This is a genomic window from Massilia litorea, from assembly GCF_015101885.1.
Lineage (GTDB): Bacteria > Pseudomonadota > Gammaproteobacteria > Burkholderiales > Burkholderiaceae_D > Telluria > Telluria litorea.
Map to the genome: position 1 here is coordinate 454116 of NZ_CP062941.1, position 55865 is coordinate 509980.

Sequence of the window (55865 nt, forward strand, 5' to 3'; positions counted from 1 at the left end):
GCTGGGCCAGAGCGCGACCGTGGGCGTGAAGGCATCGAACTACGCTTACTTCGACGGCACCTCGATGGCAACCCCGCACGTGTCGGCCGTCGCCGCACTGGTGTGGAGCTACTTCCCGACCTGTACCGGTTCCCAGATCCGTACCTCGCTGGACAACAGCGCGCTCGACCTGGGCACCGCCGGCCGCGACACGAAGTACGGCTATGGCCTGGTGCAGGCGAAAGCTGCCTACGACCGTATCGCATCGCTGGGCTGCGGCAAGTAATCTGCCGGCGTCAGCTGGACAACGAAAAGGACGCTTCGGCGTCCTTTTTTTATGTACCGCTGCGCCCGACGGGCTCCCCCTACTTGGTCGGCTGCATCGTCAGGCCGATCAGGCGCGCGACCACCGCCGCCAGGTAGATCAGCCCGACGAACATCTCGATGCTGGCCAGTGCGCGCGCGTGCACAGTGAGCGGGATGACGTCGCCGATGCCGGTGGAGGACAGCAGCGCGAAGCTCAGGTAATTCAGTTCGGTCCAGGTACGCGGCAGCTCCGGATTGACCGCGGCGCCGTACGAGTGCGGCGCCAGCGCCTGCACCCCCAGGTACAGGTGCGTGAAACCCCAGCCCAGCAGGGTGAAGGTCGCGCCGGCGGCATACAGCTCGTCGGTGGTCACGCGGCGGTCTTCCAGCATGTAGGCGATCAGGCTGCCGGCGGCATAGAAATAGAAGAGCGCTTCCAGGCCCGACGACCACGCGACCAGGTGCGGCATCCCGAACATCATCTGCGCCGACAGCAGCGCGATGATCGGCACCGCCATCGCCACGCTGATCCAGGTCGGTCCCGGCGTGCGATGCACCATGCGGATGGTGAAGGTCAATATCAGGATGCCGAAGGCGTTGAAGGCCACATGCCCGTACCGGGTCTGCTCGAGGAAGGGATACAGGAGCATGCCGAGCAGCTGGGCCAGCAGCAGGATGGCGGACGGGTGGCGGCGGGTATGGACGATGAAGCGGAGCAGGCGCATCGGTTTCTCTTGGTGGACGGTCGATGGCCGTATTGTAGGCACAAGCACGCCGGTCGATCGCACGCCGCGCGGGAGCTGGAGGCAGGGACAAGAAAAAACCCGCCACATGGGCGGGTCCGGATGGCGGCAAGCCAGTGCTTACGCGGCGATGCTCTCGATGACGCCCATTTCCTCGGACGACATCAGGCGGTCGATGTCGACCAGGATGATCATCCGTTCGTCGACCGTGCCCAGGCCCACCAGGTAATCGGTGGTCAGGGCGCCGCCCAGGTCGGGGGCAGGCTTGATCTGGTCGGCGGTCAGCGAGATCACGTCGGAGACCGAATCGACCACCATGCCCACCACGCGGTCCTGGATGTTCAGGATGATCACGACGGTGAACTGGTTGTAGGTCGGCTCGCCGAGCTTGAACTTGATGCGCATGTCGACGATCGGCACGATGGTGCCGCGCAGGTTGACCACGCCCTTGACGTGTTCCGGTGCGCTGGCGATGCGGGTGACCGATTCGTAGCCGCGGATTTCCTGCACTTTCAGGATCTTGATGCCGTATTCCTCGTTGCCGAGTTTGAAGGCGAGCGCTTCGAGCACGCCATCGTTCATCAATGTGTTGTCCATGGTATTCGGTGTGAGAGGGAAGAATACCGGGATTATATATTTTTGCCGCACGGCAATAAATAGCGAAGCAGCGTTAACCCGGGTTTTGTCTCCCCGCTGCAACGGCAAATTGGATGGCCATGCCCGAACGCATCCCCGCCCTCCTCCTCTATAATGGTCCTTTTCGCACATTCAAACGCCATCACATCATGGAATTAGCCAAGTCTTTCGAGCCAGCCGACATTGAACAATATTGGCGCAAGGAGTGGGAAGAGCGCGGGTACTTCGCCGCCACCCTCGACGCCGACAAACCATCGTTCAGCATCCAGCTGCCGCCGCCGAACGTGACGGGCACGCTGCACATGGGCCATGCGTTCAACCAGACCGTGATGGATGGCCTGACGCGCTACTACCGCATGCGCGGCTATAACACCGCCTGGATCCCGGGCACCGACCACGCCGGCATCGCGACCCAGATCGTGGTCGAGCGCCAGCTCGATGCGCAAAAAATCTCGCGCCACGACCTCGGCCGCGACGAATTCATCAAGAAGGTCTGGGAGTGGAAGGAGCAGTCCGGCAACACGATCACCGGCCAGATGCGCCGCCTCGGCACCTCGCCCGACTGGGACCGCGAATACTTCACGATGGACGAGACGCGCTCCAAGACGGTCTCCGAAGTGTTTGTGCGCCTGTACGAGCAGGGCCTGATCTACCGCGGCAAGCGCCTGGTGAACTGGGACCCGGTGCTGGGCACGGCTGTCTCCGACCTGGAAGTCGATTCGGTCGAGGAAGACGGCTCGATGTGGTACATCCAGTACCCGCTGGCGGACGGCTCCGGCACGCTGACGGTGGCCACCACCCGCCCTGAAACGATGCTCGGCGACGTCGCCGTGGCGGTCGACCCGACCGACGAGCGCTACACCCATTTGCACGGCAGGATGCTGAAACTGCCGCTGACCGACCGCGAAATCCCGGTCATCGCCGACAGCTACGTCGACAAGGAATTCGGCACCGGCTGCGTGAAGATCACGCCGGCCCACGATTTCAACGACTACGCCGTCGGCCAGCGCGCGGGCCTGGCGCCGATCACGATCATGACGCTCGACGCGAAGATCAACGAGAACGCCCCGCTTCAGTACCAGGGCCTGGACCGTTTCGCCGCGCGCAAGCAGATCGTTGCCGACCTGGAGGCGCAAGGCTTCCTCGAACAGATCAAGCCCCATAAACTGATGGTCCCGCGCGGCGACCGTACCGGCGTCGTCATCGAGCCGATGCTGACCGACCAGTGGTTCGTCGCGATGACCAAGCCGGCGCCGGAAGGCACTTTCAATCCAGGCAAATCGATCACCGAAGTGGCCCTGGAAAAGGTCGCCAACGGCGAGATCAAGTTCGTGCCGGAGAACTGGAGCACGACCTACAACCAGTGGCTGGGCAACATCCAGGACTGGTGCATCTCGCGCCAGCTGTGGTGGGGCCACCGCATTCCGGCCTGGTTCGACGAAGCCGGGAACATCATCGTCGCCCGCGACGAAGAGGAAGCCAGGGCCAAAGCCGCCGCACAAGGCATCACGGGTGAACTGCGCCGCGACGAAGACGTGCTCGACACCTGGTTCTCCTCGGCCCTGGTGCCGTTTTCGACCATGGGCTGGCCGGAAGAGACGCCGGCCATGAAAATGTTCCTGCCCTCTTCGGTGCTGGTGACCGGCTTCGACATCATCTTCTTCTGGGTCGCGCGCATGGTCATGATGACCGCGCACTTCACGAATAAAGTGCCGTTCGAGACCGTCTACGTGCACGGCCTGGTGCGCGACTCGCAGGGCCAGAAGATGTCGAAGTCGAAGGGCAATACGCTCGACCCGATCGACCTGATCGACGGCATCGACATCGAGTCGCTGGTGGCCAAGCGCACCGCCGGCCTGATGGACCCGCGCGCCGCCGAGAAGATCGCGAAGGCCACGCGCAAGGAGTTCCCCACCGGGATCCCGGCCTTCGGCACCGACGCCGTGCGTTTCACGATGGCGAGCTACGCCTCCCTTGGCCGCAACATCAACTTCGACCTGGGCCGCGCCGAAGGCTATCGCAACTTCTGCAACAAGCTGTGGAACGCGACCCGCTTCGTGATGATGAACACGGAAGGCAAGGACTGCGGCGCGCCCGACCCGGCCGACCTGTCGCCGGCCGACCGCTGGATCATCTCGCTGATGAACCGCGTCGAGCTGGAAGTGGCCAAGGGCTTCGCCGACTACCGCTTCGACAATATCGCCAGCGCCATCTACAAATTCGTCTGGGACGAGTACTGCGACTGGTACCTGGAAGTGGCCAAGGTCACGGTCCAGCAAGGCACCGAGGCGCAGCAGCGCGCCACCCGTCACACCCTGCTGCGCGTGCTGGAAGTGATCCTGCGCCTGGCGCATCCGGTCATCCCGTTCGTGACCGAAGCGCTGTGGCAGGCGATCGCGCCGCTGGCCGGCAAGACCGGCGATTCGATCATGCTGCAGCCCTACCCGATCGCCAACGAAGCGCTGATCGACGAAGGTGCGGAAAGCTGGATGGCGCAGCTGAAGGACTTGACCAACGCGACCCGCAACCTGCGCGGCGAAATGAAGCTGTCGCCGTCGGTGCGCGTGCCGCTGATCGTGGAGCCGGGCACCGAACAGGACCGCGCCAACATGGCCGGCTTTGCGCCCTTCATCCAGTCGCTCGGCAAGCTCGCCGAAGTGCAGATCGTCGACGCGCTGCCGGAATCGCCGGCCGCGGTGTCGATCGTCGGCACGACCAAGCTGATGCTCAAAGTCGAGATCGACGTCGCCGCCGAGCGCGAGCGCCTGTCGAAAGAGATCGCACGTCTCGAGGGCGAGATCGGCAAGGCCAACGGCAAGCTGTCGAGCGAGAGCTTTGTCGCACGCGCGCCGGCCGCCGTGGTGGCGCAGGAGAAGGAACGCCTGGCGAACTTCTCGGCGACGCTGGTCAAGATGCAGGAGCAGCTCGGAAAACTGGCCGCGGGCTGACCCGCACAGTGAGGAACGCGGCCCCGGTGGCCGCGTTTTTTTTGACCCTACACGTTGGAGAGACCCGATGATCCGCGACCACATGTACGTGCTGGCTGTCCACGACCTCGAGCGCTCGGCCGCCTTCTACCGCGACGCCCTCGGCTTTGCGACCCACGACATGGGCGACCCGGGCTGGCGCATGTTCGTGCGCGACGGCTGCCGCATCATGGCCGGCGAATGCCGCGACGCCATGCCGCCCGCCGACACCGGGTTCCACTCGTACTACGGCTATCTGGTGGTCGAGGATGCCGATGCCGAATACGCGCGCGCGGTGGCGGCCGGCGCCGAGATCACCAAGGAGATCAGGGACGAGCCCTGGGACATGCGCGAGTTCGGCCTGCGCACCGTCGACGGCCACCGCCTGATGGTCGGCCACGAGCTGCCCGCCGCCTGAAACATTCCGCAACGTTTTTATCGACAGGGTGCGTGCGCAGTTTGCTACACTCCCTGAACACAACAACGGAGACCCCACGATGCGACCTCTCATCAAAGCCGGCCTGCTGGCCACCATGCTGCTCACCGCCTCCGCCTGGGCACAGAACACCTCGCCGGTCGGCCTGTGGAAGACCATCGACGACGAGAGCGGCAAACCGAAAGCCCTGGTGCGCATCACCGAGGAAAACGGCGCCCTGCAGGGCAAGATCGAGAAGCTGTTCCGCGGACCGAACGAAGACCAGAACCCGAAATGCGGCGAGTGCAAGGATTCGCGCAAGGACCAGCCGCTGATCGGCATGACGATCGTGTCGGGCCTGAAAAAGGACGGCAACGAATACACCGGCGGCGAGATCCTCGACCCGGCCAAGGGCAAGGTCTACAAGAGCAAGGCGACACTGCGCGACGGCGGCCAGAAGCTGGAAGTGCGCGGCTATATCGGCGCGCCGATGTTCGGCCGCTCCCAGGTCTGGCAGCGCGAGCAGTAAAAGGAGCTTGCTTTCCCATCAAGCGGCCCGCGTGGCCGCTTTTTTATTGGCGCTGTTCGCGTTAAGTGTGGAATATGCCGATGGCCGCTCGCAGCAAGGCCTCCGGCGTCTTGATACGGGCGCCGTCGAGCGCCCAGCGCCAGCCGAGATAGTTGCCGAGGTAACGGCTGGCGACCCCGTGAAACGGCTGCAGCCAGCCGCGCAGGCGGCTGTGATAGGCGTTCACGTTCTGGACGTGGATCGCGCCGCGCACCCGGATTCCCGCCTGCAAGTTCACCGTTTGGTGGGTGATACCGGCTTCGCGCGCGAAATGCCGGTACGCCGCATGCGCGTCCGTCACCAGCAACACGTCCGGCTCCAGGCGCACTTTCAAATGTTGGTGCAATTGCGCCCGCGTCACCGGCCCCTTCCCGGGGACCCAGTCGAGCGTCTGGCCGGTCCGGTCGCGTGCGACCAGGATGCACATCTGTTCCTTTGAAATGCCGCGTTTTGTCGCTTTGCCGCCGCGCTTGCGTGGAGGCCGATCGAGCGAGCGGGACCCTTTGTGTGATTCGAGCACATACATCTCGTCGGCCTCGGCGATCCCGGCCAGGCGCTGGGGCCGGTCGTTTTGAGTGAGCGCGAGGAAACGGTGGCGCCAGCGAAAGCTGGTGGCGCCGGCAACGCCGAGCTGCGCAGCGCTGCGCCGGATGCTGTGCGAGTCGAGCATGCCGCCCAGGTAATCGAGCCAGCGCCCTTTGTGGCGCAGGCGCGCCAGCGGCGTGCCGGTGAGCGCATTGCAGGTGCGCCCGCAAGCGCGGCAACGAAAACGCTGCAGCCCGTTGGCGCGGCCGTGCTTGTGGAAGCGATTCGAGCCGCAATCGGGGCAGGCAAGTTGCGGTGCTGCCGCCTGCTCGATGACGTCCACCGTCCGATCGAGCTTGACCGTTGGCAGCAGCAGGCCGAGCAGCCGCTCGCGCTGGCGCCGGGTCAGCGCCGCCAGGTTCTTCAGGAAGTGCTCGAACTTGCGTGCCTGCATGCGAACCTCCTCTCAGGTGAAGTCTCATTTGGACCTCAGCCGTTCAAGAAAATTCCACATTTAACGCGAACAGCGCCTTTTTATTTCAGGCATGGTTGCATGCAGGATGACTATTCCCGCGCACAGGCTTGGTATATGCTTCGGCTGGTCCGCACGATCCAGCAACGCTACAGTAAACGAGACGACGTGAACCAGAGAGCCGACCCGAGACCCGTCTCCTTGAATTTCCTTGCCGGCGGCGGAGAGATGGGCGCGCTGATGCGCGCCCACGACTGGTCCGCCACCTCGCTCGGCCCGCCCGAAGGCTGGCCGCAGGCGCTGCGCACGACGGTGCGCCTGATGCTCAACACCGGCCACCCGATGTTCATCTTCTGGGGCCTTGACCGCGCCTGCCTCTACAACGACGCCTACAGCGCCTCGATCGGGCCGGAACGCCACCCGGTCGCCCTCGGCCAGCCTGGGCGCGCCGTGTGGGAAGAGATCTGGCCCGTCATCGGGCCGCAGATCGAGCAGGCGCAATCGGGCAAGGGCGCGACCTGGAACGTCGACCACCTGATCCCGATCACCCGCCACGGCCGCGTCGAGGAAGTCTACTGGACCTACAGCTACAGCCCGATCGACGACGATACCGCGCCGAACGGCGTCGGCGGCGTGCTGGTGGTGTGTTCCGAAACCACGCGCCAGGTGCGGGCCGCGCGCGAGCTGGCGAACCAGCGCGACCAGCTGGCGCAGATGTTCGAACAGGCGCCGACCTTCATGGCCATGCTGCGCGGCCCCGAGCACCGCTTCGAGCTGGCCAATCCAGGCTATGTGAAGCTGGTCGGCGGCCGCTCCGTGCTTGGCCTGACAGTGGCCGAAGCGCTGCCGGAAGCCGTCGAACAGGGCTATATCGTCCTGCTCGACCAGGTATATGCCAGCGGCGAAGCCTACGTGGCGCGCGAAGACCGGTTCGAGATCCAGCCCCCGGACGGCGGCCCGCCCATCGAGCGCTACGCCAACTTCGTGTACCAGCCGATCAAGGACGCGAGCGGCCAGGTCGGCGGCATCTTCATCGAGGGCAGCGACGTCACCGACCAGGTGCGCAGCAGGCTGCAGCTCGAAGCGCTCAACGCCGAGCTGGCCGCGACGGTCGGGCAGCTGGAAGAGAACGAGCGCAGCCAGTCGCTGCAGCTGCGGCTGGCGAACGCGTTGCTGCCCCTGGAGAGCCCGGAAGCGATCATCGCGGCCGCCAGCGAGCTGCTGGGACGCGAACTCGGCGCCTCGCGCGTCTTTTATGCCGAAGTCGACGACGAGCGCGGCACCCTGTTCATCCGCCAGAACTGGACCGCGCCGGGCTTCGCCAGCCTCGCCGGCCAGACGGAGGTGCTGGACGACTACGGTCCGGACATGATCGCGCAGCTGCGCGCCGGGGTCATCGTCGCCAACGAGGACATCGCGCTCGATCCGCGCACGGCCGCCCATACCGAGGCCTATGCACGCATCGGCGTGCGCGCCGACCTGATCACGCCCCTGGTGCGCGCGCGCAAGCTGGAGGCGATCCTGGTCATCCACGACGCCGGCGTGCATCCGTGGCAGGAACGCGAGCTGCAGCTGGTGCGCGCGATGGCCGAGCGCACCTGGTCGGCGGTCGAAGCGGCCCGGGCCCAGGCCGAGCTGCGCGAGGAACGCGACCGCAGCCGCCGCATCTTCGACAGCATGAAAGAAGGCTTCGCCCTGCTCGACGCCGACTGGACGCTGCGCCATGTGAACACCGCCGCCGCGCACATCAGCCGCCGCCCGGCGGGTGCACTGATCGGCCAAAGCCACTGGAAGGCCTTCCCGGAACTGGTCGGCACCGAGGTCGAGTCGCTGTACCGGCAAGTGCAGCGCGAGCGCACGGCGGCCAGCGTCGAACACCACCATGTATTCCCGTCCGGTTCCCAGGCCTGGATCGAGATCCGCGCCGTGCCCGCCCTGCGCGACGAACTGGCCGTGTTCTTCCGCGATATCAGCGAACGCAAACGCAGCGAGAAGCAGCTGCAGGAAAGCGCGCGCCGCAAGGACGAATTCCTCGCCATGCTGGCGCACGAACTGCGCAATCCGCTGGCGCCGATCGGCGCGGCGGCCCAGCTGCTGCAACTGGTGAAACTCGACGAGGTGCGCGTGCGCGACACCAGCCGCATCATCGCGCGCCAGGTCGAGCACATGACGGGCCTGGTGAACGACCTGCTCGACGTCTCGCGCGTGACGACCGGGCTGGTGACGCTCGACGCCGTGCCGGTCGACATGCGCCAGGTGGTGTCCCACGCGGTGGAACAGGTGACGCCGCTGTTACAGTCGCGCCGCCATGAACTGTCGCTGCAGCTGGCGCCGGACACCTTCATGGTCACGGGCGACGAGAAGCGCCTGGTGCAGGTGCTCGCGAATATCCTGAACAATGCGGCCAAGTACACGCCCGAAGGCGGCAAGCTGCGCCTCGACATGGGCATCGCCGACGGCGAGATCGTGGTGGGCGTCGCCGACAACGGCATCGGCATGGACGCCGCCCTGGTGCCGCATGTGTTCGACCTGTTTTCCCAGGCCGAGCGCACGCCGGACCGTTCGTCGGGCGGACTGGGCCTGGGCCTGGCGCTGGTGAAAAGCCTGGTCGAACTGCACCGCGGCAGCGTCAGCGCGGCCAGCGACGGTCCGGGCAAAGGCAGCCGCTTCACGATCTGGCTGCCGCGCCGGGAGGAAACGGTCGAGCAGGCCGACGTGGCGCCCCCGAATGCGGACCCTGACGACGCCTGCGCGCCGCTGCGCATCATGGTGGTGGACGACAATGTCGACGCCGCGGCCACGCTGGCCATGCTGCTCGAGGCGCTGGGCCACACGGCGCTGGTCGAATACTCGCCCACGAGGGCCCTGGCGCGCGCCCGGCGCGAACGGCCGGACGTCTGCCTGCTCGACATCGGCCTGCCCGAAATGGACGGCAACGAACTGGCGCGGCGCCTGCGCGCCCAGCCGGAGACGGCCAGGGCCCTGCTCGTGGCGATCACGGGTTATGGGCAGGAACACGACCGCAGCACTGCGCTCGCGGCCGGGTTCGATCACCACATGGTCAAGCCGGTCGATACCGCGCGCCTCGGTGCGATCCTGGCGGCGCGGGCCGGCCAGCGCGGCGGCTAAGGGGGTACCAAGGAGGGTGTTAACGCGGACTTTTGCGGCGGTCGCGCGACCGCTGCTGAGCGGGCGAGCACAGCACGCGCAGCGCGACCGTCCGCGGCACCCCGACCAGCTGCATGAATTCCAGCGCGGGCGACATGCCATCCGTTTTCAACATCTTCAAGGCATCGTCCACACGCGCCGCCAGATAGGCGTTCGCCCGCGGATCCGAGTTGCCGCTCCCTGCCATGCGCGCCTCGCTGGATCGACCTTATCAGCGGCATCCTAGCAAACGAGGACGGACGTGGCGCGCGCTTGCTGGCACGAAACTGCAAGCGTTCCGAACGGCAGATCACTCCTTGGGCGAGCGGCGCAGGATGGCCAGAATGATGAGCGCGAACAGCGCACTCAGCACGGCCGTCGCTTCCCGTCCCATGCCGGCGGCAATGCCGATGGCGGCGGTCAGCCAGACGCTGGCGGCCGTGGTGAGGCCGCGGATATCGTTGCGGTTGCTCTGCTTGAGGATGGCGCCGGCGCCGAGGAAGCCGATGCCGGCCGTGACGCCCTGCAGCACGCGCGACAGGTCTTCGATCGGCATGCCCGCCTGCAGGGGAATGAGCACGAACAGGGCCGAGCCGAGCGAGACCAGCATGTGGGTGCGCAGGCCGGCCGAGGCGCCGACCGATTCGCGTTCATAGCCGAGGATGCCGCCCAGCACGATCGCAACCAGCATGCGCACCACCAGCCGGGTGATCGAATCGACGTCGCCCAGATCGGAAAATTCCTGCTGTATCGTCATCCAGCTTTGTTGCCACCACACGCGCCTGCTCCTCTTGAAAGTCCGGAGGATCATGGCAGATCAGCAATTTCCATGTCGCCACGCTCGGCGGCATGGGCGGCTTAGCTTGCTTTGGGACGATGCCGCGCCAGGTGCCGGTCGAGGGAATTCGCGAACTGCTGGCGGTCGGACTGGCTGAAGGCGGCCGGGCCGCCGGTGTCGACGCCGCCGCTTCTGAGTTCTTCCATGAAGGCGCGCATGGTGAGCTGCTGGGCGATGGTGTCCTTCGTATAGAAATCGCCGCGCGGGTTCAGCGCGAAGCCGCCCTTCTCCAGCACCAGCGCCGCGAGCGGGATGTCGCCGGTGACGACCAGGTCGCCCGGAGCGAGGCGTTCGACGATCTCGGCATCGGCGACGTCGGCGCCGCTCGGCACCTGCACCGAGCGGATGAATTTCGAGCCGGGCACGCGCAGCAGCTGGTTCGCCACCAGCGTCACCTGGATCTGCGTGCGCTCGGCAACCCGGTACAGGATGTCCTTGATGACGGCGGGGCAGGCGTCGGCGTCGACCCAGATCTGCATCGATCCGGTACTCAACGCAGGTTGTCCCACAGGTCGCCCGTGGGGCTGATGCGCGGTGCCGCGACGCCGAAGTGCTGATACGCCGCCGGCGTCGCGATGCGTCCGCGCGGGGTGCGCTGCAGATAGCCCTGCTGGATCAGGTAGGGTTCGAGCACGTCCTCGATGGTGTCGGCCGCTTCGCCGATGGCCGCCGCCAGGTTGCCGATGCCGACCGGTCCGCCGCCGAATTTGAACAGCACCGCTTCCAGCAGCTTGCGGTCCATGACGTCGAAGCCGACCGAGTCGACGTCGAGCATTTTGAGGGCGCGGTCCGCCATCTCCATCGTGATCTCGCCGGTGCCCTTCACTTCCGCGTAATCGCGCACGCGGCGCAGCAGGCGGTTGGCGATACGCGGGGTGCCGCGCGCGCGCATGGCCACTTCGCGCGCGCCGTCTTCCTTGATCGGCGCTTCCAGCAGCGCCGCGCTGCGGGTGACGATCTTGGTCAGCTCGGCGACGTTATAAAACTCGAGGCGGGCGACGATGCCGAAGCGGTCGCGCAGCGGATTGGTCAGCATGCCGGCGCGCGTGGTGGCGCCGACCAGCGTGAACGGCTGCAAGTCGAGTTTGACGGAACGCGCGGCCGGGCCTTCGCCGATCACGATGTCGATCTGGTAGTCCTCGAGCGCCGGGTACAGGATCTCCTCGACCACCGGCGAGAGGCGGTGGATCTCGTCGATGAACAGGACGTCGTTCGGTTCGAGATTGGTCAGAATCGCCGCCAGGTCGCCCGGGCGCTCCAGGACCGGACCGGAAGTCTGGCGCAGGTTGACGCCCATCTCGCGCGCGATGATGTGGGCCAGCGTGGTTTTGCCGAGGCCTGGAGGACCGAAGAGCAGCGTGTGGTCGAGCGCTTCGCGCCGCTTGCGCGCGGCGGAAATGAAGATCTCGAGCTGGTCGCGGATCTTTTCCTGGCCGACGTATTCGTCGAGCTGCTTCGGGCGCAAGGCGCGCTCGATCGCCTCCTCGTTGGGCGAGGCCGGCGCGGCGTCGATGACCCGCTGCTCGGTGAAATTGTCGGTCTGGATGCTCATGATCTGATCTCGTGTTGCTGCGCTCAGGCTTTGGATAGCGCCTTCAGCGCGAACTTGATGCCGTCGGACACGGTCGAGCCCGCCGGCAGGTTCTTGGTCGCCAGCAGCGCTTCCTTGTCAGAATACCCCAAAGCCAGCAGCGCGTTGAGCACGTCGGACTGGGTATCGTCGCGCGGTGCGCCACCGACAGTGCCGAGGTCGGCGCCGATCTTGCCTTTCAGTTCCAACAGCAGGCGCTCGGCGGTCTTCTTGCCGATGCCGGGAATTTTCACGAGGCGCCCTGCTTCCTGCAGCGTGACGGCCTGCGACAGGTCGGCCACCGTCATGCCCGATAAAATCGCCAGCGCGGTACGGGCACCGACGCCGGTGATCTTGATCAGCTGGCGAAACAGCGCGCGCTCGCTGGCGCTGCCGAAGCCGAACAGCAGGTGCGCATCCTCGCGGATCGCCAGGTGGGTGAACAGCACCACCTTCTCGCCGGTGTGCGGCAGGTTATAGAAGGTGCTCATCGGCACGTCGACTTCATAGCCGACACCCTGGCAGTCCACCAGCAGTTGCGGCGGATTTTTTTCCAGCAGCGTTCCGGAAATGCGACCAATCATGGTTGACCTTTTTTTTCTGGTTAAACGAGACGACCGTTTTTCATGCGCAGCGTGGCCTTCTGCGGGCTGAGCACGTTGAGCAGCGCCAGCGTGTCGTAGGTGTGCGCATGGCAGATCGCGACGCCGAGGGCATCGGCCGCGTCGCTGCCGGGCAGGCCCGGCAGCTTCAAGAGACGCGCAACCATGTCCTGCACCTGCGGCTTGGCCGCCTTGCCGCTGCCGACGACGGATTGCTTGATCTGGGTTGGCGAGTATTCCGCCACGTCGAGGTCGAAGCCGACCAGCGCGCTGATGGCTGCGCCACGGGCCTGGCCGAGCAGCAGCGTGGATTGCGGGTTGACGTTCACAAACACTTTTTCGATGGCCGCGCATTGCGGGCCATAGGTGGTGACGACTTCGCGCACGCCATCGAGGATGATCTTCAGGCGTGGCGGCAGCGCGCCCTCCAGGCCGGTCTTGATGGTGCCCGAGGCGATATAGCGCAGTTTGCTGCCGTGTTTTTCAATAAGCCCAAAGCCGGTGGTGCGCAGGCCTGGGTCGATGCCGAGGATAATCATTATCGAATGTTATACCGGCCAGCAACGTTCGTGGGAAAAATACTGTGTAAAAACACAGGTGGCTGATGTTTATGCAACCGTTGGGCGCACGTGTGTTGAACGCGTGGGCAGGAGACCTGCCCACCCTACGAATCAATGACGGAAGTGGCGGGTACCCGTGTACAGCATCACGACACCACGCTCATCCGCCGCGTCGATCACTTCCTGGTCGCGCATCGAGCCGCCTGGATGAATCACGCAAGTCGCACCCGCATCGACCACGACATCGAGGCCGTCGCGGAACGGGAAGAAGGCGTCCGAGGCCACAGCCGAACCGGCCAGCGACAGCCCGGCGTTCTGCGCCTTGATCGACGCGATACGCGCCGAATCGATACGGCTCATCTGCCCTGCCCCGACACCCAGCGTCATGCCGTTGCCGCAGAAGACGATCGCGTTCGATTTCACGAATTTCGCGACGCGCCAGGCGAACATCAGGTCCTGCAACTGCTGCTGGGTCGGCTGCTTCTTCGACACCACGCGCAGGTCGCCGATACCGACATTCTTCGCATCCGGCGCCTGCACCAGCAAGCCGCCGCCCACGCGTTTGACGTCGTACGGGTTCTGGCCATTGCCCAAGGAAATTTCCAGCAAGCGAACGTTCTGCTTGGCCGCCATGATCTGGCGTGCCTCGGCGGTGAAGGACGGTGCGATCAGCACTTCGACGAAGAGTTTCGCCAGCGCTTCAGCGGCACGGCCGTCGACTTCGACGTTGAAGGCGATGATGCCGCCAAAGGCCGAAGTCGGATCGGTCTGCAGGGCACGGGTGTAGGCGTCCAGGGCATCGGCGCCGATCGCCACGCCGCATGGATTGGCGTGCTTGACGATCACGCAGCCGGCCGGATGCTGGAAACCGCCGAGCGACTTCACGCATTCCCAGGCGGCATCGGCGTCGGCGATGTTGTTGTACGACAGTTCCTTGCCCTGCAGCTGGCGGTAGTTGGCGAGCGCGCCGTCGACAGGGGCGATGTCGCGGTAGAAGGCGGCGCCCTGGTGCGGGTTTTCGCCATAGCGCATGTCCTGCACCTTCTCGAAGGCCATATTGATGGTCTGCGGATACTGAGCGCGCGTCGCGTGCTGCTTGTCTTCGCCCAGGCTGGTCAAATAGTTCGTGATGGCGCCATCGTACTGCGCGGTGTGCGAAAAGACTTTTTTGGCGAGGCGGAACTTGGTGTCGTAGCTGACGGCGCCGGCAACTTCTCCGGTCCCTTTCATTTCGGCCAGCACGACGCCGTAGTCGCTCGGGTCGCAGATCACGACCACGTCGCGGTGGTTCTTGGCCGCCGAGCGCAGCATGGTCGGGCCGCCGATGTCGATGTTCTCGATCGCGTCTTCCAGCGAGCAGTCATCCTTGGCGACGGTCGCCTGGAAGGGGTACAGGTTGACCACGACCATGTCGATTTCCGGAATGCCGTGCTCTTGCAGCTTGGACACGTGCTCAGGAAAATCGCGGCGCGCGAGGATGCCGCCGTGCACTTTCGGGTGCAGGGTCTTGACGCGGCCGTCGAGCATTTCCGGAAAGCCCGTGTAGTCGGCCACTTCGGTGACCGGTACGCCGTTTTCCTGAAGTAACTTGGCCGTGCCGCCGGTGGACAGGATGTTCACGCCGAGCGCGGACAGGGCGCGCGCAAAGTCGAGCACGCCGGTCTTGTCGGAGACGGAAATGAGAGCTTGTTTGATCATGGGGTGGCCACTGGTTGATGAGAATTCTGGTCGGAATTCCGGCGCGCCTTCCTGGCCGCGCCCACGCGGCCACGCGTGCCGGTGAATGCTTAGAGCAGTCCGTGCTCTTGCAGTTTCTTGCGCAAGGTATTGCGGTTGATGCCCAGCATCTGGGCCGCGTGCGACTGGTTGCCGTCGGCGCGCGTCATCACCACTTCGAGGATCGGCTTTTCCACGGTCATGACCATCATGTCGTAGATGTTCGTCGGCTTTTGCTCGCCCAGGTCATTGAAATAGTCCTCTAGGCTCTTCTGGACAACTTCCTGGATACTCTCTTTGCTCATGTCTGCTGCTTCATCCTGGTTAGTGATTGCTCCGCCGATTGTGTCGGCAGTGTCCCCAAATCGTTCTTGTAGTTTTTTTACTTTTATGCCGCGATTGCATCTACGACAGGCAACGCGGGCCGGTATTGTAACCGGTCGCCATGACGAAGTTGCGATTCGAAAAAATTATCGACTGCCGCCAGTTGCTCGGCCGTCGACTCCAGCAGGTTCATCCGCTGGCGGAATTCCTCGCCGCCCGGCAAGTCCTCGACATACCAGCCGATGTGCTTGCGCGCGCTGCGCACGCCGATGTAGTCGCCGTAGAAGGCGTAATGGGCCGGCAGGTGTTCGTTCATCAGGGCCCGCACTTCTTCCACCAGCGGCGCCGGCAGATGCTCGCCAGTACGCAAGTAATGGTCGATTTCGCGGCAGATCCAGGGACGGCCCTGGGCCGCGCGGCCGATCATGACGGCGTCCGCACTCGTGTAGTCGAGCACAAATTTCGCCTTTTCCGGGGTCGTGATGTCGCCGTTCGCGACTACCGGAATCCCGACTGCCGCTTTCACGGCGCGGATGGTGTCGTATTCCGCATCTCCCTTGTAGCCGTCGGCGCGCGTACGGCCGTGCAGGGTCAGCATCTGAATGCCGGCCTGCTCGGCCATGCGGGCGATGCGCAATGCGTTCTTGTTCTGGCGGTCCCAGCCGGTACGGAATTTCAGGGTTACCGGCACGTCCACGGCGTCCACCACGGCGTGCAGGATGCGCTCGACCAGGTCTTCGTGCTGCAGCAAGGCGGAACCGCACCAGCTGTTGCAGACCTTTTTGACGGGGCAGCCCATGTTGATGTCGATGATCTGGGCGCCGCGTTCGACGTTGTGGCGGGCGCAATCGGCCAGGTCCTGCGGGTCGGCGCCGGCGATTTGCACCGCCTTCGGCTCCATCTCGCCTTCGTGATCGGTGCGGCGGCTGGTCTTTTCGCTGGCCCACAATCTCGGATTCGACGCCGCCATCTCGGACACGGCATAGCCTGCTCCCAGCTGCTTGCACAGCTGGCGGAACGGACGGTCGGTCACGCCGGCCATCGGGGCGACGAAGACGTTATTGCGCAGTGTATAAGGGCCGATTTGCACAGCGGGAACAGGATAAGAATGGACGGGAACCCGCTATTTTACCTGAACTACTGCTCAATTTACGGGCAATATTTTTTCGAAACTGTCGCGCACCGGAGAATTCGGTGTGGACAAAGGGAAAAGGAATGCTTTAGGGCTTACCCGGCAGACATGAGCTTGACGTAGGGTGGGCACTTGTGCCCACGCGGTGATACGCTACGCCGAGATCGTCGAGCACGACATCGAAGCCCGTACGTATCACCGCGTGGGCTCAAGAGCCCACCCTACAATTAGATATCGTCGAGAACGGCCGGCTGCAAATGGGCGACCTCGCCCCAGCTGACCAGCTCCAGCTTGCCGCCCTGCACCGTAAACCGGTTGACGCTGGCATTGAGGACCTTGAAATCGCGCGGCGTTTCCAGCGACAGGCCGAGTGCAGCCCGATAAATGCATTCGAGCACGCCGCCGTGGGCGACGATCGCCAGCGATTTACCTGGATTGTCCTCTGCCCAGCCGAGCACGGCGCCGATTACCCGGTCATAGAACTCGCGGAAGGATTCGCCCCGGTTCTGCCCCGGCGGCAGCTGGGCATCGACGTCGCGCCCCTGCCAGGCTGCGAATTCCTTGGGGAAGCGTTCGGCGATGTCGGCGTACAGCAAGCCCTCGAAGCCGCCATAGCAGCGCTCGCGCAGGCGCCCATCTATATAGAGGGGCAAGCCAATGACGTCGCCGAGGGCCTTGGCGGTCTGGCTGGCACGCGCCAGGTCGCTCGAGACGAGGACGTCGAAATGTTCGTTGGCCAGGCTGGCCGCCAGGGCGCGCGCCTGGCGCTGCCCTTCTTCGTTCAGGTCGATGTCGAGGTGGCCCTGCAGGCGGCGTTCGGCGTTCCAGGCGGTTTCGCCATGACGGATCAGCACGATCCGGGTAGGGGTGTCGTTATGCATGCGGTCCAGAATGCGCCCGGAAAGCCGGGCGAGGTGAAATGATCAGGTAGAAAGCGTCGCTGCGACCTCAGGATTGAGCGAATAGACGCCGTAGATCTGCGCTTCGTCGAGAATGTGGCCACTCAGCGCCGCCCTTGCCTCGGCACAGGTAAAACTGCCCTCGAGCGGAAATTCGGCGATGTCGAGCGCATAGATTGTAAACACATAGGTGTGAACGCGCTCGTCGTTCCATGGCGGGCACGGGCCGTCGTAGCCGAAGTATTCGCCGGCCATGGCCGGATCCGACGCGAACCAGCTGGTGTAGTCGTTGACGCCCTGGCGCAGCTGGTGCTCGGTGCCGTTCTTGACGAGGAAAGGGACGTTCGGGCCGCTCTTGCCGCCCGGCGTGATCATGTCGGAGAACTGGCCCTCTTCGATCGCCTTCAGGCTCGGCGGGATGTCGACCAGCGCCCAGTGATGGAAATCGGCGCGCTTGAGCGACTCCGGCACGACCTTCCCTTCCTTGTTGACGTCGGTGCCGTCGGTCGGCGCATCGCCATCGACGCACAGGATCGCCAGCGACTGGGTACCAGCCGGCACGCCGTCCCAGGCCAGGTGGGGATTGCGATTGTTCGACAAGCGTACGTGCGCTTGCGGATCGATGACCGCGAACGCGCACTCCGGCGGAATCATGCCGCCTTCAGTAAATGAATCGCTCCAGATGTTCATCTTCGACTCCCCCACTGAACCTCCTTGTATGTTGTATTGACCGTGCGCTGCTACCGGGGTTTCAACGCGAAACAACGACCGGATCAACACGCAGCCAGATGGTCACCGGACCGTCGTTCGTCAGGCTCACTTTCATGTCTGCGCCGAATTGACCGGTCTCCACTTTGCCATGGCGCTGCCGCGCCTGGCGCACGAAATAATCGAACAGGCGACGCCCGTCGTCGGGGCTGGCCGCCGGCGAAAACGAAGGACGGGTGCCGGAGCGGGTATCGGCCGCCAGCGTGAACTGCGGCACGAGCAGCAGTGCGCCTTCGGTATCGGTGACGCTGCGGTTCATTTTGCCGGCCTCGTCGGAAAACACCCGGTAGCCCAGCAATTTGGCCAGCAGGGCGTCCGCTTCGCGCTCGGTATCGCCCTTCTCGGCGCAGACCAGCACCATCAGGCCGGCATCGATGGCGCCGACCGTCGCGCCCTCGACCACGACGCTGGCGTGGCTGACGCGTTGCAGCAGCCCGATCATGCCGTAAAGCTGACTCGCGCGAACTTGCGCTTGCCCACCTGCATCACGAACTGGCCGGCGTCGACTTTCAGATTCTTGTCGCTGACGACATTGCCGTCGATGCGCACGCCGCCCTGGTCGACCATGCGCATGGCTTCCGAGGTCGAGGCGCACAGGCCGGCCGCCTTCAGCAGCTGCGCCACGCCCAGCGGCGCGCCCGAGACGGCGACTTCCGGCACGTCGTCGGGGATGCCGCCCTTCGAGCGGTTGACGAAGTCGGCCAGCGCATCCTCGGCCGCCTGGGCCGAATGGAAGCGGGCGACGATCTCCTTGCCCAGCGCCACTTTGGCGTCGCGCGGGTTGGCGCCGCCCTCGACGGCAGCCTTCAGGGCGGCGATGTCGTCCAGCGAGCGGAAGGACAGCAGCTCGAAATAGCGCCACATCATCACGTCCGAAATGCTCATCAGCTTGGCGAACATCGTATTCGGCGCTTCGGTGATGCCGATGTAATTGTTCTTCGACTTGGACATTTTCTCGACGCCGTCCAGGCCTTCGAGCAGCGGCATGGTCAGGATGCACTGTGGCTCTTGCCCATAGTCCTTCTGGAGTTCGCGTCCAACCAGCAAATTAAATTTCTGGTCTGTTCCACCTAGCTCAAGGTCTGACTTCAAAGCGACCGAATCGTAGCCCTGCATCAAGGGATACAGGAACTCATGGACGGCAATCGGAGTCCCACTCTTGTAGCGCTTGGTGAAGTCGTCGCGTTCCATCATGCGGGCGACGGTGTAGCGCGAGGCCAATTGAATCATGCCGCGCGCGCCGAGGGGGTCGCACCACTCGGAGTTGTAGCGCATTTCGGTGCGCTCGGCGTCGAGCACGAGGGAAGCCTGACGGAAATAGGTCATGGCGTTTTCCTCGACCTGCTCGCGGGTGAGCGGCGGGCGCGTGACGTTACGGCCCGACGGATCGCCAATCATCGAGGTGAAGTCGCCAATCAGGAAAATCACCTGGTGGCCCAGGTTCTGGAGCTGGCGCAGCTTGTTCAGCACCACGGTATGGCCCAGGTGCAGGTCGGGGGCGGTCGGGTCCAGGCCCAGCTTGATACGGAGCGGCGTGCCGGTCTTTTCCGAGCGCACCAGCTTCTGCACGAATTCGCTTTCGATCAGCAGTTCGTCGACGCCGCGCTTGGTGATGGCGAGCGCTTCCTGGACCTTGTCGGACAGGGGCACAGCGGTGGCGGAAGCGGAGTTGTTATTACTACAAGACGCGGAGTCTGTCATAAATTCTTTGTAGGAGTTTGGCTAAAACGGTTGTAGGAGCGCATATTTTGGTACAATGCTCGATCCCATCAATCTTGCTGCAAGAAAACTTTTTAAAACAACAAGAAAAATAGCGGTCCTAAGTTCAAGCGGTAAATTTTAACTGATTGCATGAACCCAATACATAAATTCACCCGCAAAAGCCTGTTGAGCCTGGCCAATACGAGCCGTAAAACTCGTATCGTCGGCGCCGGCGCCCTTGCTCTCGCACTGTGCGCGTTTGGCGCTGTTGCGACCGCTCCGATCACCCAGGACGACAGCAACGTCCAGGTCGTGTCCGTCTCCGAACACCTGGCCCTGCCAAATCTCGCCGACCAGATCAGCGCCCTGCAACAGGACGAGCAGCAATTCATCCACGAAGAGCGCGTGCGTTCGGGTGATTCTATCGGCACCATGCTCGGCCGCCTTGGCGTGAACGATGCGCAGGCCCAGAACTTCATCCGTTCCGATAAACTCGCCCGCCGCCTCCTGTCCTTGAAAAACGGCAAGCGCCTGCAGGCCGAGACCGACGAGAACGGCGAACTGCTGTCGCTGCGCGCCACCCTGACCGACAAGAACAGCGAGCCGACCACGCTCACCATCGTCCGCCATGGCGACAGTTTCAAGGCAAGCGAAGCCCCTGCCAAGCTCGAGCGCCGCGTCGAAATGCGTTCGCGCGAAATCACCAATTCCTCGCTCTACGCGGCCACCGACGCGAACGTCGACGGCGGCTCGATTCCGGATTCGGTGGTCGGCGAAATCATCAAGATGTTCTCGACCAACATCGACTTCCGCGGCGACCTGAAGCGCGGCGACCGTTTCAATGTTGTCTACGAAACCTTCTGGCTCGACGGCGAACTGGTCAAAACCGGCCGCATCCTGGCAGGCGAATTCATCAACCGCGGCGCCAGCTACCAGGCCGTGTGGTTCGAAGACCCGGTCACCCGGCAGGGCGGCTACTACAGCCTGGACGGCAAGTCGCTGAAAAAAGCCTTCCTCAAGTCGCCGCTCGAATTCACCCGCGTCTCGTCGGGCTTCGCCAACCGCGTGCACCCGATCTCGGGCGAGTGGAAAGCACACAAGGGCATCGATTTCGCAGCCCCGACCGGCACCCCAATCCGCGCCGCCGGCGACGGCACTGTCGACTTCGCCGGTGTATCTAACGGCTACGGCAACATGGTCGTCCTGAAGCACTGGTCGAACTACAGCACCGCCTACGCCCACATGAGCCGCATCAACGGCCTGCGCAAGGGCGCCAAGGTCACGCAAGGCCAGGTCATCGGCTTCGTCGGCTCGACCGGCTGGTCGACCGGCGCGCACCTGCACTACGAATTCCGCGTCGCCGATGTCGCACGCGATCCGAGCACGCTGAAAGACCTGATGGCCGCTCCCCTGAGCAAGGGCGAACTGGCCCGCTTCCGGATGGCTGCCGCGGAAATGAACCACCGCTTCTCGCTGCTGACCCCGGGCGGCAACGCCATGGCTGCCCGCTAAGCGCCTCACGCATCTTCGTAAAACGCCTTCCCTGCTTCATGGCACGGAAGGCGTTTTTACGTGGGTCTCGATTATGATGGGCACATGATGACGAACAATTCCTCCTCTTCCCTTTATATTGGCCTGATGTCGGGCACCAGCCTGGACGGGGTCGACGGCGTGCTGGCCGATTTCGCCGACGGCAGCATCCGCACCCTCGAGGCCGCGTTTGTCCCCTTCCCGGCCACCCTGCGCGCCGAGCTGATGGCCTTGCAGGCAAACGGACAGAACGAGATCGAGCGCGAGGCGATCGCCGCCAACGGGCTGGCGCAGGCTTATGCCGAGTGCGTCGAGGCCTTGAAGACGCACGCGCCCGGACGGGTTGCCGCCGTTGCCGTGCACGGCCAGACCGTGCGCCACCGGCCCGAACTCGGTTTTACGCGCCAGACAAATAATCCCTCGCTGCTGGCCGAACTGACGGGCATCGACGTCATTGCCGACTTCCGCAGCCGCGACATCGCGGCCGGCGGCCAGGGTGCGCCGCTGGTGCCGGCGTTTCACGCGGCGGCCTTCGGCAAGCCGGGGACGACGCGCGTGGTCGTGAATATCGGCGGCATCGGCAACATCAGCATGCTGCACGAAGACGGCCGCGTCACCGGCTACGACACCGGGCCGGGCAATGTGCTGATGGACGGCTGGATCGGGCGCCATCAAGGCAAGGAATACGACGAGGGTGGGGCCTGGGGCGCGAGCGGGACGGTGGACGCCGCCCTGCTCGCGACCTTGCTGGAAGAACCGTATTTCCACCAGCCGGCACCGAAGAGCACGGGGCGCGACCTTTTCCACATGGAATGGCTGGATGCGCACCTGGCGGGCTTCTCGAGCCTCCCCGCGGCCGACGTGCAGGCGAGCCTGACCGCCCTGACCGCGCAGACAATCGCCAACGCCATCCTGGCCGAGAACGTGCGCGTCGACGCCGTCTATGTCTGCGGCGGCGGCGCCTACAACGGCACGCTGCTGCGCATGCTGGCGGCCGCTCTCGGCGGCCATGTGCTGGTGGAATCGACGGCAGAACTCGGCATCGCGCCGAACCGGGTCGAGGCGCTGGCGTTCGCCTGGCTGGGCTATCGGTTCAATGAGCGCCAGCCGGGCAACATGCCGGCGGTGACGGGGGCGAAGGGGCTGCGAATTTTAGGCGCACTGTATCCTGCCTAGATGCAGGTAGAGCAATCGCAGTGGCAGGGTGGGCTCCGCCCACGCGCGTCATCCTTTGCACGGCTGCGGCTTTACACGCGCAGCGCCACCTTGCATGCGATATGGCGCTCGCGCGTATAAAGTCGCGTCTGTGCAGGTGATAGCCCGCGTGGGCGGAGCCCACCCTACAAAAGCGTGCCACCCACAGCCCAAGGCGCAAAAAACAAATCCGGGCATTGCCCGGATCTGATAACGACACCCGGCCAGGCCGGGTTAGCGTAAAACTTACGCCGAGAACGACGAACCGCAGCCGCAGGTGCTGGTCGCGTTCGGGTTCTTGATGACGAACTGGGCGCCCTCCAGGTCATCCTTGTAGTCGATTTCGGCGCCGACGAGGTACTGGTAGCTCATCGAGTCGATCAGCAGCTGCACGCCGTTCTTCTCCATGGTCGTGTCGTCTTCGTTGACGATTTCGTCGAAGGTGAAGCCGTACTGGAAGCCCGAGCAGCCGCCACCCTGCACGAAGACGCGCAGTTTCAGGTCGGGATTGCCCTCTTCCTCGATCAGTTGCGCCACTTTTTCAGCGGCGCTATCGGTGAAGACGATAGGGGTCGGGATGGTGTCAAAGTCTACTACTTCGGCCACTGCAGTCATGGATAAACTCCTGATTGGATTCAAATTTATTCCATTATAGACTGTTCGTGACGGTCATGCCTGAGAGGCCTCCGCCACGGCCAGGTGGAACACGGGCTCGCCCGCCGGCTGGTGCGTGAGCTTGCCGGTAACCAGGGCGCCGCCGTGCATCTCGAGCAGCTTGTAATGGACATCACCATGAATGCGGCCTTTCGGCTGTAATTCAAGTAGTTCCGTGGAAAAAACCGATCCGGCGATGAATCCATTGACGACCAGGTTGGCGCAGCGTACTTCACCCTCGATGCGCGCGTGCTCCGAAACGATCAGCACGCTGTCCACGCCTTCGCTGGCGATCACGTTGCCGTGCACTTCGCCGTCGATGCGCAGGCCGCCGCTGAAGCACAGGTCGCCCTCGATCCGGGCAGCGATGCCGATCAGGCTGTCAATTTCGCTTTTTGCATTGCGACCGAACATGGTGGCACCCCTGAGAGATAGATGTTGTGATCGGAAAAAACCGATCAACCCATCGGTCAATTTACCGATCTCATCAGTTGCCGCCTTGATCTAGCTCTTGTCAGCTAGTGCAGGGCGGCAACGCCACAGGGATGCTCTTCAGTTATGCAACGAGCTTAGGGCAGCAGCGCGATCTGCTGCAAGCCGGTCGTCTCGTCAAAGCCGAACATCAGGTTCATGCACTGTACGGCCTGGCCGGAAGCGCCCTTCACCAGGTTGTCCTGCACCACCAGGATGACGACGGTGTTGCCGCCCTCCGGACGGTGCAACGCCAGGCGCAGCATGTTCGAGCCGCGCGTCGAGCGGGTTTCCGGGTGCGAGCCGAAAGGCATGACGTCGACGAAAGGCGAATCGGCATAGGTTTCCTCGAACAGCGCCTGCAGCTGCTCATCGGTGACTTCCTTCGTCAGGCGCGCGTACAGGGTGGCGTGCATGCCGCGGATCATCGGCACCAGGTGCGGGGTGAAGATCAGGCCGACCTTGTCGCCCGTAAAACGCTGCAGCTGGGCCGAGGTTTCCGGGGTATGGCGGTGGCCGGCGACGCCGTAGGCCTTGAAATTGTCGCTCGCTTCCGAGAACAGGGTGCCAATTTCCGCCTTGCGGCCGGCGCCCGAGACACCCGATTTCGCATCGGCGATCAGGTTGCCGGCGTCGATCAGGCCGGCTTTCAGGAGCGGTACGAAGCCCAGCTGCATCGTCGTCGGGTAGCAGCCCGGGTTGGCGATCAGGCGCGCCCCTTTGATGTCTTCGCGGTTCAGTTCCGGCAGGCCGTACACGGCTTCCTCGATCAGCTCGGGCGCCGTGTGCTCGATCTTGTACCATTTCTCGAAGGACGCGCGGTCCTTCAGGCGGAAGTCGGCGGCGAGATCGATGACTTTCACGCCGGCGGCCAGCAGGGCCGGAGCTTGCGCCATGGCCACGCCGTGCGGGGTGGCGAAGAACACCACGTCGCATTGCGTCAGATCGGCCTTGTCGGGCGCCGAGAAGGCGAGATCGACGCGGCCGCGCAGCGACGGAAACATGTCGGCCACCGGCAGGCCGTCTTCCTTGCGCGAAGTGATCGCGGTCAGCTCCACGCCGGGGTGGGCCGCCAACAGCCGCAGCAATTCCACGCCCGTGTAACCGGTTCCGCCAACGATGCCAACTTTGATCATGTTCTTTCCTTTGAAAATATGAATGGTGCAATGAGGCTGCAATTTTAACAGTCGATCGCTTTCAGGGCAGCGCATGCGGGCGCGGCATAAAAAAAGCCGCCCGAAGGCGGCTTCTTGTCCAGCAGTAAGCAGTCCGGAGACTGCTTGAAACGATTAACGCTTCGAGAACTGCTTGGCGCGACGTGCTTTACGCAGGCCGACTTTCTTACGCTCGACTTCACGGGCGTCACGGGTGACGAAACCGGCACGTGCCAGGTCGCCCTTGAGGCCTGCGTCGTAGTCGATCAGTGCGCGGGTGATGCCGTGACGGACGGCGCCAGCCTGGCCCGATTCGCCACCGCCGTGCACGTTGACCTTGATGTCGAAACGCTCGACGTTGCCGGTCAGTTCCAGCGGCTGACGGATGACCATCAGGCCGGTTTCGCGCGAGAAGTATTCGTTCGCAGGCTTGCCGTTCACGACGATCAGGCCGGTGCCGGCTTTGATGAACACGCGAGCGACTGCACTCTTGCGACGGCCGGTGCCGTAGTTGTAGTTACCGATCATGTCAGTTCCTTAGAGGGTCAGTGCTTGTGGTTGCTGTGCTGCGTGCGGGTGGGTGCCTTCCGCGTACACTTTCAGCTTCTTGATCATTGCATAGCCCAGCGGGCCCTTCGGCAGCATGCCTTTGACAGCCTTTTCCAGGGCACGGCCCGGGAAGCGCTGTTGCATTTTCAGGAAGTTGGTTTCGTAGATACCGCCCGGGTAGCCCGAGTGACGGTAGTACGTCTTGTTGGTGGCTTTCGTGCCGGTCACGCGCAGTTTGCCTGCGTTGACGACGACGATGTAGTCACCGGTATCGACGTGCGGAGTGAATTCTGGCTTGTGTTTGCCGCGCAGTCGGAGTGCCACTTCGCTGGCAACACGTCCGAGGACCAAGTCCGTCGCGTCAATCACGAACCAGTCGCGCTGGACTTCATGGCCCTTAGCGGAAAAAGTTTTCATGTTGACTTCCTAAATATATGTAAATTGCTCAAATGGCGGTTCCGCAATTGTCGCTGCGGACTCATCCTTATTATCTTTTCCAGAGCAAATGGAAAGCCGACGATTGTACTTCGACCAGACCACATGAGTCAAGACACCACGAGGAAGCCTGTCGCATCGACGCCTCCTCGCACGGCGCCAATTCGCCAGCGTGATGACATTCGACAATCAATCCCTTGCGAACCGGGCTAGACTCGGCTCAACCATTCCCTAGCGAAACTATCTGTTGACCGTAGAAACGATAGCAAATTACCATGAGTCAACTATCTGAGGAGTCTTCGTGAAAATACGTTCCATCCTGCCCGCCGTGCTGGCGCTGCTGGTCTCGAGCGGCGCGCCGGCGGCCGGCGGTCCCGCGGCAACGGGATCCAGGCCCGAAGCACGCACCTGCCACCTGCCCGGCTCCGAAGGGTCACTGCGCTGCCTTGCGGTCCCGGTGCCGCTCGACTACGCGCAACCCGCCAGGAAGGATCTGAAGATCCACGTCACAGTCGCACCGGCGTTTCGCGAGGGAGCCAAGGCCGACCCGCTGTTCGTGCTCGCAGGCGGGCCCGGCCAGGCCGGCAGCGAAGTGCTGATGCTGCTCTCGACCGCCTTCAAGCGCGTGCGCGCCACGCGCGACATCGTCTTCATCGACCAGCGCGGCACGGGATTGTCGGGCAAGCTCGATTGCAAGGAGCCGCCCGGACAGGAAACGATGAGCGACGCCGAACTCGAGGCCGAGGCGCGCCGCTGCGTCAGCACCAGCAAGACGCCGTTCGCGCTCTACAACACCGCGAATGCCGCGCGCGACCTCGAGGAAGTGCGGCGCGCGCTCGGCTACACGAAGGTCAACCTGTTCGGCGGCTCGTACGGCACCCGCCTCGGCCAGGCCTATGCGCGCGCGTTTCCGGCCAGCGTGCGCTCGCTGATCCTCGACGGCGTAGCCGCGCCCGACCAGGTCATTCCGGCCGGCGGCCGCGATGCCCAGGCCGCGCTCGACAAGCTGTTCGAAGGCTGCCGCAAGGACGCGGGCTGCAACAAGGCCTATCCGAACCTGCGCGCCGAATTCGACAGCCTGGCCGCGCGCACCGAGGCCGGCATCAAGCTCTCGGTCGCCGACCCGCGCACCGCGCAACCGGTCACCTTCACCATGACGGCGCAGCGCTTCAACGGCACCGTCCACAACATCCTGTATTCGCCGGCCGATGCGCGCCGCCTGCCCTTCCTGATCCACAGCGCGTACCAGGGCCGCTGGGAGCCCTTCATCGCGCGCCACAACATCAGCGGCGACTTCGCCGGCGAAGGCGGCACCGCCGCCCTGCTCTACCTGGCCGTGGTCTGCGCCGAGGACGTGCCGCGCATGACGCCGGAGCTGATGAAGGAAGATGCCGCTGCCATCACACGCCCCTTGACCGGCCGCATTCCGGCCATGTGCAAGGACATGAAGGTGCCGGCCGTGCCGTATGCCGCGCCGACCACGATCGAGGCGCCGGCCCTGCTGCTGTCGGGCGCGCTCGACCCGGTCACGGCGCCGCGCCGTGCCGAAAGCGCGGCGCGCTACATGAAGAATGCGCGCCACCTGGTGGTGGCCAATGCCGGCCACGGCGTCTCGCAGCTCGGATGCGCGCCGCGCCTGCTGCGCGAATTCCTCGACAAGCCGGGCGCCGCGCTCGATGCGACATGCCTGGCCGAGATCCCGCCCCCGACCTTCCAGCTCGGCAGCGCCGGGCCGCAACCCTGAAGCGAGCTCCCCATGATCGAAGTGCACGACGTACGTAAACAATTCGGCGATGTGAAGGCCCTCGGCGGCGTCAGCTTCAGTGCGCGCGACGGCCAGATTACCGCCCTGCTCGGCCCCAACGGCGCCGGCAAGACCACGCTGCTGCGCACCCTGGTGGGCCTGCTCAAGCGCGACCAGGGCACGGTCGCCATCGACGGCGCCGATCCGGAACGGGATCCGCTGGCGGTACGCCGCAACATCGGCTTCCTCACCGACCAGTTCGGCCTCTACGAGCGCCTCTCGACGCGCGAATACCTGCAGTACTTCGGGGAGCTGAACGGCATTGGCGGCGCGGCCCTGAAAACGCGGATCGAGGAGGTGTCGGAACTGCTGGCCATGGACGACATCCTCGAGCGCCGCACCAAGGGCTTTTCGCAGGGCCAGCGGATCAAGGTGGCGCTGGCGCGCACCCTGCTGCACCGCCCGCGCAACCTGCTGCTCGACGAACCGAGCCGCGGCCTGGACGTGATGAGCACGCGCGCGCTGCGGCGCGCCCTGATCGCGCTGCGCGAGGACGGCTGCTGCGTCATCATGGCCACCCACGTGATGCAGGAAGTGACGCACCTGTGCGACGACGTGATCGTCATCGCACAGGGCCATACCGTGGCGCAGGGCTCGCCAAGCGACTTGTGCCGGCGCACCGGCATCGAAAACCTCGAGGATGCATTCGTCAGCCTGGTCGGCGAAGAAGGGATTGCCGCATGAAGCCGCCATTTTTCATCATCTTCCTGAAAGAGCTGCGCGAAACCCTGCGCGAAAAACGCACCGTCGGCCTGCTGGTGCTGTTCACGCTGATGTATCCGGTGATGTTCGGCGTCCTGATCCAGCAGCTGATCGACCGCGCCACCCGTTCCGAGCGCGAGGGCATCGAACTGGCGGTCATCGGCTCGAGCAAGGCCCCGACCCTGATGGCCCAGCTCAAGCAGAAGAACATCACGGTGCGCGACACCCCGCCGATGGAAGAGCAGGCGATCCAGGACCTGCTCCAGAAAGGCAAGGTCGCGGGCGTGCTGCGCCTGTCCGACAAATTCGCCGACAACTACACGGCAATGCGCCCTGCCCGTATCGAGCTGTGGTACGACTCGGCCGCCGAGAAGAATGCGCAGCGGCGCGAAGTCGAGGACGTGCTGGAAGCCTATGGCGCCAACGTGGCCAGCGCGCGCCTGCTGGCGCACGGGGTGTCGCCGGCGACGCTGGCGCCGATCCAGGTGCAGCGCTACGACACCGGCACCAATGCCTCGCGCTCGGCCGGCCTGATCGGCGGGATGCTCAGCATGCTGTTCTTCCCCGCTTTCTTCTGCGGCATGGCGGCCGCGATCGACAGCACCGCCGGCGAACGCGAACGGCGTTCGATGGAAGTGCTGATGGCCCAGCCGGCGCGCGCATGGGAGATCGTCACCGGCAAGTGGCTGATGGCCGGCTTCCTCGCCGTGTCCGGCCTCACCCTGGAACTGCTGCTGGCGCACGGGGTGCTGTCCTGGCTGCCGCTGGAAGAGCTGGGCATGTCGTGGAGCCTGAACTGGGGCGACATCGCGCTGGTCTGCCTGGTCTCCCTGCCGCTGGCGCTGCTGGCCGCCGCGCTCCAGATTGCCCTGGCGATGAACGCGAAATCGTTCAAGGAAGCGCAAAGCACGCTCAGCATCGTGCTGCTGCTGCCGATGGTGCCCGGCGTCGTGGTCTCGATGATGGACCTGAAAACCTCGCTCTGGATGTATGCGGTGCCGATGCTGTCGAACCAGACCCTGCTGCGCGAAATGGCGAAGGGCGTCGAGGTCGGCCTGCTGCCCTTCCTGCTTACCTTCTTCAGCGCGGCGCTGCCGGCGCTGGCCATCGTCGCCTTCGCCGGCTGGCGCATGAAGAGCGAGCGCTACGTGCTGGCCGTGTAGGAAGCTGTCCCGGCAGGGAGGAAAACAGCCCACCCCGGCACGCCGCGGTGGGCTGTTTTACAATGACCGCCACCTTATAGCGGAGAAACCCACATGGAAGTCAAAGTCAGCTGGAACGGCCCCTCGGGCATGAGTTTTCGCGCCCAGACCGGATCGGGCCACATGGTCTCGATGGACGGTGCGCCGGAAGGCGGCGGCCACAACCTGGCGCCGCGGCCGATGGAGATGGTGCTGGTCGGCACCGGCGGCTGCACGGCCTACGACGTGGTATTGATCCTCAAGCGCGGGCGCGAGAACGTGATCGGCTGCGACGTCACGCTGCAGGCCGAGCGGGCGGAGACGGATCCGAAGATTTTCACGAAGATCAATTTTCACTTCGTGGTGACGGGGAAGAACCTGAAGCCGGCGGCCGTCGAGCGCGCCGTCAAACTGTCGCACGAGAAGTACTGCTCGGCCTCGATCATGCTGGCGGCGATGGCGGAGATCACGCATTCGATCGAGATTGTCGAAGCCTGACGCGGCCAGCGCCATCATGCCGGTATGCGCATTGCGCGGATACCGGTGACGGTGTGGCGTGCACCGGCACGAACGCGTGGGCTCGGGAGCCCACCCTACGTTACGCCAGCGCCGCAGGGATACGCACCAACGACTTACAAATAATACGCCGTCGTCGTCATCACTTTCGACATCGCGCGCATGATCAGCTTGACCGGCACCGGCATCTCCGCCGCGCCCAGGGCCTGGGCGGCATCGCCATGGGCGACTTCATCGAGGCGCATCTGCTCGACGATCGCGCGCGACTTGGCGTCCCCCGCCGGCAGCTGCTCGAGGTGGCTGTTCAGGTGCGCTTCGACCTGGCGCTCGGTCTCGACGACGAAACCCAGGCTGCGCGCGTCGCCCAGCTTGGCGGCCACGGTTCCCATTGCGTAGGCGCCCGCGTACCAGAGCGGGTTGAGCACGCTCGGCTGCGAGCCGAGTTCGGCCAAGCGCTGCGCGGTCCAGGCCAGGTGGTCCTCTTCTTCACGGCCGGCCTGCTCGAACTGGGCGCGCATGCCGGCACTTTGCGCGTGGCGCGCCTGCGAATCGTAGAGCGCCTGGGCGCAGACTTCGCCGACATGGTTCACGCGCATCAGGCCGGCGCTATGGCGCTGTTCGCGCTCGTCGAGTTCGCAGTCGACGGCATGCGCCGCCGGGTTCGCGCGCGAGGCCGCCGCCACGCCGCCGACCACGCGCAGCGCCTTGTCGAAGCCGACGATCAGGTCGTCGAGTGGACTGATGAAAGGGTTGGCTCGCATAGGATGTCCTTCGTCGCGGGAAAACCACATTATATGCGCCGTGCCTGCCGCTTGCCGCGCTGCTAAACGAGCACGTCCTGCCCCGCCTTTTTTGCACTCTGGCCGCCCCTGTGCGCCGTGCGTCGCACGGGTCCGCCCGAGTCAGCCATTAGGGCATACAATGCATTCGTCAAAAAAAGCTTGGCGGAAATGAAACTGACCGCTTTGCAAAGTATTCATCTGGAGTCCGCATGGAATTACGCATCCGCAATTTGTCCAAGACCTACGCCAACGGCGTGGTGGCGCTGGACAAGGTCACGCTGAACATCCCGCCCGGGATGTTCGGCCTGCTGGGGCCGAACGGCGCCGGCAAGTCGACCCTGATGCGCATCCTCGCCACACTGCAGGAATGCGATGCCGGCTCGGTCTTCCTGGACGATATCGACGTCCTCGACGAAAAGGACGAGGTGCGCCGCATGCTCGGCTACCTGCCGCAGGATTTCGGGGTCTACCCGCGCGTCACCGCCTATGAGCTGCTCGACCATTTCGCCCAGCTGAAAGGCATCGCGAACCGCAACCGGCGGCGCGAGGTCGTCGACGGCCTGCTCCAGCAAACGAATCTGTTCGAGGTGCGCCACCAGAAGCTGGGCACCTTCTCGGGCGGCATGCGCCAGCGTTTCGGCGTGGCGCAAGCCCTGATCGGGGACCCGCAGCTGATCATCGTCGACGAGCCGACCGCCGGCCTCGATCCGCAGGAGCGGGTGCGCTTCCACAACCTGCTGTCCGACATCGGCGCCGACAAGACGGTGCTGCTGTCGACCCACATCGTCTCGGACGTGGCCGACCTGTGCGCCAACATGGCGATCATTAACAAGGGCCACGTACTGCTGTGCGGCGAACCGGCGCGCCTGATCGAGGGAATCGAAGAAAACATCTGGGCGCGCTTCGTCGACAAGGCCGACCTGCCGCTGTTCCAGAAGCAGCACACGGTGATCTCGACGCGCCTGCGCGCCGGGCGCACGCTGATCCACGTGTATGCCGAGGGCGACCCCGGCATGGGTTTCGAGGAAGCCCATGCCAGCCTGGAGGACGTCTATTTCGCCACCATCGCCGGCCGCCACAACTTCCAGGCCGGGAACTGCTGATCGATGGCAGCGCTTCTTTCCATTGCCCGGTTCGAGCTGCGCGGACGCCTCAGGCAGGTATCGACCTGGGTCTGCTTCTTCGCCTTCCTCGCCCTGGCGATATTGTGGACGGCCGCCGCCGGCGGCGTGTTCAAGGATACCGTGGTCGCCTTCGGCTCGCGCGTGCTGATCGACGGCCCGCGCCAGGTGGCCTTGTCGACCGCCTTCCTCGGCTGTACGGCCGTGGTCGTGATCGCCGCCTTCATGGGGCGCGCCGTGCAGCAGGACTTCGAGCACGGCATGCACCATTTCTTCTTCAGCGCCCCGATCCCGAAATACGCCTATGTGTTCGGGCGCTTCCTCGGCGCCTGGGCGATCCTCGCCTTCGTGTTTGCAGCGATTCCGCTCGGGTCCTGGCTCGGCAGCCTGCTGCCGGGGATCGACCCCGACCGCGTCGGCGCAGCCGGGCCGCTGACCTATGTGCTGCCCTGGCTGCTGACGCTCTTGCCCAACCTGTTCATCTTCGGGGCGATCTTCTTCGTGCTGGCGGCGCTCACGCGGCGCATGCTGCCGGTGTATGTCGCCAGCATCGTGCTGATGGTGGGCTACACGATCGCGCCCTCGATCGCGCGCGACTTCGACTATAAAACCCTGGCCGCGCTGATCGATCCCTTCGCCACCACGGCGCTGCTGCGCCTGACCGAATACTGGCCGATCGCCGAACGCAATGCGCGCCCGGTCCTGCTCGAGGGCGTGTATCTGGCCAACCGCCTGATCTGGTGCGGCTTCGGCCTGGCCGTGCTGCTGCTCGGTTACTGGCGCTTCCACCTGGTCGGTTTGCTCGAGTCGCGCAGCCTGGACCCGCGCGGCCCGGGCGAGGCGGCGCCGACCCTGTCACAGGCGGCGGTCAACACGCGCGAGCAACCGGACTTCGCCCGCCGCAGCCTGGTCGTGCTGCTGGCCAGGGAAGCGCTGCTGCACCTGCGCCAGTCGGTGGCCACGCTGCCCTTCGCGCTGATCGCCCTGGCCGGCATGGCCCTGATCGCGGTCGGCAGCTTCGACATCGGCCGCCTGCACGGCGCGCGTACCTATCCCGTGACCTGGCAGATGCTGGAACTGGTACGCGACGTGTTCTCGTGGTATATCGTGATCGTGACGGTCTTCTACGCCAGCCAGCTCGTATGGCGCGAGCGCGATGCGGGGACCAGCCAGCTGTTCGACGTGCTGCCGGTGCCGGGCTGGCTGGCGCCGCTCTCGAAGACCCTGGCGCTGGTCGCGATGCAGGCGCTGCTGCTGTTCCTGGCGATGCTCGCGGCGATGCTGTGCCAGCTGGTACGCGGCTATTTCGCGCTCGAGCCGGGCCTGTACCTGCACACCCTGTTCACGATTTTGCTGCCGCAGTACGCGCTGCTGGCGGTGCCGGCGATCGCGGTGCAGGCGTTCTGCAACCGCAAATACCTCGGCTATGCGGTGCTGGCGGCGCTCGGCGTGGCGGGCATCGCCCTGCGCGGACGCGGCCTCGACCACCTGCTGCTGCCCTACACGGGCTTCCCGCCGCTCGACTATTCGGGCATGAACGGCTACGGCTACGAGCTGCTGCGCGAACGGGTGCTGTCGCTGTACTGGGGCGGCCTGGCCCTGATCCTGCTGGTGGCCAGCGTGGTGCTGTGGCCGCGCGGCGTGAACGCCGAACTGCGCAGCCGCTGGCGCCTGGCGCGCCAGAACCTCACGCTGCCGATCCTCGGCGCCTTCGGCGCCGGCCTGCTCATCTTCGCCGGCACTGGCGCCCTGCTCTGGTACGAGCTGGACGTGGCGGGCAACTACCGCACCACACACGCCGCCGAGGCACGCCGCGCCGCCTACGAAACCCTGTACCGGCGCTACGCCCGGCTGCCGCAGCCGGCGCTCACCACGGTCGACCTGCGCGTCGACCTCCACCCGCGCAGCCGCACCCTGGCGGTGCAGGGCCACTACCAGCTGCAGAACCGCGGCGCGGCGCCGCTGCTCGACGTGATCCTGTACCAGGAGCCGGGCACCGACCTGGCGGCGCGCCTGTCGGAGCCGGCGACACTGGTCACGAGCGACCGCGAGCGCGGCTTCTTCCACTATCGGCTGGCACGCCCGCTGATGCCGGGCGCGCGCCTGGCGCTCGCGTTCGAACTCAGCGCCGCGCCGGGCGGCCTGCTCGGCATCGGCAGCGACACGCCGGTGGCCACGAACGGCAGCTTCTTCACGAACGAGGCGCTGCCGCGCATCGGCTACCAGGCCGCGGTCGAGCTGGACGACGCGCGTGACCGCCGCCGCCACGGCCTGCCGCCGCGCGTGGCGCCGGCCGCCCCGCTGCCGCAGCAGATCGCCTTCAGCGCCATCGTCGGCACCGCCGTCGACCAGGTGGCGGTGGCGCCGGGCACGCTCGAGCGCGAGTGGATCGCCAATGAGCGGCGCTACTTCCATTACCGCTCCGACGGCGCCATCCCGAACGATTATGCGATCGCCTCGGCGCGCTATGCGGTGCGCCACGAGCGCTGGCAGGACGTCGCCATCGACGCCTATTTCGCGCCCGGGCACGAGGCGAATGTCGAACGGCTGCTGCGCGGGGCCAGCGCCGCCCTCGACTACGGCACCGGCCAGTTCGGGCCCTACGGCCAGCACGACCTGCGCCTGGTCGAGACGCCGCGCCGGAGCGGCAGGCCGCACGGCTTCCCGGGCATGCTCGCCCTGCCGGAACACGGCGCCTTCATCGCGCGCACCGACAGCAAGGCGAGCGGCAAGGACGCCGGCATCGATTATCCGCTCTACACGGCTGCCTGGAGCACCGCGCACCAGTGGTGGGCGCGCCAGCCGGGCGGCGCCCTGCTGGCGGACAGCCTGGCCGAATACACGGCGCTGATGGCGGTGCGCCGCAGCGCCGGGGCGTCCGCGATGCGGCGCTACCTGCGCGAGGACCTGCACTCCTACCTGATGGGCCGTGCGCTGGCCAGCCGCGAACGGCCGCTGGCCGACTACGTGGACGAGGTCTGGTTGCGCCGCAGCAAGGGCGGAATCGCGCTCTACCTGCTGCAGGATCTGCTGGGCGAAGAGCGGGTGAACGGCGTGCTGCGCAAGCTCGCCATGCAAGCCGGCCCCACCCCCGACATGGCGGCGCTGGCGGCGGCCCTGCGCGCGGTGGCGCCGGCCGACAAGGCCTACCTGGTGCACGACCTGTTCGAGGACATCGTGCTCTACGAGAACCGCGCCGACAGCGCCAGCGCGCGCCAGCTGGCCGATGGCAGGTACGAAGTGACGCTCCACGCCAGTGCGGCCAAGGTGCGCGCCGGGGCGCCGGTCGAACAGGACCTGCCGCTGGCCGACTACATCGAATTTGGCGTCGACGACCGCGCCGGCAACCCTTTGGCGCGCGAACGGCGCAAGGTCACCGGCCATGCACAGCGCATCGTCTTCGTCGTCGCCGCCCGCCCGGGCCGCGCCGGAATCGACCCTGACCACAAGCTGATCGACAAGAAGCCCACGGATAACATGGTTGTAGTCGACAACGGGTAAAAGTCGCGATATTATCGAGACACTATTACATTGAGGTTAAAGATGTCGACCATGCTTGCCGAAGTTTGCGAAAAAATTCAGCTCCTCAATGCCGAGGAAAAGCATGAGGTGCTGCGTGTCCTGTTGCAGGACATCGACGATCTTGCCGATGCGGACGCCGACGAGGCCTGGCGCGACGAAGTCGTGCGCCGGGTAAAGGCGATCCGCAACGGCGAGGCCGCGATCCGCGCCTTGCAGGACTGGCAGGAGTGAGCCGCGCAGTGGCGAACGCCGCGCCGGCACGCCGCGACACTTATCCGAATCGGGTAACTGTATAAACAATACAGGATAATCAGCACTCAGCGACAGACGAAAAAAAACCGCGACCCGGGGGCCGCGGTTTTTTTATGCCCGCTCGCCGGGCTTACTTCCTGGCGGCGGCGCGCTTGGCAGGCGGCTTGGCAGCCGTCCCTTTCGCGGCCGCTTTCTTCGCTGCCGGCTTGGCAGCCGCTTTCGTGGCTGCTTTCGCGGCCGGCTTCTTCGCCGCCTTCACCGCGGTCGCTGCGCCCTCGCCCTCGGCGCCATCGGCCTCGGCATCGTTTGCCGCCGCCTTCGGTTTAGCGCCCGGCTTGGCCTTGCGCTCCTCGAACTCGAAGCTGATCTTGCCGTCCTTGCCCCGCGTCAGGAAGGCTTTGAAGGAACGGCGGGTACGCTGCGACACGAAGCCCGGCAGCAAATCCGTCTTGCCGTCGTTGAGCAGTTTCGCCATCTGCTCAGGGAGGATCTCCTGCTGCAGGATGATACGGCCGCTGCGGAAGTCGCAGGTCTTCGGCTTGGCTACCTGGTTTTCGCAGACATAGGCCAGGCCCATTTCGTAGACCCCGGCATTGCACTTCGGGCAGGGCCCGAGCGGGGTCTGTCCGGTGAAGTCCACGCCCTCTCCCTCTTCGCCGTCGGCCGAATCCTGGCCGAAATCGAATTCGAGCTTGAAGTTCTTGATCTCCTCGTCGCGCACGATGCGCAGGATCGCGGCGAAGGGACGGCCCATCTTCGAGCGGAAGCCCTGCAGCGGACCGATGGTGCGCTTTTCCAGCAGCTCTTCGACCTCGTTGATCTCGAACTGGCGGCTGCCCGGCGTCTTGCTCATCGAGAAGTCGCACTTGGTACAGGCGAAGCGGCGGTAGTTTTCCTTGACCACGCCGGCGCAGTTCGGGCACGGGGTTTTCAGGGTCGCGTACTCGCCCGGAATCGTGTCGTTGTCATATTCCTTGGCGCGCTTGACGATGATTTGCGTCATCTGCGCAATTTCCCGCATGAACTCTTCGCGCGAAATCTTGCCCTTCTCCATCTGCGACAGCTTGTATTCCCACTCGCCGGTTAGTTCCGGCGCGGTGAGTTCGTTCACGCCCAGGCCGCGCAGCAAGGTCATCAGCTGCGATGCCTTGGCGGTCGGGATCAGCTCGCGCCCCTCGCGGATCAGGTATTTCTCGGTCAGCAGGCCCTCGATGATGGCCGCACGCGTGGCCGGGGTGCCGAGACCCTTGCCGGCCATCGCATCGCGCAGCTCGTCCGAGTCGACCAGTTTACCGGCGCCTTCCATGGCCGACAGCAGCGTCGCTTCACTGTAGCGCGCAGGCGGCTTCGTCACCAGGCCGTTGGCAGTGATTTTGTCCGTCAGTACCTTCTCGCCCTTCGCAACCGGGACCAGCGTGGCGCCGTCCTTGTCGTCGCCCGTGGTGTCCTTGCCGTAGACGGCCAGCCAGCCCGGGTTGGTCATGACCTTGCCCTCGGTCTTGAACTGGTGGCCCGAGACTTCGGTGAAGCGGGTCGTGACCAGGAACTCGGCCGGCGGGAAGAAGACGGCCAGGAAGCGGCGCGTGACGAGGTCGTACAGCTTTTGTTCCGGCTCGGTCAGGTTCTTCGGGGCGACACCGGTCGGGATGATCGCGAAGTGATCCGAAATCTTCGTGTTGTCGAAGATGCGCTTGTTCGGCTTGACCCAGCCGTTCTTCGTCACCTGTTTGGCGAACTGGTTGTAGTTGTTCGTGTCGGCCAGCGCGTTCATCGTTTCCTTGACGGTCGCGATATAGTCTTCCGGCAGGTGGCGCGAGTCGGTACGCGGGTAGGTCAGCACCTTGTGCTTCTCGTACAGCGCCTGGGCCAGGCCCAGGGTGTTCTTGGCCGAGAAGCCGAAGCGGCCGTTCGCCTCGCGCTGCAGGCTCGTCAGGTCGAACAGGGCCGGCGCCATCGAGGTGGTCGGCTTCGATTCCTCGGTGACGACGCCCTGCTTGCCGCGGCAGGCGGCGGCGATCGAGTCGGCGGCCGTCTTGCTCCACAGGCGCTCCGGGCGCTTCTCGGGGTCGTTCTCGTCCTTCTTGAACTGCTGGTCGAGCCAGCGGCCTTCGTAGATGCCGGCGGCGCAGACGAACTCGGCGCGCACTTCCCAGTAGTCGCGCGGGACGAATTTCTTGATTTTTTCTTCGCGCTCGACCACGATCGACAGGGTCGGCGTCTGCACGCGGCCCACGGTCGTCAGGTAAAAGCCGCCCTCTTTCGAGTTGAAGGCGGTCATGGCGCGGGTGCCGTTGATGCCGATCAGCCAGTCCGCTTCCGAACGGCAGCGCGCAGCGTCGGCCAGCGGCAGCATCTCTTCGTCGCTGCGCAGCTGCTTGAAACCTTCGCGGATCGCGTTGGCCGTCATCGACTGCAGCCACAGGCGTTTCACGGGCTGCTTCGCCTTCGCGTTCTGCGCGATCAGGCGGAAGATCAGTTCACCTTCGCGGCCCGCGTCACATGCGTTGATGAGGGTGGTGACGTCCTTGCGCTTGATGAGCTTGTTCAGCACTTTCAGGCGCGACTCGGTCTTTGGAATCGGGTTCAGCGCAAAATACGGCGGAATCATCGGCAGGTGGGTAAAACTCCACTTGCCGCGCTTGACGTCGTATTCCTCGGGCACGGCTATTTCCAGCAGGTGGCCGACGGCGGACGACAGGATGTATTCGTCGTTTTCGAAATACTCATCGTGCTTGGTGAAGCCGCCCAGCGTCTTCGCGATGTCGTTCGCGACAGACGGCTTCTCGGCGATGATGAGGGTTTTGGTCATAGGGTTTCTCGTAGTACTTATATATATGGTGTATTTGGCCTGCGCATCATACATGCTTTGGCGGCCGGGCCGGGCCGCAGCATCACGGCATCGCGGCACTAATGTCTTAGTAGTAACAGTCTTGAATGAGCGGCCAATGATAAGCGCGTTATCGCGCTGTTCGCAAGTAGGCTCTGCACCTTCCTTGTGCGGCGCGCCATCGGCCGCACGCTCGTGGCGCGCTTGCAACGACCGGATTTTCGCTCGTGCCACCCGGATATCTTGTCGGTGACGGTGGGCGCCTTCCTACATTGCCTCCACCATGATTCCGATACAAGCGGCGCCGCGCCGCGCGCATGATCGGCCTGTTGGCGCCCTCACGCGCCGTATCAGGAGGATCGACCATGAGCGACAAGCACAAAGGCATGGTGAACGAGCACGGCCGCAGCGTGCGGCGCGAAAAAATGGTGCCGGTGGCGCCGGAAAGCCAGCAGGGCAAATCGCCCGGCTCCGGCGCGGGCAACCGCCAGTCGGACGTGGGTCTGGGTACGCAGGCGGGCAGGATGGGGGCAAGCGACGCCGGTTCGCGCGGCGGGCCCGGTTCGCAGACCGGCGGACGCAGCGCACGCCAGCAAGCCCAGCGCATGCAGGCCCAGGCGGAGGCCGACCGGCTCGGTACCTCGATGCAGTCGGGCGCCGGTGGACTCGAGCAGAGACAGCATGCCGGTTCGAAAGAATCCGGGACGGCGCCGGGTTCGCTGCAGTCGGGCGGCGCCGGATCGGGCGGACGTGGGGGACCGGAGCAGGCTGCGTCGGATGCCGGTGCGGGGCTGGCGGGGACGGACAAGAAGCGCTGAGCAGGGAAAGCGCACCCTGGCTGGAGCAAGCGGCCGGCCAGGGTATTTGCGTAAACAATAAAATCGCTTGCAATTGAATAGCGCGCGATCTAAACTGCGGACATGACAAGCAAATCCGCCAAGACCGACGCCCTGCTCCGCCTCGACAGCCAGCTGTGCTTCGCCCTATACTCGGCCAACCTGGCGATGACCAAGGTGTACCGGCGCCTGCTGGCCGACCTGGGCCTGACCTACCCGCAATACCTGGTGATGCTGGTGCTGTGGGAAGGCGACGGCATGACGGTCTCGAACCTGGGCGAGCGCCTGTTCCTCGACTCGGCCACGCTCACCCCGCTGCTCAAGCGCCTGCAGGCTGCAGGCCTGGTGCTGCGCGAACGCGGACTCGAGGACGAACGCCAGGTGCTGGTCAGCCTGACGGAGGAAGGACGCGCGCTGCGTACGAAAGCGCGGGCGGTGCCGGAAAACGCGTTTTGCGCGACGGGCTGCAAGCCGGAAGAATTGCAGGCGATGCGGCGCGACCTCGAGCAATTGCGCGCCAGCCTGGCGCAACACAGCTAAAGGCAGGTGTGGACGCATGCAGTGCAATAATGCGGGCATTTAGATAGCACGCGATTTAATCGACAGCGACCGATTTCGTGGTGCGGCGCTGCCCTCTCATCACCACGCTTTGGAGAAAAAGATGTCCCTCGAAAAAACCTTGTATGTCGCCCACGCAACCGCCACCGGTGGCCGTGATGGCCGTGCCGTATCGTCCGACGAGCAACTGAGCGTCGCACTGGCCACGCCGCGCGAACTCGGCGGCGCAGGCGGCGCCGGCACCAATCCGGAACAGCTGTTCGCGGCCGGCTATGCAGCTTGTTTCATCGGCGCATTGAAGTTCGTGGCGGCAAAAGAAAAAGTGGCGCTGCCGGCGGAGACGGCAATCACGGCCGACGTCGGCATCGGTCCCCTGCCGACCGGCTTCGGCATCGAAGTGACACTCAATGTCTCGGTTCCGGGCCTGGCGCGCGAGCTCGTCGAATCGCTGGTGGAGAAGGCCCACGTGGTGTGCCCGTACTCGAACGCAACGCGCGGCAACATCGATGTGACGCTGAATATTGCGTAATCAGCAGCGAAAACAAAATCAATAGCACAAACAAAAACTCCCGCAGTGCGGGAGTTTTTGTTTGTGCTTGTTCGATTAATGCAGCTGGCGCGGAATCTGTTCGTCGTCGGAGCCGAACAGGTCGTCGAAGATCAGTGCATCCGGTTCCTTGTTCTGGCTCCACATCATCATCAGCACGATGATCTTCAGCTTGCTCAGGGTAACGGGCGATTCGTCCACCGCGAGCGCACGCTCGATGACGATTTCGCGCTGCAAGGGCGTGAGCAGCTTGGCGCTTTCGAGGAACTGGATGAAACCGATCGCGGCGCTGCCGAGCTCGTTATATTCCTCGTCCACGTAGTAACGCGTGCCGGTAGAGGCGACCACGTCGGCCAGCTCTTCGCCCGCCATTTCAGTGAGACCCGTAAGCCAATCGATGGCCTCGCAGATCTCGAAGTCGTCGAAGCCGACGGCGGAGAGTTTGCGTGCCAATGCAGCCGGCTCGGGGCAGGCTTCGGGACGATAGTACGTCTCGTAGAGGTAGACCAGGATGTCGAACATAGTGACGCTACTGTAGCAGCTAAGCTCGTACAGGTACAAGCTTGCTGCGTGTGTGCGCATGCGGCGAACGGAAATCGTCGTTTTTCGGCCTTATCGGTTCATACAGGCTTGTAATTCATGTTCGAAAAAATGTCCCTGTTCAAGCATTTACCCAGGGCGAATGAAACGCTTATTGAACAAGCACGCGTTGCACTTTTCCTCCGGGAAGACGTTCGATCATGCCGGCCATTTCGAGTGCCAATAAACCCATGCTCAATTGACCGATACTGGTGCCGAGTCGTTCCAACAAGTCGTCGACAGCGAGCGCTTCGTGCCCCAGCTGCGCCAGCAAATCGGTGCAGTCCGTTTCGGTCGGCAAGGCGTTTGTTGCAGTCGTGTTTGCAGACGGCAGCGATGCAAGCGGCGACACCTGCATCGCCTCCAGCACTTCATCCACCGTTTCCACCAGCCGCGCACCATCGCGTATCAGCTTGTGGCAGCCCTTGGCCAGCGGCGCATGGATCGAGCCGGGCAAGGCGTAGACCTCGCGTCCCTGTTCGGCGGCCACGCGCGCGGTGATGAGGGAGCCCGATTGCGCCGCCGCTTCGATCACGAGCACGCCGATTGACAAGCCGCTGATGATCCGGTTGCGGCGCGGGAAATTGCCGCTGGTCGGAGGCGTGCCGAGCGCGTATTCGCTGACGATGCAGCCGTCGTTGGCAATGCGTTCGGCCAGTGCGCGATTGCGCGCCGGATAGAACAAGTCGGCGCCGGTGCCGACCACGGCAATCGTCGAACCCGCGCCGCGCAACCCGCCTTCATGCGCGGCGGCGTCGATGCCGAGTGCGAGGCCGGACACCACGCACACACCGGCGTTCGACAGTGCAGTCGCGAACGCCGCTGCATTCGCCTTTCCCTGTACGGTGGCATTGCGGCTGCCGACGATCGCCAGCGCCGGTCGCGCAAGCAGGTCGATGCGTCCTTGTATATAGAGCAGCAGGGGCGGATCGGGAATATTGGCGAGCGCCTGCGGATAGGCGGCATCGCCCAGCGCCAGCACGTGGTGCGAGGGAGTTTGCAGCCAGGCGAGCGTGGTGTCGATCAGGGCACGCGTCGTGCCTGATGGCGGCGCGCACAGGCTGCGCGCCAGGGCAGGACCGACGTGCCGGGCCAGCGCGGCGTGGCCGGCCTCGAAGATGGCGCGCGGCGAACCGAAGGCTTCCAACAGCAGGTGTGCAGTGCGCAGTCCCACCCCGCGCGCGCCGTCGAGGCGCAGCCAGTCGCTCAGTTGCGTACCGGGTTGCTCGATGCGGCTGGCGGGGATGGGGTCCGTGTCCTGCACGGTGGATTTACTCCGGTGATTTCGCCACGTCGCCGACTTCCACCGGCGCCGTCACTTGCATGATCAGGCCGTACGAAACGCGCCCGAACACTCGGAAGATGAACAGGCTGCCATACTGTTCATCGGGAAGCTTCATCTTCGCGCGGCCGATTCCGAGGAAACCCCTCTTCCCTTCCGGATCGGCCACCGTCTTCCCGAAATGATAGAGCTGCAGCACCGAGCCGACATCGAGTCCGTCAATCGAACCACGGTTGACAGTGACGACCTGGCTCTGTCCGGCATAGCTGACGCCCGCGTAAATCGACATCACGCGCGCGTCGACGGGCGACTGCGGCGCATGCGGCACATAGTTGCGCACGGCCGGCGGCGGGGCCGGCAGCAGGCGGTCGCCGACGCCCATTTCGCTCACCGAGTTCGAAACCGTCATGGTGTGCACGTCGACGCCGGGCGCGGCCGCTTTCACCAGTTTTACCGTACCGACATAGGCGGCCTCGTGCGCGAGCAGCGCGCCCGTCTGCGGATCGCGCAACGGGGCGCCCGGACGGAACACCTGGAATTCGGTTGCGCCCTGCAGATCGCCGCGCACATACACGCGGTCGCCCGTGCCCAGGTATAAATGACCCTCCTGGGAGGCGGCGATGCGCGGCGCGCCCGCCAGCGCATCCTTCTCGACGACGAGCGGCTGGGTCAGGTAAGGTTCGATCACACTGGCGGGGATGGCGTCGATGGCGCCGCGCTCCAGGCCTTCGCTGCGCACCTGCGGCGACAGGCGCAGCACGGGCGCGCCTCCGCCGTCATCGCTGCCCGGCTTCGTCAGCGACAGGCGGCCGTGCACGCGGTCGAAATACACGATCTGGCCCGGATAAATCCAGTGCGGATTGCGGATTTCCTCGCGGTTCATGCCCCAGACCTGGGGCCAGCACCAGGGATGCTCGAGGAAGGCGCCGGAAATATCCCACAGGGTATCGCCCTTGACCACGCGGTGCTGGTCGGGCGCATTCGGCTTGAAGCTGCATTCGGCAGCCTGGACGGGGCCGGCCACGACACACGCGACGAGCGCCGCGGCTACAGCGCGGGTCACGACTGTGCTAAAATTTTTCATTGAAGACGTCCGTAAAGTGCGGCATTGACAACGGAATTGCTGGCGGTGTCCATCACTCGGCCAGCCACACGGCGCAAGAGACGGCATAGATTGCACTCCGGACCGCACGGCGGATCAGGAAGAGTTGCCCAACTGAATCAAATTCTGCACACAAATCCTCGAACTAGCAAGACAAACCGCGTCCTGTTTCCCCGGCGATGTGTTGCATTCCTGCTCTGCGCCCCGCTCTGCCGACCTCCACCATTATCCTTATATAAAATTACTTAACTCCCTGATATGGCCCTCCTGAAAATCCTGCGCTATCCCGATCCACGTCTGCACAAGGTCGCCGCGCCTGTCACCGAATTCGGCGAGCGCCTGGCCAAGCTGGTGGCCGACATGGCCGAGACCATGTACGACGCCCCCGGCGTCGGCCTGGCCGCGACCCAGGTCGACGTGCACGAGCGCGTGGTCGTGATCGACACCACCGAGACGCACGACGAACTGCGCGTGTTCGTCAATCCGGAAATCATCTGGGCCAGCGAGGAAAAGCAGGTCTACGACGAAGGCTGCCTGTCGGTGCCGGGCATCTATGACGGCGTCGAGCGCCCGTCGCAGGTCAAGGTACGCGCCCAGGATGCGAAAGGCGAGTTCTTCGAGCTCGATTGCGACGGCCTGCTGGCCGTCTGCATCCAGCACGAGATGGATCACCTGATGGGCAAGGTGTTCGTGGAATACCTGTCGCCTTTGAAACGTAACCGCATCAAGGCCAAGCTGCAGAAGGAAGAGCGCGGCATGGAACGCGAGGCGGCTCTCAAAGCTGCCGGCCGCCGCTACTAAGTTGATGACGAGCGCGCGGATGAAAGTCGTCTTTGCCGGCACCCCGGAGTTTGCCGCCTGCGCCCTGCGCGCCCTGATCGATGCCGGTTTCGAGATCCCTCTCGTCCTGACCCAGCCCGACCGCCCGGCCGGGCGCGGCATGCAGTTGCAGGCATCGAGCGTAAAACAGGTCGCGCTGGAACATGGTATCGAGGTGCTGCAGCCCTTGTCGCTGCGTACCGACGCCAAAGATCCGCAGCGCGCTGAAGAGGCAGCTGCGGCCCACGCGCGTTTGCTGTCGCTCGACTACGACGTGATGGTGGTCGCGGCCTATGGCCTGATCCTGCCGCGCAGCACGCTCGACATCGCCCCCTGCATCAACATCCACGGTTCCCTGCTGCCGCGCTGGCGCGGCGCCGCGCCGATCCACCGCGCGATCGAAAGCGGAGATGTCGAGACCGGCGTGACGATCATGGGCATGGAAGAAGGCCTCGACACGGGTCCGATGATGCTGATCGAACGCGTCGCCATCGACGACGCCGACACCACCGGCACCCTGCACGACAAGCTGGCCGCGCTCGGCGCCACGATGATCGTCGAGGCGCTGCGCCTTTTGTCCCGCGGCGAACTGCCGGCCACACCGCAGCCGGAAGAAGGCGTGACCTATGCGGCCAAGATCAGCAAGGACGAAGCGAAGCTCGATTTCGGTTTGCCTGCCGTCGACCTCTGGCGCAAGGTGCGCGCCTTCAATCCCTTCCCCGGCGCGCAAGGCAGCGTGAACGGGACGGCGGTCAAGATCTGGAACGCGGAGCCGGCGCAAGGAAGGGGAGAACCGGGGCAGGTGTTATCGGCCGATGCGGCAGGCATTGTGGTGGCCTGCGGCGACGGTGCGCTGCGCCTGCTGCAGTTGCAGAAACCGGGCGGCAAGCGCCTGGCGGCTGGGGAATTCCTCAAAAGCTTTCCGCTGCAGGGGTTGAAGTTCGAATAACCCCGACGAAAAACCCCGGCCACAAACGAAAACGCGCCCACCCGGGCGCGTTGCAAGGACTCAGCCTTGTTTAATGACCGTCCGACTCCGCGGCGCGTTGGGCATCCATATGCTCACGCAGGACCTGGTTGATACGGGTCTGGTAACCTGGACCGGCTGCCTTGAACCACTCCAGCATGTCGACATCCAGGCGGATCGTCACGATCTGCTTTGCGCCACCCGGCGCTGCTTTCGGCTCTGCGGCAACCACGTGGCTGTGCAGCGAAGTCTGGTCCCAATCGGGTTCGTACTCTTTGTTCATGCTATCCATCCCTGTTAATACGTGCCATGTTTCTCATGGCCAGTATTTATATTGTCGTCCCTGTATGTATCCACAACATTGCGAAACGCCCGGGTTTTGTAACGTCATGTAACAATCGGATGCATAAACACATAACGATACAATCTGCCCGAAGAGCGGCCTGCCCGGGCGGGCACGCACCGCATTGACGTATAATTTCAGACCGCCCCAACCGTGCAAGTGCGCCATTTCCCGTCTTGCACGCATCCCAGAAAGTGACCGATGACTGCCCCGACCACCACCCCATCCCCGATCGAAACCCAGCTGCGCGACATCCTCACGCGCCGCATCATGATCCTGGATGGCGCCATGGGCACCATCATCCAGCAGTACAAACTGGATGAAGCGGCCTACCGCGGCGGGCCGCAGGGCCGCTTCGCCGACTTCGCCGCGCCGCCAGAGGCCGGCACGCGCGAGCTGTTCGTGAAGGGTAACAACGAGCTGCTGACGCTGACCCAACCGCAGGTCATCCAGGAAATCCACGAGCGCTACCTCGCGGCCGGCGCCGACCTGATCGAAACGAATACCTTCGGCGCCACCAGCGTCGCCCAAGACGACTACCACATGGGCCACCTGGCCTATGAGATGAACGTCGAAGCCGCGAAACTGGCGCGCGCCGCCTGCGACAAATACAGCTCCGCCGACAAACCGCGTTTTGTCGCCGGCGCCCTCGGACCGACCCCGAAGACGGCGTCGATTTCTCCCGACGTCAACGATCCGGCGGCGCGCAACGTCACCTTCGATCAACTCGTCACCAGCTACCATGAGCAGGTGCGCGGCCTGGTCGACGGCGGCGTCGACGTGCTGCTGGTCGAGACCATCTTCGACACCCTGAACTGCAAGGCGGCGCTGTTCGCGATCGACCTGTATTTCGACGAGAACCCGACCATCGTGCGCAAGCCGATCATGATCTCGGGCACCGTCACCGACGCCTCGGGCCGCATCCTGTCGGGCCAGACCGTGCCCGCCTTCTGGAATTCGGTGCGCCACGCGAAACCGCTGACCATCGGCCTGAACTGCGCGCTGGGCGCGGCGCTGATGCGCCCCTACGCCGAAGAGCTGTCGCAGATCGCCGATACCTTTGTCTGCATCTACCCGAACGCCGGCCTGCCCAACCCGATGAGCGACACCGGCTTCGACGAACTGCCGGCCGACACCTCGGCCCTGCTGCGCGAATTCGCCGACGCCGGTTTCGTGAACATCGCCGGCGGCTGCTGCGGCACGACGCCCGAGCACATCGCGGCCATCTCCGAACTGTTATCGACGGCCAAGCCGCGCGCCGTGCCGGAAATCCCGACTGCATTGCGCCTGTCGGGCCTGGAGCCGTTCACGGTCGACGAATCCTCGCTGTTCGTGAACGTTGGCGAGCGCACCAACGTGACGGGCTCGAAGGCTTTTGCACGCATGATCCTGAACGAGCAGTTCGACGAGGCGCTGTCCGTGGCGCGCCAGCAGGTCGAGAACGGCGCCCAGGTCATCGACATCAACATGGACGAAGCGATGCTGGACTCGCAGGCGGCCATGACGCGCTTCCTGAACCTGATCGCTTCCGAACCCGACATCTCGCGCGTGCCGATCATGATCGACTCGTCGAAGTGGTCCGTCATCGAAGCGGGCCTGAAGTGCGTACAAGGTAAAGCCATCGTCAATTCGATCTCGATGAAGGAAGGCGAAGCGGAATTCATCCGCCAGGCAGCCCTGTGCCGCCGTTACGGCGCCGCCGTGATCGTGATGGCTTTCGATGAGCAGGGCCAGGCCGACACCTTCGAGCGCAAGATCGAGATCTGCGAACGCGCCTACAAGGTGCTGACGGAGCAGGTCGGCTTCCCGCCGGAAGACATCATCTTCGATCCGAACATTTTCGCGATCGCCACCGGCATCGAAGAGCACAACAACTACGCGGTCGATTTCATCAACGCCACGCGCTGGATCCGCCAGAACCTGCCGCATGCGAAGGTCTCGGGCGGCGTCTCGAACGTCTCGTTCAGCTTCCGCGGCAACGATCCGGCGCGCGAAGCGATCCACACCGTCTTCCTCTACCACGCGATCCAGGCCGGCATGACCATGGGTATCGTCAACGCCGGCATGGTCGGCGTCTACGACGACCTGCCGGCGGAGCTGCGCGAGCGCGTCGAAGACGTGGTGCTGAACCGCCGCGAAGACGCCACCGAGCGCATGATCGAGATCGCCGGCAGCCTGAAGGCCGGCGGCGGCAAGCAGGAACAGAACCTCGAATGGCGGAATGGCCCGGTCGAGAAGCGCCTGGCGCACGCGCTGGTGCACGGCATCACCCAGTGGATCGTCGAAGACACCGAGGAAGCGCGCCAGGCCGTATTGAAGGCCGAGGGCCGCCCGATCCACGTGATCGAAGGCCCCCTGATGGACGGCATGAACATCGTCGGCGACCTGTTCGGACAGGGCAAGATGTTCCTGCCCCAGGTCGTGAAATCCGCGCGCGTGATGAAGCAGGCGGTGGCCCACCTGATTCCCTTCATCGAAGAGGAAAAGGCGCGCGAAGAAGAACGTACGGGCATCGTCGCCAAACCGAAGGGCAAGATCGTGATCGCGACCGTCAAGGGCGACGTGCACGACATCGGCAAGAACATCGTCTCGGTGGTCCTGCAATGTAATAACTTCGAGATCGTGAACATGGGCGTGATGGTGCCCTGCTCCGACATCCTGGCCAAGGCCAAGGCGGAGAACGCGGACATCGTCGGCCTGTCGGGCCTGATCACGCCTTCGCTGGAAGAGATGGCCCACGTCGCGCGCGAGATGCAGCGCGACCCGTGGTTCCGCGAGCGCGGCATTCCGCTCTTGATCGGCGGCGCCACCACCAGCCGCGCCCACACGGCCGTGAAAATCGCGCCGCACTATGACGGCCCGGTGGTGTATGTGCCGGACGCTTCGCGTTCGGTGTCGGTCGGCCAGTCGCTGCTGACGGAAGAGTCGCGCCACGCCTACATGGCCGAGATCAAGCTCGATTACGAGCGCATCCGCGAACAGCACGCCAACAAGAAGGCGCTGCCGATGCTCAGCCTCGTCGATGCGCGCGCCAACAAGGCGAAGCTCGACTTCGCGCCGGTGAAACCGAAATTCATCGGGCGCCGCGTCTTTAAAAACGTGGAGCTGTCGACGCTGGCGCGCTACATCGACTGGGGCCCGTTCTTCCAGACCTGGGACCTGGCCGGCCCCTTCCCTGCCATCCTGACCGACGAAGTGGTCGGCGAAGCGGCCTCGAAGGTGTTCGAGGAAGGCCAGGCGCTGCTCAAGAAAATCATCGAAGGGCGCTGGCTGACGGCGAATGGCGCGATCGCCCTGCTGCCGGCCAACAGCGTCAACGACGACGACATCGAGATCTACACGGACGAGACGCGCGAAAAGGTCGCCTTCACCTGGCACGGCCTGCGCCAGCAGGGTGTCAAACCCGTGGTCGACGGCGTGCAGCGCCCGAACCAGTGCCTGTCCGACTTCATCGCTCCCAAGGGCTCGGGCGTGGCCGACTACATCGGCATGTTCGCGGTGACGGCGGGTCTCGGCATCGAAAAATATGAACAGCGTTTCGAAGCCGCGCACGACGATTACTCGTCGATCATGCTCAAGGCCCTGGCCGACCGCCTGGCCGAAGCCTTCGCCGAATACCTGCACGAGCGCGTGCGCACCGACCTGTGGGGCTATGCGGCGAACGAGGACCTGAGCAATGCAGACCTGATCGGGGAAAAATACGTCGGCATCCGTCCGGCGCCGGGTTATCCGGCCTGCCCCGAGCACACGGTCAAGAAGGAGCTGTTCGAGACGCTGCAGGCCGAGGAAATCGGCATGCAGCTGACGGAATCCTACGCCATGTATCCAGGCGCGGCCGTGTCGGGCTTTTATCTGGCCCACCCGGAGTCGAAGTATTTCGTGGTCGGCAAGATCGGCGACGACCAGGTGCTCGACATGGCCCAGCGCCGCGGGATGGACAAGGCGGAAGTCGAACGCCACCTGGCGCCGAACCTGTCGTAACGCGCAGGGTGGGTTCCCCGAGCCCACGCGCGTTACTGACCGAACTTCCTGACTCCAGTATTGTCTAAGTCACTGTGGGAACACACGTTCGCGAAGGAGACTGTCATGGCAATGCATCTCTCGACCCGGCGCTGGCAGGACCAGGGCATCCTGCTGCTCGGTGTCTGGCTCATCGTATCGCCCTGGGTGATGGCTTACCCGAGCGATTCCCCTCCGGCCATCAACGCATTCATCGCAGGCGCCATCATGGCGGCCCTGGCCGCCTTCGACCTGTACAAGACCTATGCCTGGGCGGTATTCCTGAACATCCTCGTCGGCGCCTGGGTGGCCGTTTCGCCCTGGCTGGTGGACGTCATGCCGAACCAGGCGATGAGCGCCAGCCTGCTGCTGGTGGGCGTGGCGACAGTCATACTCGGCCTGTGGGAGCTGCGCACCGACCCCGACCTGCATCAGCAGTGGGCCGGCACATAAGTCTGCCTGACGATTAAATCGTCATCAAAGGGCGCTACGGACGACCTGGCCGCTCCACTCGAAAGCCGCCATTTCCAGCTCGACCAAGTCGTCGCCGCTGTCGGCCAGGACGCTCAAGGTCGGCAGCACGTCGGCGCCCTCTTCCATCTGCTCGAAGGATTCGGCCAGCCGCAGCAGCTCGCCGAAGAAGCCGCCGCGCTTGAGCAGCGCACTCGACACTTCGTCGCTCACCGGAATCTGTTCGACCAGGTCGGCCATCGGCACGCAGAACAGCGTGTCCATCAGCGACATGATGCCGACCGTGAAGGCCATGTCGGCGACATGGCGCCGGCCTGGGCGCAGGCGGCCGGCCAGCAGCTCCATCAGGCGCGCACGGGTACTGGCCAGCATCAGCAGCGGCGTCTGGGTATGGCCGTGGTTGCCCGGTTCGGCGTAGAGCATGATCTGCAGCCAGCGCTGCAGCTGGCGGCGGCCGACGATGATCAGCGCCTGGCTCAGCGAATCGATGCGCTGGCGCAGGCCGGCCGCCGGCGTGTTCACGATGCGCAGCAGGTTGACGGATAAGGTCACGTCGCGCTTGATGGCGCGTTCGATCTCGATATTGTCGGCGTCCGATACGACCAAGGACATCAGGTCGACAAGGGCCAGCTGCGAGGGCGAGAGCTTGCGCCCGGCGATCACCGACGGGCGGGCGAAATAAAAACCCTGGAAGTAGTCGAAGCCGAGGTCGAGGCAGGTTTTATACTCGGTCTGGCTCTCGACCTTTTCGGCGATCAGGCGCTTGCCCGTGCCACGCAGCCGTGGGACCAGGGACAGCATGCTCACCACCGGCATCGCGCGCAGGTTGACCTTGACGTAGTCCAGCAGGGGCAGCAGGCGCCCCAGGCGGCTGCCGTGGACGCTGGCTTCGGCGGCGAACCTGAAACCGTGGCCGCTGAGCTCGGCCAGGCGCCACAGCACCGGCTCCGTCGCTTCGACCGAGCCCACCAGTTCCAGCACGGTGCGCTCGCGCGGCAGGAAGGCGAAGATATCGCTCATCAACACTTCGGTGTCGACGTTCAGGAAGGCGGTCGCGTCGCCCACGGCGCGCGGCAGGCCGAGCTGGGCCGCGTGGGCCAGCACGCCGGCCGTGGCCGCCAGATCGGTATCGATCTCGGCGCTGTTGGCGGGGGTGGTGCGGAACAGGAGTTCGTAAGCAAACAGGGCCTGGTTGCGGTCGAGCATCGGCTGGCGCGCAAGATAGAAATTACGCAGCTGCAAAGGCTGGGATGCCTGGTCAAGGCTGGCGGTATCGGTCATCGCGGTCCCGTGGTCACGTTCAAGCTGCCCACTCTACCCGATTCTCAGCAATTAGTGGATTTCCGGCATCATTTTTCGTAAAAACCGATGTCGAAAAGCTAAAAACAGGCAGCAAAACGTCTGATCAGGCGACAGGAACCGGGCTGCCGTCGATAAAGACGAGCAGCTCGCCGGGTGCGAATGCAGTCCAGGTTTCGTTGGTGGTCAGCGGTTCGGTGACGATGATCGCGACCCGGTCGTTCGGCGTGGTGACCTGGGAAAAATCAACCGACAGGTCTTCGTCGGACAGGCGCGCCGTCACGAACGGGTACTGGCGCACGACGTAGCTGAGCTTGGTCGAGCAGTGGGCGAACAGGGCCGTGCCGTCGGAGAGCATCATGTTGAAGGTGCCGAAATCCGAAATCTGGCGTACGAGTTCGCCGAGTGCCGCGCGCAAGGCCGGCAATGCGGGCGGCGTGTCGCCGAAGCGGCGCCGCAATTCCTGCAACAGGAAGCAGAAGGCATGTTCGCTGTCGGTGCTGCCGACCGGGCGGAAGGCGCCGTCGAGCTGCGGCGTGAACTCCTTCAGGTCGCCGTTATGGGCGAATACCCAGTAACGGCCCCACAGTTCGCGGACGAACGGATGGCAGTTCTCGAGCGCCACATGGCCTTGCGTGGCCTTGCGGATGTGGGCGATGACATTCGTCGACTTGATCGGATAGCGTTTGATCAGCTCGGCGATCGGCGAGGCGATCGCGGCCTGGTGGTCGACGAAATGGCGCACGCCGGCGCCCTCGAAGAAGGCAATGCCCCAGCCGTCGTGATGGGTGTCGGTGCGGCCGCCGCGATGGGCGAAACCGGTGAAGGAAAATACAATGTCGGTAGGGACATTGCAGTTCATTGCGAGGAGTTGGCACATGGTGAAGAGCTTACCATGGCGCGGGCGCTGCGAGGCGCAGGGCGAACGCGGCACCGGCGATGGCCGGCGCCTGCATCCCGTTGTGTCCCTGGCCGTCTGTGGGGGTGGTCCTCCAGCCTTGCGGTGACGCTGCTTAGTGCAGCACGACCGGCTGGTTCATCATCGTGTCGTACGAGCCGAGGAAATCGTCGATTTCCTCCATGGTCGGCTCGCTTGCGATGAGGTTGTTGACGTCGCGGCGGAACGATTGTGCCAGTTTGCCGCCGATGAACGCTTCGCGACGGCCGGCCTTGTCGACGATCTCGTAGCCGCCGAAGCGCAGGGCTTCGAGCTCGCGATCGACGCCAAATTCGACGACGCTGTACTGTTCGCTGTTATAGATCATGTTCATGATGACTCCTTCTCTCGATCAGAGGTTTCCGACTACCCGGCGGCGGATAACCGGAGTTGACTTCAGTGAAGAGGTGGGGCTCGCCCAACCAATTTCAAGAGTGCAGGTCGGGCGTGAGGGCCAACAGCTGATCGTATGGTGCGCTGCTTAACCATGATCGCAACTGATCCAGATGCGCACTGGCGGCGACGCCGATGAACAGGCGCGCCGGCCGCTGGCGCAGCAGACGATTTAATGTAACACGCATGACGAGATTTCCCGCGCAGCACAGGCAACCGGGTGCGATGCGCGAAATCAGGAGTTTTTCAGAATCTTGCAGTACCGGATTTCCGTCGGAAAGGCCTTCCAGGATCACGGCGACCCCATCGCTACGGGGCGTAGAAGGGTCTTCGATGGCGTGCGCGATGGCCGCCTCGCGCGCTGCCGCGCTGGGGCCCGTGACGAGCACCGTAGGAATTGGATGACGTAAAGAAGAGCCGGATGAGAAGGGGCCATCCGTCCGGGAGCCGTCCCTCCGGGGGACGGCCGGCCGGCCGCCGTTTTCGCTCATCCGCCCCGCTTGCCGAGCTTGCCCGGTTCGACGCCGAGCTGCTTCAGTTTGCGGTACAGGTGGGTGCGCTCGAGGCCGGTCTTTTCGGCCACGCGCGTCATGCTGCCGCCTTCGCGGCCCAGGTGGTGTTCGAAATACATCCGTTCGAATGCGTCGCGCGCCTCGCGCAGCGGCAGGTCGAACGAGAGCGTATACCCTTGGGTTTCGCCATGGCCGATCACACCCACGCGCGCGCCGTTCAACGGCGCGGGCGCCGGCTGGGCGGCGAACATCGGATTGCTGACGGGCGGCGCTTCGACGACCGGCGCCGGCATGCTCGGGCGCGGTGGCGGCACCGGGGCGCGCGCCACTTCCTGGGCACGGGTCAGGCCTTGCTGCACGGCTTTCAGCAGCTTTTGCAGGGCGATCGGTTTTTCCAGGAAATTCAGGGCGCCGATGCGCGTGGCCTCGACGGCGGTATCGATGGTGGCGTGACCCGACATCATGATGACCGGCATGGTCAGCAAGCCGTCGCGCTGCCATTCCTTGAGCAGCGTGACGCCGTCGGTATCGGGCATCCAGATGTCGAGCAGGACCAGGTCGGGCGCGCCGGCGGCACGCGCCTCGCGCGCCTGCTGCGCATTTTCGGCCAGCGTGATTGCGTGGCCTTCGTCTCCCAGGATTTCCGAGAGCAGCTCGCGGATGCCCATTTCATCATCAACTACGAGTATATTCGCCATCGTTTTCCTTCCGTCTCCGCCCGACTCAGTTGTGATATTCAGTCTCGATTCCAGCCGTGATTCTATGCCCGTTTTACGCTTCGGCCAAGTTCGCCTCTTGTGCTAACTTTAACAGCAAAATGGATACCGACGCGCCACTTCCGTCTGGACGGTTCTGAACATCAATGCGACCACCGTGCTCGTCGATGATCTTTTTCACCATCGGCAGGCCGAGGCCCGTGCCGCGCGCCTTCGAGGTCACATACGGCTCGAAGGCGCGCGCCAGGATCTTCGGTGCAAAGCCGGGACCGTTATCGAGGATCGCCAGGCGCACCGCCTCGCCCGCCGTGCCGTCCGCGCCGGTGTAGCGGATGATCTCGGTGGCGACGTCGATGCGCGGTTCGCGCGCATGCGATTCCCGGTCTCCCAGCGCATCCTGGGCGTTCTGCAGCAGGTTGTGGATCACCTGGCGCAATTGCGTCGGGTCGCCCATCACGCGCGGCAGGTTCGGCGCCAGCGTGGCGTGGATGACGTCCGACGCATCCTCGGCCAGGTACAGGGTCAGGATTTCCTCGATCAGCGCGTTCAGGTCGAGCGGTTCGAGCACCGCCGGCGGCGTGCGCGCATAGTCGCGGAAGTCGTCGACCATGCGCTTCATGGCGTCGACCTGGTTGACGATGGTGGTCGTGGCGCGCGCCAGCAGGGCCGCGTCCGCCGCGTCCAGTTTGTCTTCCAGTTTCATCTGCAGGCGTTCGGCCGACAACTGGATCGGCGTTAGCGGGTTCTTGATTTCGTGGGCCAGGCGGCGCGCCACCTCTCCCCAGGCGACCGAGCGCTGGGCGGAGATCACGTCGGAGATATCGTCGAACACGACGATGAAGCCGCTGCCCACGCCCACCGGCAGGCGCGAGCCGCGCGCCAGCAAGGTGGTGTCGTGGTCTTCTCCGGGAGCGCGGCGCGGGATCTCGATTTCCTGCTGCCAGTGGGTGCGCTGGCGCGCGGTGCCGGCGGCCGACTGCGCGCTTTGCGTCGAAAACGCACGCGTGACGGCGGCGGCGAAATGTTCCAGGCCCTCGATCCTGGACAGCGGCCCGTTCAGGTGGCACTGCTCCATCTGCAGGATGCGGCAGGCGGCCTCGTTCGAATTGACCACGGTACCCTCGGCGTCGAGCACCAGCACGCCGGCCGACATGTTCGCCAGCACCGATTCGAGGTGGGCCTTGGCGCTTTGCAGGGCCGCGCGGTTGCGCTCGACGGCGCTTCTCGCTTCGAACAGCTGGCCGGTCATGGCGTTGAAGGATTGGGTCAGCGTACCGAGTTCGTCGTTCGTCTCGACGATCGGGCGCGGCGACAGGTCGCCCTCGGCCACCGCCTGCGTGCCCTCGGCCAGCACCAGCAGCGGCTGGGCCAGGTTCCCGGCGATCAGCACGGCGCTGCCGATGGCCCCGAAGATCGCCAGCAGCAGGGTCAATGTCAGCGTCTCGACATACATCCGGCGCAGGGCCTCGCGCGCCCACGAGCGCTGCTGGTATTCGGAGAAGGCGCTGCGCAGCACCTCGGCATTCGAGGCCAGGTTGACGGGTACCGCCTGCATCAGCTGCAGGTAGCGCGGCGCGGCGCCCGGCGGCTCGGGCACGGCCAGCACCGCGCGCAGGCGCAGGCTGGTGGCGGCATCGAGGGCGGTCGAGCCGCCGTTGGTGCCGTTCGCGCCGTTGGCGCCGCTGGTATTGTCGCGGAAGTCGAGTTCGATTCCGCCCTCGGCCCGCGCGTAACCGCCCGGCATGGCGGCCTGGCGCACCATCTGCGCGTTCGGCAGGTCGGCCGTGAGGTCGGCACGCCGGTCCCGGCTGGCGCTGGCGACCAGCTTGCCGTTGGCGTCGAGCAGGAGCGCGCTTTGCATGCCCTCGGTATCGGACACCAGCTGCGCCAGGGTCATCTGGGCGCCGCCGTCGTCCTGGCCGGACAGGGTTGCGGCGACCGTCT

At 64.6% G+C, this 55865-nt stretch carries 54 protein-coding genes (2 of these 54 cut by a window edge); 21 read left to right on the forward strand and 33 right to left on the reverse strand.

Going from position 1 to position 55865, the window contains the following annotated elements:
• Positions 1–265 carry the end of a S8 family serine peptidase gene (locus LPB04_RS01965; protein ID WP_193687140.1) on the forward strand. 1313 nt of this gene lie to the left of the window's left edge, so 265 of the gene's 1578 nt are visible here — the last part of the coding sequence; its start codon lies beyond the left edge, outside the window; the stop codon is at positions 263–265.
• A gap of 79 nt (positions 266–344) precedes the next feature.
• Here LPB04_RS01965 and LPB04_RS01970 read toward each other — a convergent pair whose 3' ends face one another.
• Together LPB04_RS01970 and LPB04_RS01975 are read right to left on the reverse strand one after the other, a co-directional pair.
• Entirely contained in the window at positions 345–1010 is a 666-nt protein-coding gene (locus LPB04_RS01970) for a two pore domain potassium channel family protein (protein ID WP_193687141.1), read from the reverse strand.
• A 138-nt stretch (positions 1011–1148) separates the two neighbouring features.
• The gene (locus tag LPB04_RS01975) at positions 1149–1625 is read right to left on the reverse strand and encodes a chemotaxis protein CheW (protein WP_193687142.1); all 477 of its coding nucleotides are present in this window, start codon (positions 1623–1625) and stop codon (positions 1149–1151) included.
• Between the two features lie 188 nt (positions 1626–1813).
• Here LPB04_RS01975 and LPB04_RS01980 point away from each other — a divergent pair, with 188 nt between their 5' ends.
• The 3 genes from LPB04_RS01980 to LPB04_RS01990 all read left to right on the forward strand — a co-directional run bounded on the left by LPB04_RS01980 (position 1814) and on the right by LPB04_RS01990 (position 5574).
• Positions 1814–4612, forward strand: a complete 2799-nt coding sequence (locus tag LPB04_RS01980) for a valine--tRNA ligase (protein ID WP_193687143.1) — start codon at positions 1814–1816, stop codon at positions 4610–4612.
• A 67-nt stretch (positions 4613–4679) separates the two neighbouring features.
• Positions 4680–5048, forward strand: coding sequence for a VOC family protein (locus LPB04_RS01985; RefSeq protein ID WP_193687144.1), 369 nt, complete (start codon positions 4680–4682; stop codon positions 5046–5048).
• Between the two features lie 79 nt (positions 5049–5127).
• Entirely contained in the window at positions 5128–5574 is a 447-nt protein-coding gene (locus LPB04_RS01990) for a DUF2147 domain-containing protein (protein ID WP_193687145.1), read from the forward strand.
• A gap of 61 nt (positions 5575–5635) precedes the next feature.
• On the opposite strand, the gene LPB04_RS01995 is transcribed toward LPB04_RS01990, so the two are convergent.
• The gene (locus LPB04_RS01995; protein ID WP_193687146.1) at positions 5636–6592 is read right to left on the reverse strand and encodes an IS1595 family transposase; all 957 of its coding nucleotides are present in this window, start codon (positions 6590–6592) and stop codon (positions 5636–5638) included.
• Between the two features lie 186 nt (positions 6593–6778).
• Between LPB04_RS01995 and LPB04_RS02000 the strand changes: the two genes are divergently transcribed.
• Positions 6779–9739, forward strand: coding sequence for a hybrid sensor histidine kinase/response regulator (locus LPB04_RS02000; protein WP_193687147.1), 2961 nt, complete (start codon positions 6779–6781; stop codon positions 9737–9739).
• A gap of 19 nt (positions 9740–9758) precedes the next feature.
• Here LPB04_RS02000 and LPB04_RS02005 read toward each other — a convergent pair whose 3' ends face one another.
• The 13 genes from LPB04_RS02005 to tyrS form a co-directional block, all read right to left on the reverse strand.
• Positions 9759–9965 carry a hypothetical protein gene (locus LPB04_RS02005; RefSeq protein WP_193687148.1) on the reverse strand — a complete coding sequence of 69 codons (207 nt, stop codon included), beginning with the start codon at positions 9963–9965 and terminating at the stop codon, positions 9759–9761.
• A gap of 102 nt (positions 9966–10067) precedes the next feature.
• Entirely contained in the window at positions 10068–10568 is a 501-nt protein-coding gene (locus LPB04_RS02010) for an MgtC/SapB family protein (protein ID WP_307727319.1), read from the reverse strand.
• A 47-nt stretch (positions 10569–10615) separates the two neighbouring features.
• Complete coding sequence (locus LPB04_RS02015; RefSeq protein WP_193688830.1) at positions 10616–11074, reverse strand: YaiI/YqxD family protein; 459 nt, start codon at positions 11072–11074, stop codon at positions 10616–10618.
• An 11-nt stretch (positions 11075–11085) separates the two neighbouring features.
• Positions 11086–12147 carry a Holliday junction branch migration DNA helicase RuvB gene (ruvB, locus tag LPB04_RS02020; RefSeq protein WP_193687149.1) on the reverse strand — a complete coding sequence of 354 codons (1062 nt, stop codon included), beginning with the start codon at positions 12145–12147 and terminating at the stop codon, positions 11086–11088.
• Positions 12148–12170: 23 nt separating this feature from the next.
• Positions 12171–12749, reverse strand: coding sequence for a Holliday junction branch migration protein RuvA (ruvA, locus tag LPB04_RS02025; protein ID WP_193687150.1), 579 nt, complete (start codon positions 12747–12749; stop codon positions 12171–12173).
• 20 nt (positions 12750–12769) lie between these two features.
• A complete protein-coding gene (gene ruvC / locus LPB04_RS02030; protein WP_193687151.1) occupies positions 12770–13306 on the reverse strand; it encodes a crossover junction endodeoxyribonuclease RuvC in 537 nt (178 codons plus the stop codon).
• Positions 13307–13438: 132 nt separating this feature from the next.
• Positions 13439–15025, reverse strand: coding sequence for a bifunctional phosphoribosylaminoimidazolecarboxamide formyltransferase/IMP cyclohydrolase (gene purH, locus LPB04_RS02035; RefSeq protein ID WP_193687152.1), 1587 nt, complete (start codon positions 15023–15025; stop codon positions 13439–13441).
• 89 nt (positions 15026–15114) lie between these two features.
• Positions 15115–15348 (reverse strand): helix-turn-helix domain-containing protein, encoded by a 234-nt coding sequence (locus tag LPB04_RS02040; protein ID WP_056338842.1) that lies wholly within the window; start codon positions 15346–15348, stop codon positions 15115–15117.
• Between the two features lie 83 nt (positions 15349–15431).
• A complete protein-coding gene (dusB, locus tag LPB04_RS02045; RefSeq protein ID WP_193687153.1) occupies positions 15432–16457 on the reverse strand; it encodes a tRNA dihydrouridine synthase DusB in 1026 nt (341 codons plus the stop codon).
• A gap of 269 nt (positions 16458–16726) precedes the next feature.
• A complete protein-coding gene (locus LPB04_RS02050) occupies positions 16727–17380 on the reverse strand; it encodes a histidine phosphatase family protein (RefSeq protein WP_193687154.1) in 654 nt (217 codons plus the stop codon).
• A 42-nt stretch (positions 17381–17422) separates the two neighbouring features.
• Complete coding sequence (locus LPB04_RS02055; protein WP_193687155.1) at positions 17423–18088, reverse strand: YbhB/YbcL family Raf kinase inhibitor-like protein; 666 nt, start codon at positions 18086–18088, stop codon at positions 17423–17425.
• Between the two features lie 61 nt (positions 18089–18149).
• Positions 18150–18608: a D-aminoacyl-tRNA deacylase gene (gene dtd / locus LPB04_RS02060; protein ID WP_193687156.1), complete on the reverse strand. Its 459-nt coding sequence runs from the start codon at positions 18606–18608 to the stop codon at positions 18150–18152.
• Complete coding sequence (tyrS, locus tag LPB04_RS02065) at positions 18605–19867, reverse strand: tyrosine--tRNA ligase (protein WP_193687157.1); 1263 nt, start codon at positions 19865–19867, stop codon at positions 18605–18607. The genes dtd and tyrS overlap by 4 nt, the downstream gene beginning before the upstream one ends.
• A 150-nt stretch (positions 19868–20017) precedes the next feature.
• On the opposite strand from tyrS, the gene LPB04_RS02070 reads away from it, so the two are divergent.
• Both LPB04_RS02070 and LPB04_RS02075 read left to right on the forward strand, forming a co-directional pair.
• Positions 20018–21379 (forward strand): peptidoglycan DD-metalloendopeptidase family protein, encoded by a 1362-nt coding sequence (locus LPB04_RS02070; RefSeq protein WP_193687158.1) that lies wholly within the window; start codon positions 20018–20020, stop codon positions 21377–21379.
• An 84-nt stretch (positions 21380–21463) separates the two neighbouring features.
• Positions 21464–22573, forward strand: a complete 1110-nt coding sequence (locus tag LPB04_RS02075) for an anhydro-N-acetylmuramic acid kinase (RefSeq protein WP_193687159.1) — start codon at positions 21464–21466, stop codon at positions 22571–22573.
• Positions 22574–22837: 264 nt separating this feature from the next.
• Here LPB04_RS02075 and erpA read toward each other — a convergent pair whose 3' ends face one another.
• The 5 genes from erpA to rplM form a co-directional block, all read right to left on the reverse strand.
• Positions 22838–23206 carry an iron-sulfur cluster insertion protein ErpA gene (gene erpA / locus LPB04_RS02080; protein WP_136220584.1) on the reverse strand — a complete coding sequence of 123 codons (369 nt, stop codon included), beginning with the start codon at positions 23204–23206 and terminating at the stop codon, positions 22838–22840.
• Between the two features lie 54 nt (positions 23207–23260).
• Positions 23261–23659 (reverse strand): bactofilin family protein, encoded by a 399-nt coding sequence (locus tag LPB04_RS02085; RefSeq protein WP_193688831.1) that lies wholly within the window; start codon positions 23657–23659, stop codon positions 23261–23263.
• A gap of 155 nt (positions 23660–23814) precedes the next feature.
• A complete protein-coding gene (argC, locus tag LPB04_RS02090) occupies positions 23815–24852 on the reverse strand; it encodes an N-acetyl-gamma-glutamyl-phosphate reductase (RefSeq protein WP_193687160.1) in 1038 nt (345 codons plus the stop codon).
• A 153-nt stretch (positions 24853–25005) separates the two neighbouring features.
• Positions 25006–25398: a 30S ribosomal protein S9 gene (gene rpsI / locus LPB04_RS02095; protein WP_027865814.1), complete on the reverse strand. Its 393-nt coding sequence runs from the start codon at positions 25396–25398 to the stop codon at positions 25006–25008.
• A 9-nt stretch (positions 25399–25407) separates the two neighbouring features.
• Positions 25408–25836, reverse strand: coding sequence for a 50S ribosomal protein L13 (rplM, locus tag LPB04_RS02100; RefSeq protein ID WP_056338863.1), 429 nt, complete (start codon positions 25834–25836; stop codon positions 25408–25410).
• 319 nt (positions 25837–26155) lie between these two features.
• Between rplM and LPB04_RS02105 the strand changes: the two genes are divergently transcribed.
• The 4 genes from LPB04_RS02105 (at position 26156) to LPB04_RS02120 (ending at position 30039) form a co-directional block, all read left to right on the forward strand.
• Entirely contained in the window at positions 26156–27598 is a 1443-nt protein-coding gene (locus tag LPB04_RS02105) for an alpha/beta hydrolase (protein ID WP_193687161.1), read from the forward strand.
• A gap of 12 nt (positions 27599–27610) precedes the next feature.
• On the forward strand, positions 27611–28342 hold the full coding sequence (locus LPB04_RS02110) for an ABC transporter ATP-binding protein (RefSeq protein ID WP_193687162.1): 732 nt from the start codon (positions 27611–27613) through the stop codon (positions 28340–28342).
• Complete coding sequence (locus LPB04_RS02115; RefSeq protein ID WP_193687163.1) at positions 28339–29523, forward strand: ABC transporter permease; 1185 nt, start codon at positions 28339–28341, stop codon at positions 29521–29523. Before LPB04_RS02110 ends, LPB04_RS02115 begins: the two co-directional genes overlap by 4 nt.
• 93 nt (positions 29524–29616) lie before the next feature.
• Positions 29617–30039 carry an OsmC family protein gene (locus LPB04_RS02120; RefSeq protein ID WP_193687164.1) on the forward strand — a complete coding sequence of 141 codons (423 nt, stop codon included), beginning with the start codon at positions 29617–29619 and terminating at the stop codon, positions 30037–30039.
• Between the two features lie 134 nt (positions 30040–30173).
• On the opposite strand, the gene coq7 is transcribed toward LPB04_RS02120, so the two are convergent.
• Complete coding sequence (gene coq7, locus LPB04_RS02125) at positions 30174–30818, reverse strand: 2-polyprenyl-3-methyl-6-methoxy-1,4-benzoquinone monooxygenase (RefSeq protein ID WP_193687165.1); 645 nt, start codon at positions 30816–30818, stop codon at positions 30174–30176.
• Between the two features lie 230 nt (positions 30819–31048).
• Between coq7 and LPB04_RS02130 the strand changes: the two genes are divergently transcribed.
• Genes LPB04_RS02130 through LPB04_RS02140 form a run of 3 tightly spaced genes read left to right on the forward strand, consistent with a single transcriptional unit; the run spans position 31049 to position 35713 of the window.
• Complete coding sequence (locus tag LPB04_RS02130) at positions 31049–31942, forward strand: ABC transporter ATP-binding protein (protein ID WP_193687166.1); 894 nt, start codon at positions 31049–31051, stop codon at positions 31940–31942.
• A 3-nt stretch (positions 31943–31945) separates the two neighbouring features.
• Positions 31946–35461: an ABC transporter permease gene (locus LPB04_RS02135; RefSeq protein WP_193687167.1), complete on the forward strand. Its 3516-nt coding sequence runs from the start codon at positions 31946–31948 to the stop codon at positions 35459–35461.
• A 51-nt stretch (positions 35462–35512) separates the two neighbouring features.
• Positions 35513–35713 carry an addiction module protein gene (locus LPB04_RS02140; RefSeq protein WP_227496591.1) on the forward strand — a complete coding sequence of 67 codons (201 nt, stop codon included), beginning with the start codon at positions 35513–35515 and terminating at the stop codon, positions 35711–35713.
• A gap of 151 nt (positions 35714–35864) precedes the next feature.
• Here LPB04_RS02140 and LPB04_RS02145 read toward each other — a convergent pair whose 3' ends face one another.
• Positions 35865–38543, reverse strand: coding sequence for a DNA topoisomerase III (locus LPB04_RS02145; protein ID WP_193687169.1), 2679 nt, complete (start codon positions 38541–38543; stop codon positions 35865–35867).
• 383 nt (positions 38544–38926) lie between these two features.
• Here LPB04_RS02145 and LPB04_RS02150 point away from each other — a divergent pair, with 383 nt between their 5' ends.
• From LPB04_RS02150 to LPB04_RS02160, 3 genes are all read left to right on the forward strand, one after another.
• Positions 38927–39379, forward strand: coding sequence for a hypothetical protein (locus LPB04_RS02150; RefSeq protein WP_193687170.1), 453 nt, complete (start codon positions 38927–38929; stop codon positions 39377–39379).
• A gap of 102 nt (positions 39380–39481) precedes the next feature.
• Positions 39482–39937, forward strand: coding sequence for a MarR family winged helix-turn-helix transcriptional regulator (locus tag LPB04_RS02155; protein ID WP_193687171.1), 456 nt, complete (start codon positions 39482–39484; stop codon positions 39935–39937).
• 121 nt (positions 39938–40058) lie between these two features.
• Complete coding sequence (locus LPB04_RS02160) at positions 40059–40484, forward strand: organic hydroperoxide resistance protein (protein WP_193687172.1); 426 nt, start codon at positions 40059–40061, stop codon at positions 40482–40484.
• Positions 40485–40559: 75 nt separating this feature from the next.
• On the opposite strand, the gene LPB04_RS02165 is transcribed toward LPB04_RS02160, so the two are convergent.
• From LPB04_RS02165 to LPB04_RS02175, 3 genes are all read right to left on the reverse strand, one after another.
• Entirely contained in the window at positions 40560–41024 is a 465-nt protein-coding gene (locus LPB04_RS02165) for a DUF494 family protein (RefSeq protein ID WP_136223162.1), read from the reverse strand.
• 169 nt (positions 41025–41193) lie between these two features.
• Positions 41194–42345, reverse strand: a complete 1152-nt coding sequence (dprA, locus tag LPB04_RS02170; RefSeq protein ID WP_193687173.1) for a DNA-processing protein DprA — start codon at positions 42343–42345, stop codon at positions 41194–41196.
• Between the two features lie 7 nt (positions 42346–42352).
• Positions 42353–43447, reverse strand: a complete 1095-nt coding sequence (locus LPB04_RS02175; protein ID WP_193687174.1) for a LysM peptidoglycan-binding domain-containing protein — start codon at positions 43445–43447, stop codon at positions 42353–42355.
• Between the two features lie 276 nt (positions 43448–43723).
• On the opposite strand from LPB04_RS02175, the gene def reads away from it, so the two are divergent.
• Both def and fmt read left to right on the forward strand, forming a co-directional pair.
• Positions 43724–44266, forward strand: coding sequence for a peptide deformylase (def, locus tag LPB04_RS02180; RefSeq protein WP_193687175.1), 543 nt, complete (start codon positions 43724–43726; stop codon positions 44264–44266).
• Between the two features lie 19 nt (positions 44267–44285).
• Positions 44286–45233, forward strand: a complete 948-nt coding sequence (fmt, locus tag LPB04_RS02185; RefSeq protein ID WP_193687176.1) for a methionyl-tRNA formyltransferase — start codon at positions 44286–44288, stop codon at positions 45231–45233.
• 70 nt (positions 45234–45303) lie between these two features.
• Here the strand turns inward: fmt and LPB04_RS02190 are convergent, their stop codons facing one another.
• Positions 45304–45534, reverse strand: coding sequence for a BrnA antitoxin family protein (locus LPB04_RS02190; protein WP_193687177.1), 231 nt, complete (start codon positions 45532–45534; stop codon positions 45304–45306).
• 261 nt (positions 45535–45795) lie between these two features.
• On the opposite strand from LPB04_RS02190, the gene metH reads away from it, so the two are divergent.
• A complete protein-coding gene (gene metH, locus LPB04_RS02195; RefSeq protein ID WP_193687178.1) occupies positions 45796–49575 on the forward strand; it encodes a methionine synthase in 3780 nt (1259 codons plus the stop codon).
• A 105-nt stretch (positions 49576–49680) separates the two neighbouring features.
• Positions 49681–50046, forward strand: a complete 366-nt coding sequence (locus LPB04_RS02200; RefSeq protein ID WP_193687179.1) for an SPW repeat protein — start codon at positions 49681–49683, stop codon at positions 50044–50046.
• Positions 50047–50070: 24 nt separating this feature from the next.
• Here LPB04_RS02200 and LPB04_RS02205 read toward each other — a convergent pair whose 3' ends face one another.
• The 6 genes from LPB04_RS02205 to LPB04_RS02230 all read right to left on the reverse strand — a co-directional run.
• Positions 50071–51345 (reverse strand): EAL and HDOD domain-containing protein, encoded by a 1275-nt coding sequence (locus LPB04_RS02205; protein WP_193687180.1) that lies wholly within the window; start codon positions 51343–51345, stop codon positions 50071–50073.
• Between the two features lie 124 nt (positions 51346–51469).
• A complete protein-coding gene (locus tag LPB04_RS02210; protein ID WP_193687181.1) occupies positions 51470–52243 on the reverse strand; it encodes a class II glutamine amidotransferase in 774 nt (257 codons plus the stop codon).
• Between the two features lie 133 nt (positions 52244–52376).
• The gene (locus LPB04_RS02215; RefSeq protein ID WP_193687182.1) at positions 52377–52634 is read right to left on the reverse strand and encodes a BTH_I0359 family protein; all 258 of its coding nucleotides are present in this window, start codon (positions 52632–52634) and stop codon (positions 52377–52379) included.
• Between the two features lie 94 nt (positions 52635–52728).
• Complete coding sequence (locus tag LPB04_RS02220) at positions 52729–53184, reverse strand: GTPase (RefSeq protein WP_227496592.1); 456 nt, start codon at positions 53182–53184, stop codon at positions 52729–52731.
• Positions 53181–53903 carry a response regulator gene (locus LPB04_RS02225; RefSeq protein ID WP_193687183.1) on the reverse strand — a complete coding sequence of 241 codons (723 nt, stop codon included), beginning with the start codon at positions 53901–53903 and terminating at the stop codon, positions 53181–53183. Before LPB04_RS02225 ends, LPB04_RS02220 begins: the two co-directional genes overlap by 4 nt.
• A 73-nt stretch (positions 53904–53976) precedes the next feature.
• Positions 53977–55865: the 3' portion of a sensor histidine kinase gene (locus LPB04_RS02230; RefSeq protein ID WP_193687184.1), read on the reverse strand. It continues 421 nt past the right edge of the window; only the last 1889 of its 2310 coding nucleotides appear in the window; the start codon falls outside the window, past its right edge; its stop codon occupies positions 53977–53979.

Bases quoted from the DNA above. Each gene is read 5' to 3' on its own strand.
- LPB04_RS01970 (WP_193687141.1), bottom strand. From the start codon at position 1,010: ATGCGCCTGCTCCGCTTCATCGTCCATACCCGCCGCCACCCGTCCGCC.
- LPB04_RS01975 (WP_193687142.1), bottom strand. From the start codon at position 1,625: ATGGACAACACATTGATGAACGATGGCGTGCTCGAAGCGCTCGCCTTC.
- LPB04_RS01980 (WP_193687143.1), top strand. From the start codon at position 1,814: ATGGAATTAGCCAAGTCTTTCGAGCCAGCCGACATTGAACAATATTGG.
- LPB04_RS01985 (WP_193687144.1), top strand. From the start codon at position 4,680: ATGATCCGCGACCACATGTACGTGCTGGCTGTCCACGACCTCGAGCGC.
- LPB04_RS01990 (WP_193687145.1), top strand. From the start codon at position 5,128: ATGCGACCTCTCATCAAAGCCGGCCTGCTGGCCACCATGCTGCTCACC.
- LPB04_RS01995 (WP_193687146.1), bottom strand. From the start codon at position 6,592: ATGCAGGCACGCAAGTTCGAGCACTTCCTGAAGAACCTGGCGGCGCTG.
- LPB04_RS02005 (WP_193687148.1), bottom strand. From the start codon at position 9,965: ATGGCAGGGAGCGGCAACTCGGATCCGCGGGCGAACGCCTATCTGGCG.
- LPB04_RS02010 (WP_307727319.1), bottom strand. From the start codon at position 10,568: ATGATCCTCCGGACTTTCAAGAGGAGCAGGCGCGTGTGGTGGCAACAA.
- LPB04_RS02015 (WP_193688830.1), bottom strand. From the start codon at position 11,074: ATGCAGATCTGGGTCGACGCCGACGCCTGCCCCGCCGTCATCAAGGAC.
- ruvB (WP_193687149.1), bottom strand. From the start codon at position 12,147: ATGAGCATCCAGACCGACAATTTCACCGAGCAGCGGGTCATCGACGCC.
- ruvA (WP_193687150.1), bottom strand. From the start codon at position 12,749: ATGATTGGTCGCATTTCCGGAACGCTGCTGGAAAAAAATCCGCCGCAA.
- ruvC (WP_193687151.1), bottom strand. From the start codon at position 13,306: ATGATTATCCTCGGCATCGACCCAGGCCTGCGCACCACCGGCTTTGGG.
- purH (WP_193687152.1), bottom strand. From the start codon at position 15,025: ATGATCAAACAAGCTCTCATTTCCGTCTCCGACAAGACCGGCGTGCTC.
- LPB04_RS02040 (WP_056338842.1), bottom strand. From the start codon at position 15,348: ATGAGCAAAGAGAGTATCCAGGAAGTTGTCCAGAAGAGCCTAGAGGAC.
- LPB04_RS02050 (WP_193687154.1), bottom strand. From the start codon at position 17,380: ATGCATAACGACACCCCTACCCGGATCGTGCTGATCCGTCATGGCGAA.
- LPB04_RS02055 (WP_193687155.1), bottom strand. From the start codon at position 18,088: ATGAACATCTGGAGCGATTCATTTACTGAAGGCGGCATGATTCCGCCG.
- dtd (WP_193687156.1), bottom strand. From the start codon at position 18,608: ATGATCGGGCTGCTGCAACGCGTCAGCCACGCCAGCGTCGTGGTCGAG.
- tyrS (WP_193687157.1), bottom strand. From the start codon at position 19,867: ATGACAGACTCCGCGTCTTGTAGTAATAACAACTCCGCTTCCGCCACC.
- LPB04_RS02070 (WP_193687158.1), top strand. From the start codon at position 20,018: ATGAACCCAATACATAAATTCACCCGCAAAAGCCTGTTGAGCCTGGCC.
- LPB04_RS02075 (WP_193687159.1), top strand. From the start codon at position 21,464: ATGATGACGAACAATTCCTCCTCTTCCCTTTATATTGGCCTGATGTCG.
- erpA (WP_136220584.1), bottom strand. From the start codon at position 23,206: ATGACTGCAGTGGCCGAAGTAGTAGACTTTGACACCATCCCGACCCCT.
- LPB04_RS02085 (WP_193688831.1), bottom strand. From the start codon at position 23,659: ATGTTCGGTCGCAATGCAAAAAGCGAAATTGACAGCCTGATCGGCATC.
- argC (WP_193687160.1), bottom strand. From the start codon at position 24,852: ATGATCAAAGTTGGCATCGTTGGCGGAACCGGTTACACGGGCGTGGAA.
- rpsI (WP_027865814.1), bottom strand. From the start codon at position 25,398: ATGATCGGTAACTACAACTACGGCACCGGCCGTCGCAAGAGTGCAGTC.
- rplM (WP_056338863.1), bottom strand. From the start codon at position 25,836: ATGAAAACTTTTTCCGCTAAGGGCCATGAAGTCCAGCGCGACTGGTTC.
- LPB04_RS02110 (WP_193687162.1), top strand. From the start codon at position 27,611: ATGATCGAAGTGCACGACGTACGTAAACAATTCGGCGATGTGAAGGCC.
- LPB04_RS02115 (WP_193687163.1), top strand. From the start codon at position 28,339: ATGAAGCCGCCATTTTTCATCATCTTCCTGAAAGAGCTGCGCGAAACC.
- LPB04_RS02120 (WP_193687164.1), top strand. From the start codon at position 29,617: ATGGAAGTCAAAGTCAGCTGGAACGGCCCCTCGGGCATGAGTTTTCGC.
- coq7 (WP_193687165.1), bottom strand. From the start codon at position 30,818: ATGCGAGCCAACCCTTTCATCAGTCCACTCGACGACCTGATCGTCGGC.
- LPB04_RS02130 (WP_193687166.1), top strand. From the start codon at position 31,049: ATGGAATTACGCATCCGCAATTTGTCCAAGACCTACGCCAACGGCGTG.
- LPB04_RS02135 (WP_193687167.1), top strand. From the start codon at position 31,946: ATGGCAGCGCTTCTTTCCATTGCCCGGTTCGAGCTGCGCGGACGCCTC.
- LPB04_RS02140 (WP_227496591.1), top strand. From the start codon at position 35,513: ATGCTTGCCGAAGTTTGCGAAAAAATTCAGCTCCTCAATGCCGAGGAA.
- LPB04_RS02145 (WP_193687169.1), bottom strand. From the start codon at position 38,543: ATGACCAAAACCCTCATCATCGCCGAGAAGCCGTCTGTCGCGAACGAC.
- LPB04_RS02150 (WP_193687170.1), top strand. From the start codon at position 38,927: ATGAGCGACAAGCACAAAGGCATGGTGAACGAGCACGGCCGCAGCGTG.
- LPB04_RS02155 (WP_193687171.1), top strand. From the start codon at position 39,482: ATGACAAGCAAATCCGCCAAGACCGACGCCCTGCTCCGCCTCGACAGC.
- LPB04_RS02160 (WP_193687172.1), top strand. From the start codon at position 40,059: ATGTCCCTCGAAAAAACCTTGTATGTCGCCCACGCAACCGCCACCGGT.
- LPB04_RS02165 (WP_136223162.1), bottom strand. From the start codon at position 41,024: ATGTTCGACATCCTGGTCTACCTCTACGAGACGTACTATCGTCCCGAA.
- LPB04_RS02175 (WP_193687174.1), bottom strand. From the start codon at position 43,447: ATGAAAAATTTTAGCACAGTCGTGACCCGCGCTGTAGCCGCGGCGCTC.
- def (WP_193687175.1), top strand. From the start codon at position 43,724: ATGGCCCTCCTGAAAATCCTGCGCTATCCCGATCCACGTCTGCACAAG.
- fmt (WP_193687176.1), top strand. From the start codon at position 44,286: ATGAAAGTCGTCTTTGCCGGCACCCCGGAGTTTGCCGCCTGCGCCCTG.
- LPB04_RS02190 (WP_193687177.1), bottom strand. From the start codon at position 45,534: ATGAACAAAGAGTACGAACCCGATTGGGACCAGACTTCGCTGCACAGC.
- metH (WP_193687178.1), top strand. From the start codon at position 45,796: ATGACTGCCCCGACCACCACCCCATCCCCGATCGAAACCCAGCTGCGC.
- LPB04_RS02200 (WP_193687179.1), top strand. From the start codon at position 49,681: ATGGCAATGCATCTCTCGACCCGGCGCTGGCAGGACCAGGGCATCCTG.
- LPB04_RS02205 (WP_193687180.1), bottom strand. From the start codon at position 51,345: ATGACCGATACCGCCAGCCTTGACCAGGCATCCCAGCCTTTGCAGCTG.
- LPB04_RS02210 (WP_193687181.1), bottom strand. From the start codon at position 52,243: ATGTGCCAACTCCTCGCAATGAACTGCAATGTCCCTACCGACATTGTA.
- LPB04_RS02215 (WP_193687182.1), bottom strand. From the start codon at position 52,634: ATGAACATGATCTATAACAGCGAACAGTACAGCGTCGTCGAATTTGGC.
- LPB04_RS02220 (WP_227496592.1), bottom strand. From the start codon at position 53,184: ATGAGCGAAAACGGCGGCCGGCCGGCCGTCCCCCGGAGGGACGGCTCC.
- LPB04_RS02225 (WP_193687183.1), bottom strand. From the start codon at position 53,903: ATGGCGAATATACTCGTAGTTGATGATGAAATGGGCATCCGCGAGCTG.